The sequence below is a fragment of the Saliphagus sp. GCM10025317 genome, assembly GCF_042663665.1.
Lineage (GTDB): Archaea > Halobacteriota > Halobacteria > Halobacteriales > Natrialbaceae > Natronosalvus.
Genome location: NZ_JBHTAQ010000007.1, coordinates 338,340 through 396,010 on the forward strand (window position 1 = coordinate 338,340; position 57,671 = coordinate 396,010).

Here is a 57,671-nt window from a genome sequence, read left to right on the forward strand (position 1 = left end):
GTCGATTTCCTGCTTGACGATGTCCCCGACCTGCACTGCCTGGTAGTCGTCCTTTGGGATCCCGTCGAGGCTCACCGTGCCGCCTTTTCGGGTAATCTCCACGGACTGCTGGAAACTTGCCTCGCTGCCGGCGGCCTCGAGCGTCACGTCGACGCCGGTTCCGCCGGTGAGGTCGCGAACCTGCTCGACTACGTCGTCGTCCCGGTAGGAGATGGTGTGGTCCGCGCCGAGGTCCTCCGCGAGCGGGTTCCGCGCCGGACTGCCGATGGCGATGACCTGGCCGGCACCCATCGCGACCGCGTGCTGGAGACAGAGCAGGCCGACGGTGCCGGTCCCGATCACGGCGACGTCGTCGCCGGGGTCGATGTTTCCGCGAACCGAACACTGGAGCGCGATCGCGTTCACGTCGAGCAACGCCGCCTCCTGCCAGGAGAGGCTCTCGTCGAAGCGATACAGGCTGTCTGCCGGGACGGAGACGTACTCGGCGAACGCGCCGTCCATCGTGTGCCCGATCTGGCGGTGGCCGGTGTCGAAGTCGCCGTAGTTGTCACACAGGTTGTACCGACCGCGACGGCACATCTCACAGAAGCCACACCCTGAGTGTGTTTCACCGAAGACCTTGTCGCCCGGTTCGAACCGGGAGACGTTCTCGTGGACTTCGACGATTTCGCCCGACCACTCGTGGCCGGGGATGAACGGGAACTCCGGCGGCCAGCCCTCGGCGTGACCGCCGAAGATTTTGGGATCGGTGCCACAGATGGATGCGGCGTTGACTTTGCAGATGACGTTCTCGACGTCATCGAGTTCTGGGCTACTGATCGTCTCCATCGACCAGTCGCCTGGCCCGTGAAGGACGATAGCCTTCATACTATCAGGTACGGCATCCTCTACTTCTACTGCCATACCCCCTGGTACTGAAGACATGCTAATAATTGTTTCGCTGTCAGCGATCGGAAACGCCCATATGCTTCCTCGCGTTTTCGAGTAACCGGTCGTGCCGGCGTGCACTCGAGTTTACAGACATTTATATTACCCCGTAGCATCTAACGTGTTACCATGGGTTACACAGTACGCATGCCCCAGCTAGGGATGACGATGGAGGAAGGGGTCGTCGTCGAGTGGTCCGTCAACGACGAGGAGTTCGAATCCGGCGACGTCGTCGCCGTCATCGAATCCGAAAAGACCGCGAACGACGTCGAAGCCCGCGAGGGCGGCGTCTTGCTCGAGCGATTCGTCGACCTCGACGAACCGGTCGAACCCGGCGCGCCGATCGCCTACGTGGGCGAACCGGGGGCGAGCGTGCCCGACGAAATCCTCGCAGAACTCGAGGGTGACGACGGCGAGGGCGACGACGAAGAACCGACAGACGGAGAACCAGCTACCACGACGGAGAGCGCGGGCGGCGGCGCAGCGCTCGCAGTCGAGGGGAAGGTGTCGCCTCGAGCCAGGACGTACGCGCGCGACAACGACCTCGACGTCGACGAGTCGGCGCTGGCCACGCTGAACGGAAGCGGTCCGGACGGAGCCGTCGTCGAACGGGACGTGATCGACGCGGTCGAGGCGGGGACGCTCGGCGAAGCGGGCGAGCCAGCCGTTCCCGACGCGCCGACCGCGACCGGTCGGGGAATCTACGAGGAGCGCCAGGGATCACAGCTCCGCCGGTCCGTCGCCAGGCAGATGGCGACCTCGGCTGAACAGGCGCCGCAGGTGACACTCAACCGGTCGGCGTCCGTCGAATCGCTCCTCGCTCTCAAGGACCGTCTCTCGGCAGATCGCGACCTACAGGTCTCGCTCACCGACTTCCTGCTCAAGGCCGTCGCTCGAACCCTCCGGGATCACCCCGAGTTCAACGCCGTGTACGAGGGCGGCGTCCACAAACTCGCGGCCAACGTCAACGTCGGCGTGGCCGTCGACGTGGACGACGGTCTCGTGACTCCGGTTCTCGATCAGGTGGACGAACTCGACTTAGCCGGCATCAACGCGGCCCGCAGCGAGCTAGTCGACCGCGTCCAGAGCCGGGAGTTCACTATGGAGGACCTGTCGGACGGCACGTTCACGGTCACGAACCTCGGTCACTTCGGCGTCGAGACGTTCGACCCGCTCCTGAACGTCCCCGAGGTCGCTATCCTCGGCGTCGGAACGATCACGCAACAGCCGACCGGCGACGGCGATGTGGAACCACATATCGGCCTCTCGCTGACATTCGATCACCGCGCGGTCGACGGGGCCGACGCGGCGAAGTTCCTCGAGACCCTGGCGGACGAACTCGAGCACCCGACGCGCCTCCTCTTGCTCGGGGGTGCGTCCTCGAACGAGAGTGCGGACCGGACTGGCGCGTTCCGGGAGCGAGCGGACGAACTCGAGGGGCGTCGTCGCACGAGGACGGTCTCGGACGGGAGCATGCGCGGTACCGTCCAGTCGCGGCGCTTCGAGTGGGACGTAGACGAACCCGAGGATCACGGCGGCGACGACACGGCGCCAACGCCGGTCGAGCAGTTCCTCGGGAGTCTGTCGTCCTGCCTGACGCTCATGATCGGCTCGATCGCGGAGCGACGCGACGTCGAAATCGACCAGGTCGAGGTCGAGGTCGACGCCGAACCGGACCACGACGCCATCGAACGACTCGAGGTCGACATCACCGTTACTTCCCCCGCCGACGAGTCCGACGTCGAGCGCGTCGTGCAGACGGCCGAACGAGCGTGTTACGTCAACCGTATCGTCAGTGACGACCTCGACCAGTCGATGACGATCACCGTCGAGCAGTCCTGAACGTCCGCCCTCCGGTCGTCGTGACGTGAACACTTTTGTGATCCCGTGCGAAAGAAAAGCATGCATGGCAGACTCTGAGAACTCCATCGCACACAGCGACCTGTCCGACTCGACGATCGATGCAGAAGACCTCCGCGAAGCGGGGGACGGTACGAGGATCTACCACGAGTCAGCGACCGGCGAGATGGACAGCCAACACGACGGCCGATCGAAGCACATCCTGATCAACAAGGGGCTCGTCCCGGACGCCGGGGACCTCCTCGTCGACGTCGTCACCTACGGGCCCGAAGTCGCCTGTCCGGAACACTACCACGAAGGAACCGACCACTTCTTCTACATCCTCGAGGGCGACGGCGTCCTCGAGGTCGAGGGCGAAGAGCACGACATCGAGGCCGGCACGGTCGCCTGGATCGGCGAGGGGGACAGACACCGACTGTTCGCCCGAAAGGGCCAGCAGATGACGGTCTTCGAGTACTTCTCGAACGGCGATCACGACACCACGTTCTTCGGCGAGGAGTGTACGTGGAAGCCGGAGAGCGCCGACTGACCGTCCACCTCGACGGTTCGGACCCGCTACAGATCGAAGTGATCGTCGGTGAGGTCGATCCTGATCGCTTTCGGCTGGGTGAACTCGCGCATCGTCTCGGTGAAGTCCTTCTTGCGGCCGATTCCGCTCCGCTTGTAGCCGCCAAACGGGATGCCGAGGCCGCCGCGGTTAGGGTTGTTGACCGCGACGAGCCCAATCTCGAGCTGGGCCGCCACGCGGTGAGCGCGGCTCACGTCGCCGGTCCAGACCGACCCGGTGAGGCCGTAGTCGACGTCGTTCGCGAGGTCGACCGCTTCCTCCTCGGACGCGAACGGGACGGCGGCGATCACCGGGCCGAAGATCTCTTCCTGGAAGACGTCCATCGACCGGTCGGCGTTGCCGAGGAGCGTCGGCGGCGCCCAGTAGCCGTTCTCGAGGTCGGATTCGTCGGGGAGGCCCGCCTGCGCTAGCACCTCTGCGCCCTCCTCGCGCGCGGACTCGAGCGCGTCCAGGACCTTCTCCTCCTGGGCCTGGTTGGCCATCGGCCCGACCTGCGTGTCCTCGTTTCGGCCGTCGCCGACGACCAGGCTCGACACGGCGTCGGCCATCGACGCGACGAACTCGTCGTAGACGTCCTCGTGGACGAGCAGGCGCTCGCTCCCCGAGCAGGCCTGTCCGCTGTTGTAAAAGGCGCTCCGGATCATCCCGCTGACCGTGCGCTCGATGTCGGCGTCCGGGAAGACCAGCGCGGGGTTCTTGCCGCCGAGTTCCATCATCGTCGGCGTGATGTTCTCGGCCGTCGACGACAGCACCTTCTCGCCGTTGGCGTCGCTCCCGGTGAACGTCACCATGTCCACGTCGGGGTTGCTCGTCAGCTCGATTCCCGGCTCGAGGCCGCCGGTGACGACGTTGAAGACACCGTCCGGCAGGACGTCCGCGGCCAGTTCCGCGATTCGGATCGACGACAGCGGGGTGTCGGGCGCCGGCTTCAGGACGACGGTGTTGCCGGTCGCCAGCGCGACGGACGCGAAGTCGGCCGTGTGCATCGGCGGCCAGTTCCAGGGGATGATGGCGCCCACGACCCCGTAGGGTTCGTACGTCGTCTGGCGCACCTCCTCCGGGGTGTAGGTCATCGTATCGCCGTAGAATTTGTCGACGCCACCGGCGTAGTACCGGAACGTCTTCTCGGCGGCGGCGACGTCGTTTCCGGACTGGTACAGGGGCTTGCCGTTCTCCAGGGTCTCGAGTTCGATCAGTTCGTCGCGGTGAGACGCGATTTCGTCGGCGATCCGGTTCAGGAGATCAGCGCGGTCGGTCGGGTCGCTCCAGCGCCACTCCGCGAACGCGTCTCGAGCGGCGTCGATGGCCGCTCGAGCGTCCGCTGCGGTTCCGTCGGGGGCCGTCGCGAAGGACTCCCCTGTAGCCGGGTTTACGACATCCATTCGGGCTCCCGATTCCGATTCGACGAATTCGCCGTCGACGTACAGCTGCCAGTCTCGATCGAAGCTCATACTGGGTGGATAGCGTGTGCTATATCATAACGTTTGTTCATCAGTCGAGAGGAACCGGCGCCGGTGACGCGATCCAGTTCGGTCGGCTCGATGGCTCGAGGTCGCGCCGTCGTCGCTGGCTGGCGGTCAGTCGCTCGCTTCGGCACTCGAGATCGCACGGACGGCACCATCGCTCCGGACCTCGAGGCGGACGCCGGCGTAGGTGAACGTCACCGTGACGTCGCTCTCCGAAGTGGTGGCTATGAGTTGTTCGAGCGCGTCTGCGTCGACGGACTCGTACAGCGGCGGCAGCGCCAGAGGAGCCGTTCCGGCGTGCTCGGCGGCCGCGGAGACGATGTCTGAGACGAGGGTGGTGGATGATCGCCGGTGATCCCGCTGTTTCATGCTCGCGTCTCACTGCGAGGCGGAGTAGCTTAATCGTTCCTGTCCCGCAAACCGCCGCTCTCGAGTCGAATACCCGCAACCGTCCGGGCGCGTCACACGTTCGGGCCGTCCTATCACGAAACGATGACATCGTTTAACTGTCTCACTCGAGAAGGGTGCGATAGATACCCATGGAAGCAGTAGTCTTTCCGGAACCGAACGAAGTCGACGTTCGTGATGTGGACCGACCCGAACCAGGACGCGGGGAAGCGCTGATTCGGGTCGAGTCGACGACGATCTGCGGCAGCGACCTGAAAATCCTCCGCGGTGAGTACCCCGCGACGACCTACCCACACATCCCCGGTCACGAGTGGTCCGGCGAGGTCGTCGAACTGGGCGAGGGCGTCAATCGACTCGAGGTCGGCGACACGGTCGCCGCCGAACCGCACGTCGGCTGTGGCGAGTGTCCGCGGTGTATGGAGGGGCTCTACAACCTCTGTGAGCACTACGGGGAAACCGACCATGGCCACGCCCACATCGGATTCACGACCGACGGCGGCCTGGCCGAGTACGTCGCCGTCGACACGCGGGCGTTGCACGTGATCCCCGAGAACATGGACTACGACCAGGGAGCGTTCTGCGAAACAGCCGGCGTCGCGCTCCACGCCATCGAACGCGCCGGGATCAGCGGCGGCGACGACGTCGTCGTCATCGGCCCCGGGGCCATCGGCCTCGCCGCGGTGCAGATCGCGCGCCACCAGGGCGCCGACAACGTGATTCTGACCGGAACCAGAGACGAGCGCCTCGAGCCAGCCAGGGAGATGGGGCCGGACCACCTGATCAATATCCACGAGGTCGACGACGTCGTCGAACACGTGACCGATCTGCTCGGCGGCGGTCCGGATCTGGTCGTCGAACTCGCCGGCTCGGAAGCCGCGAGCGCGCAGGCGGTCGAGATGGCGCGTCGCGGGGGATCGGTCGTCCTCGCCGGATCGACGAGCCCCGGCCGGAAGTTGAACGTCGACCTGCGCGAAATCGTAGTCGGTCACAAGAACATCTACGGGAGCGTTGCGAACCCGAAGTGGATCTGCCGCGAGGGGTTCGACATGATCGCCCGCGACCAGATCGACGTGGACCCGCTCATCACCCATCGGTTCGCGCTCTCGGAGTTCGAGGACGCGATCGAGGCGTTCCGTGAGCGGGAAGGGGGCGCGTTCCGCGTCATGCTGTATCCAGGACGCGATCCGGACGAAATCGAACGAACGGCCATCCAACGGGAACTCGGGGGCGCGACGAACTGACGCGGGTCAATTTCTGACACCCGCCACGGACGACTCGAACGTGCCTCCCACTTTGCAACGGTGCTAAGGTTTAATAGGGGTGATTGCGATTCGAGAGACATGGTCGAATTATACGACCTCAATCAGCCGTGGGGCGCGAACACGTGGCCGTGGCCGTACTTCGACGATCCCGAAGTACAGGCAGTACATCGCTTCAGCAAGGACGTCAACCACTCGCTGAAGATCAACACCGCGATTCACATCGGCACCCACATCGACGCACCGCTTCACTTCGATCCGGAGGGCTGGGACATCTCCGAGATCCCAATGGATCGCCTGTTCGGGACCGGACTCGTGCTCGACATCTCCGACAAGGTCGACGAGTACGACATCATCACGCCCGAACACTGCCAGGAGGCGGCCGAGGAGGCCGGCCTCGAGATCAAGAAGGGAGACATCCTCGTGCTCTACACTGGCTGGAAGGAGTACTTCCAGACCGGCGAGAACCCGAACGAACTCACGTACTTCGCGAAACACCCCGGCCCGCACAAGGAGTTCACCGACTGGTGGGTCGAGATGGACTTCCCGTGGGTCGGCAACGACACGCCGGCAATCGAGCACCCGCTCAACACCGCGATTCGAGACTACCGCCAGGACCTCGACCTCCCCGGGGAGATGGAGGAGAAACTGGGCGAACCGTTCGAGGAACTACTGCCCGAAGACGAGTGGACCTACGTCCACAAGAATGCGCTCTCGGAGAACCTGATGATGGTCGAGAACCTCGGCGGCGACATCGACCACCCGGACGTGCTCAACGAACGCGTGACCATCGGCTCGTTCCCCTGGAAGTGGGACAACGGCGAGGCAGCGTTCTGCCGGACGGTCGTCTTCAAAGACCTCTAGTTCCCGCTCCTCTGAAACACCCTAAGGGTATACAAACTATGTTTTCCGTCGCCTACTCGGCGACGTCGTCGTCCAGGACGAGGCGTTTTGCGACCTCGAGGTCGATTCCTCGCTTCAACGTCTCCCCGACGACGCAACCCTGCTCGTAGACCTCGAGACAGCGCTCCGCCCGCGACTCCTCGGCCTCGGGAACGCTCAAGGTAATCCGGAGGTCGATCTTCTGGACGCGCTTGATATCGTCCTCGAGGAACGTGTATCCCGTACACTCGGCGTCGATCTCGTACTCGGTCAACCGAGCCTTGTGGAGCATTTGCTCGAGGGAGTTTACCTGACAGCCCATCGCGGCCGTCAGCAGGTAGCCGAGCGCGCTCGGGGCTTCCCCTCGACCCCCTTTCTTGAACGAGTGCGAGAGGTGTTCGGGTTCGTCGATGTACAGCGCATGGTTCTGGACGCGGACGTAGTTCGTTCGATCGTTCGAGGCGACCATCGTCGCGGTCGGTCCGTCGTCGAGGTCGTCGTCCGAATCCGCGATCGCGTCGTCTTCGGGGCCGTCCCAGGGATATCGGTGGTACTCGGAGTTCGCCATATTCGTGTCTACTTCGCTACCACGTTATAGGTTTGCATGGTCCTCGCCACGAGCGGGGACGATCGACCAGACGCTCGACCCTGGGCGGACTTCGAGGAACGGCCGCCTCTCGATCACTCGGACGACCACGACAGCTCGGCCTCCCAGTCGGGTGCGGGGCCGAACGCTCGAGCGTCGGTCGACGCCTTGTATCCCACGTCGTCGGGCGTGAAGATGAGTTCCAGCTGGAGCCCCCACGGCGCTCTGAAGTAGACGAAGACCTGTCCTTCTTCGGGTCCCTCCTCGTTGTACCGCGGTTCGCCTTGCAGTTCGACGCCGTCGACGTCCTCGAGGTAGGTGACGGCCGCGTTGACGTCCTCGACGAAGAACGCGAGGTGAGCCGCGCCCGCGTCGCTGTTTTTCGGGTGCTCGTCGGTCTGGGTCGGGTCGTCGTACTCGAGCAGTTCGACGTTCGTCGTAGGGCCACACCGGAGTCGCGCGAGTCGCATCGTGGACTCGGGGTGGACGCCCAGGTTCCGGTGCATCCAGTCCTGGATCGAGTCGTCGACCGGGGGCGTCGCCCGGTAGACGGTCTCGCAGCCGAGGACGTCCTCGAAGAACGTGATCGCTTCCTCGAGGTCGGGGACGGAAATTCCGACGTGGTCGACGTTCCTGGCGGTCGGGATTCCGCTACTGGTACTGCTACTATCGCTGTCACTACCGCCGTCACTGTTCGCCATAGCGGTGCGTCACGCCGGATCCACAAAGCGTTTTCCGACTACCCGATCGTCGAATCGCTTGAGCGTTCACGCCGTCGTCACGAGCACCGCCCCGAGGACGATCGTGGCCGCCCCGGCGACGATGCCGGCGGTCACGCGCTCGACGTCCCGAAGCAGGAAGTACGCGAAGACGGTCGTGAACAGCGGCGCCGTCCCGTACAGGGGATCGACGATCGACACCGATCCGCGGTCGAGCGCCTCGAATAGCGCCATGAACGCCGCCGCCGTGAAGAGCCCGCTGATCGCGTAGTAGCCCGCCGACCGGCGCGGCAGGTCCACGATGGCCCGCCCCTGGGTTACCATCGCGTATGCCGCGAGCGCGACGAACCCCGCCGTCTCGTTGAGGGCGACGGCCTCGAGCGCCGTGACGGGGGACTCCGTCAGTCCGTACCGACGGATGACGTTCGAGACGCCGAACGCGGCGGCGCCCACCAGCGGAAAGACGACGTGCCAGGAGGTCCACCCCTCGAGGTCGCCGCCGCGTGCGGTCGTGAGGATCGTGAGGCCGACGACGATGACGACGATGCCGGCGGCCTGCTGGAGGGAGACGGCTTCGCCGAGGAACGCGACCGCGACGATCGTCGCGAACAGCGGGCGCGTGCTCAACACGGCGTTGTTGATGCTGGCTCCGAGGTGATCGATTCCGAAGAACAGCGCGAGCCGCCCCAGCGCCGTCCCGACGAAGCCGGCGACGACGAACAGGCCGACGATCCCGAGGGAGACGCCGTCGAACGGCGTGCGCGATCCCGAGAGCGCGGCGATTGCGATCCAGTAGACTGAACTGTCAACGATGACGACGACAATCGACGCCTGGAGCGGCGTCCCGCCGCCGAGCATCCCGCGCTTGTCGAGAATCGGCGTGAAGCCCCACAACAGCGCGGTCAGCAGGGCGAGGACATAGACGTCGATCATGTCGGCAACCGTTTTGGAACGCGACTCCCGGGCGAGGCCTGTGGGAGCGGGGTTCGTCGTTTCAACGCCACCGAGACCGTTGGCCTCGGGCCACGAAAGCGGCACCGACGATACGGAGACCGGCATAGCCGAGGGTGGATCGCTTCGGTCCCCATCTGGACCGATACCCACCCCTCGGGAGTAGTCGCAGCGTTCGAACCCGCAGACCGACCGTTACGTATCTCGAGTACGAGATCCATTGCTAACCGTTAGCACCTCTTGATAGAATATAGTTTGTGAATGTATTACACCAGCAGCGCGATAGCGGTGATGGCGCCCATGAGCCCCAGTCCGATACCCAACAGGTACAGCAGTATGCGCGTCCCCCGATGCATCATCCGCCCTGTCGTGTCGATAGACTGATCTATTCCTTCGTTCGGGCTGGCTGAAGACCGGTCGACGTCCGTTTCGTCGCGTACAGACGGCGGTGACCGTCGAAGGTCTTCGACCGGCTCCCCCTCGAGTTTCCGTAACTCCTGGACGAACTTCGATTTGAACTTCCACGGGTTCGAATTCCGGTTGAGTCCGACCTGTCGGGACGCGGTCACAGCAATGGTCGTTCGCTGCTCGTCCGTCTCTTCGAGAATGGATACAGAGACCGTCGCTCCGAAGCTAGTGACACCACCGTTGAAGTGTCCGGTCACGACGCCGTTCTCGGCGTCGACTTCGTACTCGGACAGTTCCCGAACGTGTTCGAACGCGGTGACGACCAGCTCAATGGCGTCGAGTCGAGAATAGTTCAGTTCGATGTCCGTCATTCGCGTACGTGTACTCGGCGGTCAGTTCGGTATTAAGCCTATCGGTGACGTGGGTTTCTGGAGCGGTACCTGGGTTCCGAATCACCGATTAACGCGAAATTTGCTCTCCCGAGTGTCTTGTAATGAGCCCTGACAATCTGTACGTGGCGTGTTGCCGAGACCCACATAATTATATACCTGTGGTTGATTTGGTATTCCATGCCATACAGTGACGGGGATGATGGTAGCCAGGCGCATAAGCAACATGGGACAGGGTCGTTACGTCGCCGGAAACTACTGACCGCAGCGGGTCTCGCCGGCGCAACGCTGATCGCTGGATGCAGCAATAGTGGTGATAACGTCGGTGGGAACGTTGGGAACGGCGGGAACGGTAACGGTAACGGTGGGAATGGGAACGGCGGAACGAGCGACGCTCAGACGTACTTCGTAACCGACGTCAACACCGACCCGTCGTCGCTCGATCCGCACGCCGTTTCCATCGACGAATACACGGCGTGGATGTCGTTTCCACCGAACGCGTACGAAACGCTGGTCTTTTACGACGATGAAAACGCCGAACTCGTGCCTTTGCTGGCCAATGAGGTACCAACGGTCGACAATGGCCTCATCAAGAACGACGGACAGACGTTCGAGTTCCCGCTTCGAGAGGGCGTCACGTTCCACACCGGCGGCGAGATGCTCGCAGAGGACGTCGAGTTCTCGTTGAATCGCGTCGTCGACATGGGTGTCAGCGACGGGGTTCGAAACGTCGAGCGCATCGACGAGATCGAGGTAACCGACGATTATCGGATCCAGCTCACGCTCAACGAACCGTACATCTCGTTCCTCAACGGGATCGTTCCGCGAAAGGACTTGACCGTGGTCAGCAAGCAGGCAGTCGAGGAAAACGGCGGCGTTCAGTCGGGCGAACGAAACGAGTGGATGGCCCAGAACACGGCGGGGACCGGGCCGTATTATCTCGAGGACTGGCAACGGAGTCAGTACATTCGCTGGGAGGCCCACGAGGACTACTGGGACCCCGACAGCGTCGGCCCCCAGGGCGTCTTCCAGCACGTCGTCACGGAGGTGAGCACTGCCGTATCGATGATGCAACAGGGCCAACTCCACTACTCCGAACGAGGAGTAGGCGACGTCGAATCGTTCCAGGGGACGGGAGCGGCGTTCACACCGTACGAATCGCTCGACCAGACGTTCCTGTTTTTCAACTACGACATTCCCTACGATGCCGACGGAATGCCCGACGACGACGACGTCGACCCGGACTTCTTCCAGGACCCGAACGTTCGCAAGGCGTTCGGGCACGCCATCGACTACGAGGAGTACATCGAGGCCGCGTGGGACGGGTACGGCTACGTCTCGAACCAGCCGTGTCACCTGAGTCCGGTGTTCTACTACGACGAGGACGCACCGAACTTCGAGTACGACCCGGAACTCGTCGAGGAATACCTTCGAGAAGCGGGGTACTGGGACGGCGGGTTCACCATCACGCTGATGACCGAACAGATTTCGGAGTTCGAGAACGCCATCCTCTACATCAAGGACTCCATGGAGTCGATCAACGGCGACATTACGATCAACACGCAGGCGTTGAGCGAGTCTGAGTACCTCGACCGTCGCGGTGACACGCCATGGAGGATGCCCATGGACGTCGGCGGATTCCCGTCGTTCGGGCCGGATCCGGCGGGGTACTACGACGAACTGTTCTTCGGTGGCATCGCGAGCGGGAGCCGAATGAGCGAGTACGTCAGCCAGGAAATCTTCGACCTGGTCGAACAGGCAGCAGCCGAACCCGAAGAAGCCGCTCGCGAAGAGATGTACCACGAATTGCAGTCGCTCTGCGTCGACGATCCGCCGGTGGTCGCGCTCAACGGCGAGAACTTCGTCACCATCCACGCGGAATGTGCAGAGCCGACGATCAACCCGGCGTTCGAACACCAGGTCGCGAAGACCTGGGGCATCGAGAACTGCGGCGATTTGAACATCGATCTGTAAAGCGGAGATCGATCAGACCATCGACACTGTCCGTCTCTTCCGGGATGACCCGAAGCTATAGGATAGTGGTAAACAACAATTCGAACAATCATGCAAGACCCACCCGACACTACCGAAACCGCTCCGGAGCGTCGTCATACGAACCATCCATCTCGACCGGAAACGCAGGGAACGCTCCTCGCTCGAGTATCGGACCTGCACCTGCACTTCGATACCGACCGCGGGGCGGTAAAGGCGCTCGACGGGGTGAACTTCGACGTTCACCAGGACGAACTCTTCGCACTGGTTGGCGAGACGGGGTGTGGCAAAACCGTCACCGCCCGGTCGTTCATGCAGCTCGTCCCGACACCGCCGGGAAAATATCCGTCCGGCGAGATCAGAATGCGATCCAATCGCTCCTGTAACGGGTGCGGCGGCGACGGGTGTGAGCGCTGTGACGAAACGGGCGTCGAGTTCGACGACCTGCTCTCGCTCTCGAAATCCGAGATGGAGGCGTTTCGCGGCGACCGGATTTCGATGATTTTCCAGGACCCACAGACGACGTTGAATCCGTCGTTACCCATCCGAACGCACCTGGCGGAGAGTATTCTCGCCCACCACAGCGAGGAGATCCTCGAAGAGGCTGGAGTGGACCTCGAGGCCGCGGGGCCGGCGATACGGCGGGTACTTCGGAATCGCGCGTCTGCCGAGAGAACGCCACTATACACGTTACTCGCGAAGCTTCCACCGTTCCGAAACCGGACGAAAGACATTCGACGCGTTCTCACCGAACGAAGCATCGAACTTCTGTATCAAACGCAGGTTCCGAACCCGCGAGAGGTCCTCGACAACTACGCACACGAACTCTCGGGTGGGCAACAGCAGCGCGTCATGATCGCGATTGCCCTCGCGGCGGAACCGGACCTGCTGATCGCCGACGAGGCGACGACGGCCCTCGACGTGACGACGCAGGCGCGAATTCTCAAACTCCTCAAGGACTTACAGGAAGAGTACAATACGGGCCTGTTGTACATCACGCACGACCTCAACCTGGTTCACGAAATCGCCGATCGCGTCGCCGTCATGTACGCGGGCAGCATCGCTGAGATGGGTGACGTCGACGCCATATACGACGATCCCAAGCACCCCTACACGCAGGGCCTGATCAACTCGGTCCCGAGGGAGGAGATGGTCGGTAAACGACTGGAGGGAATCGAGGGGACGATTCCGGACCTGGTGAACCCCCCGAAAGGATGCCGGTTCTGCACCCGTTGTCCGGACGTCATGGACCACTGTTCGGAGATCGATCCGCCGGTCGTGACCGACGCGACGGGCCGGCAGGTCGTCTGCCATCTGTACGAGGACGGGGCCTACGAGACCAGCACCAGCAACCCGACTTCCGGCACGCATCAACGATAGTATGTCCAGTACAACAGTCAACGAACGCGATACCGATTCGAACGCGACAGGCATCGGAGCGAAGAACGAGGTTATGATCCAGTGTACGGGGCTGACAAAGTACTACCCGATCACCAGCGGCGTTTTCAAGCGACACGTCGGCGACGTCAGAGCAGTCGACGGGGTCGACCTTCGAATCGAGCGAGGCGACGTTCTGGGCGTCGTCGGGGAGAGCGGGTGTGGAAAATCCACGCTGGCTCGAACGCTCGTCCAGCTGAACGGCGTCACGGACGGGAACGTGTACTTCAACGTCCCGAAGGACGTGGCGGACGAAATCCACTCGCTCGAGGCGATAGACGAAGCCGATCGTTCGCCCGAGGAGACGCGGCGTCTACGCGAGATCCGAGAAGCGTACGAAATCAACACGATGGGTGGGGAGCGAGCGACGTACTACCGGAAGAACGTCCAGTTCGTCTTCCAGAATCCGACGACGTCGTTGAACCCTCGTAACCTCGTTCGGCAGACGCTCGAACAGCCGCTCAAGGTACACACCGACCTCTCGGGGGCGGAACGGGAGGAGCGAATCATCTCCCTGCTCGAGGAGGTGAGTCTCGGCGAAGACATCATGTATCGGTACCCGCACATGCTCTCGGGCGGGCAGAAACAGCGTATCGCCATCGCCCGAGCGATCGCGACGAACCCCGACTTCATCGTTCTCGACGAACCGACGAGCGCGCTCGACGTGAGCGTCCAGGCCCAGATCCTCAACCTGCTCGAGGATCTCCAGGACAAACTGGACCTGACGTACCTCTTCATTACTCACGACCTCGGAGTCGTTCGTCACGTGGCGACGGATATGGTCGTCATGTATCTCGGGAAAGCCGTCGAGAAGACGTCGCGCCCGCAGTTATTCGAGGATCCAAAGCACCCGTACACGGAGGCATTGATCTCCTCGAGTCCGGCGGTCAAGACCGACCGCACGATCGAACTGGTTGGAGACGTCCCGAATCCGGAGAATCCACCGACAGGGTGTCACTTCCACACGCGTTGCCACAAGGCGGAAGCGTTCTGTGGGTGGAGCGGTCGCGACCTGTTGCACCTCATCGAGACGTCCGTCGAGGAGGACGAGACCGTCGAACGGCTGTACGAGAGCCTGGACTCGTCGTCGTTTCAGGGGTACGAGGCGTCGTTCGAGTTCGACGGCGGTATCGAGGTCGGCGAGGCGAAAGCCGTGCTGGCCGGCGAGGATGACACCCTTCGTCGACGCAATGAGGTGCTCTTCGAGGCAATCGAGCGTGTAGACGTGGACGGGAACGCCGTCGATCTCGAATTTGTAAACGTCGACTACCCAGAACTCCTCGAGACCGAACAGGGACATGAGGTAGCCTGTCACCTCTACGGGGGTGACGGAGCGTGAGGGCCCGACGTTGCGCGCGGAGATGTCTGCCCTCGAGCCTACTCTCGCGATCGGAGCAGAGCGGAGAAACGCGTTACGAACGTACGGATGGTGAGTGAGTAATGGAACCGAAAGACTACGCAATCAGGAGAGGACTGTGGGCCATCCCGACGCTGTTCGGGGTGACGGTGTTCACGTTCGTCCTCACGCGACTCGCGGGGTCGCCGATCGCGATGTACACGTCGCGGTACGCCACCGACGAACAGGTCGAGATGATTAGAGAGACGTATCATCTCAACGAACCAATCTACGTCCAGTACTTCTACTGGCTACGGGGCGTGCTACAGGGCGATCTAGGTTGGTCGGCGACGTCAGGTTCGACGGTCCTCGACGCCTTGATCGTGTTCGCTCCAGCGACGGTCGAGTTAGCCGTTGCCGGGTTGTTGATCGCGCTCGTGATCAGCATCACGCTGGGAACGCTCGCCGGACGGTATCAGGATACGTGGATCGACCACTTCTCCCGATCACTGGCCGTCGCGGGCGTCTCGACGCCGCAGTTCTGGTCCGCGTTGATACTCGTGTATATCTTCTTCGTGACGCTCGGCTGGTTCCCGCTCGGACGGGCCACGGTTTCGGTCTGGAACAGCATCGGCCATCCGACCGGCATGTACACGGTCGACGCGATTCTGGCGGGAAGCCCACGAGCGTTTTTCGACGCGTTGTGGCACCTGGCGATGCCGGCGGTTGTTCTGGGGTACGCCAACGCGGCGGTCATCATGCGCCACCTCCGTGCCGAAATCGTCGAGAAGAAAAACGAGGAATACGTCATGGCGGCACGCGCACGAGGGATCAAGGACGACACGGTCTACAAGCGCCACATCCGTCGTAACTCCCTCATCCCGACGCTCACGGTCGCCGGACTCAGTTTCGCCTTCCTCCTTCGGGGAGCGATCCTCGCCGAGATCGTCTTCAACTTCCCGGGGCTCGGGCGGTACGTCGCACAGGCGGCGCTAAGCAACGAGTTCGCACCCCTGATGGGGTTCGTCCTCATCACGTCCGTCGCCGTGATGGGCGTGAATCTGGGCGTCGACATCCTGTACGCGTACCTCGACCCCCGAACTGAACTAGGTGAATAATCAATGCTCCAAATACCATCCGTCGTATCCGACTTCGCACCCGACCGCAAAGTGCTCGAGCGTCGCTGGGATCGGACCAAGACGCTGTCGAAGCAATTTCTCTCGAATCCGATCACCCTGCTCGGCACGATCATCGTGTTCGCGTTCGTCGCGGTGGCTGTCCTCGCGCCGGTCATCGCGCCGCCACAGGGCGGAGAGGCCTACCAGATGCCACGCAACTGGGGCACTCAGCTCGCCCCGCCGCTCTCGGAGGGACACCTGCTCGGCTCGACCCGAACGGGCGGGGACATCCTCTACGGCATCGTCTGGGGGGCACGATTGACGATCGGCATTTCGCTTGGCGTGACGGTCGTCTCGGTGGCGATCGGCGTCACCGTGGGAAGTCTCGCCGGGTTCGTCGGCGGCTGGGTCGACGAAGTCTGTATGCGAATCGTCGACGGGCTAATCGCCATCCCCGCGACGGTGATGGCCATCGCCATCGTCACCGCGCTCGGCGCATCCTACTTCAACATCGGTCTCGCCCTCAGTATCATGCTCTGGGGAACCTACGCGCGGATCCTCCGGGGCGAAATCATCCACGTGAAAAACGAGGAGTACGTCGACGCCGCTCGAGTTACCGGCGTTAGCAGGATCCGCATCCTCGTCAAGGAGGTGCTTCCGAACTCGATCCACCCGATCTTCGTGCAGGCGACCCTCGAACTGGGGAGCGTGGCGATCATCGCGTCCGGTCTCGCGTTCATTGGCCTCGCCGAGTCCGGTCTCGCCGAGTGGGGTCGGCTCACCGCACAGGGCCAGCAGGACCTCATCATGGGCGTCTGGTGGACGTCGCTGATCCCCGGAGCGGCCATCTTCCTGTGGGCGTTCGGGTGGAACATGATCGGAGACGGTCTTCGAGACGTCCTCGACCCCCGGATGCAAAACGAATAATTCCGGCCGCGGAGCGGTTTCTTCGTTGCTCGGTCATCTCTCAAATTCGCTTCCACGGTCTGGAGCATTTTCTCGTGCCGTACTCGTGGTTTTTCCCTCCGTGTCCATCAGCGAACGGGGCCCGACAACCGGCCTCGAAGGGTGCGTACATCCTCCCTTCGTCGATTTCTGGTAGCTTCGAGCGACGAGAAGTGGACGTCACACTGTCGTCGAACGTGGACCGTTCGGAAGGTTCCGTATGCACGTCGATGATTCGCCACGTCGAAATGTGACTCGATTTGAAACACACTCAGGTTGTATGTGGTGTAGGTGACACGAGAACGTGTTCGCTGGTTGCGGCGGGAGGTATATGCACAGTATGTAGCGCGGGGCCTCCTTTTCGACCGTGTGACGCGCCGGAGACCGACGGCGAATCGGGGGAGGGAACGGACGGCGGGTCTCGTCCGATTGAACGCGATCTCGAGACGACGAACCTGGTTTGTCGGAGACGGCGGTACCGCCACTTCACCCTCCGCGGCGACCCTTGGGTCACGTTACCATCCATAATGTTTATGTGTGACCGTTGCATGGCACTACCCATGCCATCAGGTAACAATGGTGAGTGCGGGCAGAGTGGCGGGAATCTCTCGGCACTGAGCCGACGCAAGATGTTGGCGTCGATGGGGGTCGCCACTACTGGAGTAATCGCTGGCTGTACCGGAGATCCGAACGGTAACGGCGGCAACGGTGGCAACGGCGGCAACGGCGGCAACGGCGGCAACGGTGGTGGAGGGACCAGTACCCTGCGCTACGCTGACCCCGAACGGCCACCGACACTTGATCCGCATGCAGTCGACCCGACGAACACGAACGCGACGTTCGCGCTTCCGGAACAGGGGTACGAGACGCTCCTCGCGTACTCCGTAGGTGGCGGAGACGAAATCGAACTCGTTCCAGCACTCGCTACGGAAGTTCCGTCTACCGAGAACGACCTGATCTCGGACGACGGGATGACCATCGAGTTCCCGCTCCGGGAGGGCGTCACGTTCCACACCGGCGGAGAGATGACCGCCAGCGACGTCGTGTACTCCTGGGAGCGTTCGATGACCATGAACCTGGCGCCCGGTGCCTCGTCGATGAACAGCATCATCGACTCGGTGGAAGCAGTCGACGACTACACGTTCGGCGTCCAGCTCGCCGAACAGACCACGCCGATTTTCCTCAACAGCGTCGTGACGAACAGCGCTGCGGTAGTCGTCAGCGAAGAGGCGGTCGAGGAGAACGGCGGATACGCCGAAGGCCAGCAAAACGAGTGGATGGCCCAGAACAGCGCCGGGACCGGGCCGTTCATGCTCGGTGACCGGAACCCGGACGCCCAACTGTGGGATCAACACGAGGATTACTGGGACGAGACGGGCGTCGACGCCGTCGACCACCGGTTCATCGAGGACGTCTCCTCCCGAATCGCCCAGCTCGGCGAGGGTGACCTCGATTACATCTACATCAGCGTCGGTGAGCAGGTCGAACTCGAGGGGCGGGAGGGAATTGAGCTACTGAGCGGACCACAGATCAACCCTGGTGGTATCAACTTCAACTGCAACATTCCCTACGACGACATCCAGGACATCGCTGGCGACGACACCATCCCGGAGGACTTCTTCGCTGACAAGGCCGTTCGACAGGCGTTCGCCTACGCCGTCCCGTGGCAAGATCACATCGAGAACCTCCTGGACGGCTACGGAATCAGGACCAACGGCGTCCACGTCCCGGGTGTCCTGGGGTACGACGAAGAGGCGCCCCAGTGGGAGCAGGACCTCGAACTGGTCCAGGAGAAACTCGAGGAAGCCGGGTACTGGGAGGAGGGATTCACGGTCACCCTGCACAACGAGAACATCTCGGAGTTCGAGAACCTCAACCTGGCGATCAAGGACACGTTCGAGAACCTAAACGACCGCATCACGATCAACGCCGTCAGCGAACCGGAAAGTCAGGCCGTCGAACGTCACGCGGCCGACCCGCCCCAGTGGCCTGCCGAGGTCCACGGACTCCTGCCAATTGGTACCGATCCGACCCCGTACTACGAGTTCTTCATGCACCCGGACGGCGACATGGGCTCGCGAACGGGGATTCCGGACGTCATTGACGAGCGGATCATCGAGTTGATCGAGCAGACGCGAACCGAGACGGACCAGGAGGCTCGCCTGGAGCAACTGTCCGAACTGCAACACCTGTGCTACGAGGAGGTGCCCGTCGCGTTCGGGTACGCGCCCGAGGAAGTCTTCCCGATCCGCGAGTGCATCGAAGGAGCACACGTCTCGGCCTGGAATCGTCCTCACTTCAAGCACTGGGACATGTCCGGTTGCTAAGTAGTGGTTCGACGCTGAACCGCACTTTTTCGTCGTCACCCCGGCAACCAAAACTATATTGAACGATGAGGACGAATCATGAGTAGGTTGAACGAGATACTACCAACACGAACACACCAATGAACTCTACACAGCGAATCGATGGACACGAGCAGACGTCGGGCGAGGACGGAGCGGATCCGCTACTGGCTCGCGTCGACAATCTCGAACTCTACTTCGACACGAGAAGGGGGACGGTCAAGGCGCTCGACGGGGTCTCGTTCGACATCCACGAGCGAGAAACGGTCGCGCTGGTCGGGGAGACGGGCTGTGGCAAGTCCATCACGGCCAGGTCGTTCACGCGCCTCGTTCCGACGCCGCCAGGACGGTATCCCGGCGGGCAGATTTTGTTGAAATCTTCGACGCGCACCTGCGACCACTGCAACGGCGACGGCTGTTCGGAGTGTGACGGATCCGGCCGGGCGTTCGAGGACATTTTGACCATGGATCAAGAGCGGATCCACGAACTCCGGACCCAGCGAATCGCGATGGTCTTTCAGGACCCCGAGGAAGCGCTCAATCCGTCGTTAACGATAAAAACACAAGTTGCGGAGAGCGTCCTCGTCCACCACGGTGAGGAGATCCTGAAAGAGGCGGGCGTCGATCCCGAGCGGGCGGACGGACTCACGAAGCGTATCCTTCGGGAGTACGCGTCGCCGTCCCTGTCTCGAATCGAGAACGTCCTCGCCTCGATTCCGCCGCTGCGAAAGCACAAGAAGCAAATCGACGCCATCGTTCACGAACGGATCATCGACATCCTGGCCGAAACACAGATACCCAACCCGGAGGAGATCATCGCGAATTACCCGCACGAACTCTCCGGCGGGCAACAACAGCGCGTGATGATCGCGATGGCGCTCGTCGCCGAACCCGACCTCCTGATCGCCGACGAACCGACGACCGCGCTCGACGTGACGATTCAGACGAAGATCCTGAAGATGATGGAAGACCTGCAGGAAACCTTCGACACGAGTTTCCTCTACATCACGCACGACCTCTCACTCGTGAAGGACATCGCCGACCGCGTCGTCGTCATGTACGGCGGACAGGTGGCAGAGACGGCGAACGTCGAGGATCTCTACGCCAACCCGCTACACCCGTACACGGACGGCTTACTCGAGTCGATTCCGACCGTCGAGAAGATGGGACAGGACCTGACCGGAATCCCGGGATCGGTTCCCGACATGACCAATCCGCCGGAAGGATGTCGATTCTGTACGCGTTGCCCGGAGGAACTCGACCACTGCAAGGACGTGGATCCCGTGTTGGTAGAAAAAGAGCAGGGCCACCACGTCGCGTGCCACCTGTATCCCCCTGACGAAGCGCAGACGGACGACACCACGAAACGGGCCGCTGGAGGGATGACCGATGAGTAAAACAGATCAGCTGTCGACTGTCGGTGGAACGGTCCAGACGAGCGAGTGGTCCGGCGATGGCGACGTCGTTATCCAGGGGCACAATATCAAGCGCTACTACCCGATCAGAGGCGGTCCGTTCAATCGCCACGTCGGGGACGTGCAGGCCGTCGACGGCGTCGATTTCCGCATCGCACGCGGGGAGACCCTCGGCCTCGTCGGAGAGAGCGGGTGTGGCAAGTCCACGCTCGGGCGACTGCTGGTGGACCTCGACGAACCGACCGACGGTCACCTGTACTTCGACCTGCCACGAGAGGACGCCGACGAAGTAGCGACGCTCGAGGGGACTCCACCTAGAGAGCGGTCTTCGGACGACGAACGCCGCCTCGAAGCGCTACGCGAAGAGTACGCCATCGACGAGATGACCGGTTCGCGGGCCAAGAACTTCCGGCGTAACGCCCAGTTCGTCTTCCAGAATCCGTCCTCGTCGCTCAACCCACGCAAGCTGATCCGCGATACGGTTGCTCGCCCCCTCGAGTTGCACACCGACCTCGCAGGCGACGAGATCGACGAGCGCGTCGTCGAGTTGCTCGAGCGCGTCGGTCTGGGGGAAGATCACCTCTACCGATACCCGCACATGCTGTCTGGCGGACAGAAACAGCGCGTCGCGATCGCGAGAGCCATCGCGCCGAACCCGGAGCTCGTAGTTCTCGACGAACCGACGAGCGCGTTGGACGTCTCGGTACAGGCACAGATCCTCAACCTTCTCAACGAACTTCAGGAGCAACTCGACCTGACGTACCTGTGCATCTCTCACGACTTATCCGTCATCCGCCACATCTCGGACCGGATCTACGTCATGTACCTCGGTCAGATTGCCGAGAAAGCCACTCGAGATCAGCTGTTCGAGTCACCCAAACACCCATACACCGAGGCGCTGCTCTCCTCGAGCCCAGCGATCGAAACGGAAGAGACGATCGAGCTAGCGGGCGACGTACCGGAGCCTGAAGATCCACCGACTGGATGTCGCTTTCACACGCGGTGCCACAGGGCTTTCGAGCACTGTGGGTGGAGCGGCCGGGACCTGGTCAACCTCCTGAAGCGTCTCAACGGAGAAGAGGAGGTTGCCAGTGAAATCTGGAAGGTCCTCGAGGAAGCCGACCACGACGGCTACGACTCGACCTTCGAGTTCGAGTCCGACCCAGGCGAGTACGTTGCCGACCTCGCTGGGGAGACGGACGTCCTGCGTTCACACAACCCGTCGCTCTTCGAGGCTATGGAAGACGTTTCACGGAACGGTACGCGCATCGACGTTTCGTTCGTGTCGATCGACCCCCCTGAACTCGTCGCGGACGAAGACGGGCAATCGGTCGCCTGTTATCTCTACGACTGAGTCGTCCGCCCTCGATTTTCGCGAAGCGCATCGGTCCTCGCGATGAGACAATCAACACCTTTAATCCGGCCTGCTACGTGTACTGTTATCATGGAGGTAAGAGACTACACTATACGAAGACTGATCATCTTCGTTCCGACGATGCTCCTCATCACCGTGATGACTTTTGGGTTGACTCGCATTGCTGGTACGCCCATCACGATGTACGCATCTCGGTTTAGCTCCCAGGAGCAGATCGAGCAGATCAGGGAAATGTATCACCTCAACGACCCAATCTGGGTCCAGTACTACTACTGGCTGACCGGAGTTCTGCAGGGTGACCTCGGCTGGTCGAGTACGGCCGGCCAGCCGGTTCTCGACGCGATTACCACCAGGGCCGCAGCGAGCTTCGAGTTGGCCATCCTCGGAATCATCTTTGCGCTCGCTATCAGTTTGACGCTCGGCACGTTAGCTGGCCGATATACGGACACCTGGATCGATCACGCTTCACGAGGGATAGCGGTCGGTGGCATGTCGACACCCCAGTTCTGGGCCGCATTGATGCTCATCTACGTCGGATACGTCCAGTTGGACCTCTTCCCGCTCGGTCGTGCCGACAACGAAGTCTGGAACAGTATCGTCCACCCCACCGGGTTTTACACCGTCGACGCGATGCTGGCCCTGGACCTGCTCGCGCTACAGGACGCGCTGTGGCATTTGGTACTCCCGGCACTCGTCATCGGCTACGCCGAGTCCGCGGTCATCACCCGTCACCTTCGGTCGGAAATCGTCGAGAAGAAAGAGGAAGAATACGTCAACGCGGCCCGCTCCCGCGGCTTGCTCGAGGGGACCGTGTTCAAAAAACACATCAGGCGAAACGCGCTCATACCGACGATGACGGTGGCGGGGCTCAGTTTCATCTTCCTCATGCGTGGTATCATCGTCGTCGAACTGGTGTTCGGGTGGCCCGGACTCGGACGCTGGGTCGCGAACGCCGCGACGTCTGGCGACTTCGCGTCCGTTATGGGCTTCATACTCGTAATCGCGTTGATCACGCTCCTGTTGAACCTCGTCATAGACATCATGTACGCGTACCTCGATCCGCGGATCGAACTCGGTGAGTAACAATGTCGTCATCAGACATCCCATCGTCGGTGTGGAACATCTTCCCGAACGAACACAAGGCCAGAATGCGCTACCGGCGCTTCAGGAGTGTCTTCCTGCGTCTCCTGGAGAACCCGCTGACGCTAATCGGCATGGTAATCGTCGTAGCGTACATCCTCATCGCCATCCTCGCTCCGCTCATCGAACCCGCGGCGGGGGCCGATCCGTATCAGATGCCGCGTGATTCGTCCGCGGTTCGGACGCCACCGCTGACCGACGGCTACGTTCTCGGTGCGGACGATCGGGGAGGGGACATACTGTACGGTATCATCTGGGGTTCCCGCCTGACGATCGCCATCTCACTATCAATCGTGATCTCCACGACGATCGTCGGGTGCCTCGTCGGCGGCATCGCGGGGTTCGTCGGCGGCTGGGTCGACGAAATCATCATGCGATTCGTCGACGCGCTGATCGCCATTCCCGCGCTCGTGTGGGCAATCGCGATCGTTACAGCGCTCGGTCCCTCTATTACGCACGTAATCATCGCGCTCTCGACGATGTTGTGGGGAACGTACGCCCGCATCATGCGCGGGGAAGTGATCCACGTGAAAAACGAGGAGTACGTGCAGGCTGCTCGAGTCGTCGGTGATAGTAACACGCAGGTGTTCCTGAAGGAAGTGCTCCCGAACGCGATTCCGCCGATCTTCGTTCAGTCGACGCTGTACTTCGGGAAGGTCGTTCTCATCGCCGCCAGCCTCTCGTTCATCGGACTCGCGACGCCCGGGATCGTCGAGTGGGGCGTTCTCGTGTCCGAGGGGCAACAGGGCCTCATCTCCGGACGCTGGTGGACGTCGTTCTTCCCCGGGTTCGCGATCTTCCTGTGGGCGTTCGGCTGGAACGTAATCGGTGACGGTCTCCGGGACGTGCTCGACCCACGGTCGCGGACCGATTGAACGCGACTTCGGCTGTTTTTCGCCCGTTGGCGTTCACGCCTCGTCGTCTTCGTCTTCGACGACCGCCGGGAGGAGGTGTTTCCGGACGACGATCGTGTGGAGTTTGAAGAGGCCGACCAGCAAGACTACGCTCGCGAGCAGCGGGAGGACCTGGAGTAGTTCCATAGAAGCAGAAACGAGCGCCGGCAGGTAAACGTTTCTCCCGACGAGTTCCCTTTCGATGAGTGCCCGTGGGGTCCCGTTCCTGTCTCACCAATAGTGGTTCAGCAGGCGCCCTCGAGATTCACGCTGACTGCGCCGGCGACGGTCTCGTACGGTCGTACCGCGTGATCTTCGATCAGTACGGTCGTCCGTCGTTCCCGTAGTGGGTAAGGTTTAGTGCTCTCAGACGGAGGTAGGATCTATGGCACCTACTGCCAAAGAACGCGACGCCATTTCGCTCGCCGGATACACGGATCTCGACGGGCGACCCGGATTCAAGATGGCGCTCCAGGAAGTAGACGGGACGTGGTACATGTACGTGGCCCACTTCTGGCACAGCGGGTGGTCCGTTCTCGACGTGACGGACCCGACCGACCCGGAGCTCCTCACCTACATCGACGGGCCGGAGAACACCCTCACGTTACAGGTACAGGTCGCTGACGGGACGATGATCACCTCGCTCGAGAAACCGCGTGAAGGATGGGGGCTGGCCGACGGGCCGACGATGGATCCGACCGATCCCCACGAGGAGGGGGCGTTCATCTGGGACGTCGAGAGCGATCCGACCGATCCGGAACTGATCGGTCACTATCGGACTGGCGGACACGGAACACACCGCAATTACTACACGGGTGGTCGATACGCGTACATGGCGTCAGTCGCGGAGGAGTACACGGGACGGCTCCTCGAGGTCGTCGACGTATCCGACCCCACGTCGCCGGAACTGGCATCCAGGTGGTGGTGGCCCGGTCAGGGCCCGGACGACGAGGAGGACCCGACCGAGACGTACTACTTCCACGGGCCCGCCTACGTCGATGGGGACCGCGCGTACCTCTCCTACGGCAGCGTCGGGGCAATCATCCTGGACGTTTCGGATCCGACCGATCCGACGTTTCGGAGTCGACTGGACGTCGGTGACATCGGAAGTTGGCTCGGAACTCACTCCGCGATCACGATTCCCGATACGGACCTGATGGCCGTCAACGGCGAAGCGATTTACGAGGGGACGCCGCTCGAGCACGACACCGGCGAACCCCTGAATTTCGTCTACCTGGTCGACGTCTCCGACGACGGACCGACCGGATTCGACGGGCAGACGTTCCAAGGCCCGAGGATCGTCAGTTCGATCCCGTTCCCGACGCCCTCCAATTCCGTTCCCTACGAGACGTACTACGAACGACCCGGGCGATTCGGGCCCCACAACCAGCACCACTACCGAGGTGAGGACGTCCGCCTGAAAACGAACGACTACCTGATCATGACGTTCTTCAACGCCGGACTGCGGATCTTCGACATCTCGAATCCGCTCGCTCCGTTCGAGGCTGGATACTACGTCCCCGAGGATCCCGACGAACGGATCGGAACGAGCCGCCCAGCGTCGGGACTGGTTTCGCAACTCGAGGACGTCGTCGTCGACTCGAGAGGCTACATCTACTGTACGGATCCACAGCAGGGGTTGTTCGTCTTCGAATCCGACCTGCTCGACGAGGAGTGACGGCGATGTCCATACAGACGGTCGACCCGGTCAGAGCAACGTACAGTACAAATGGTCGACCCATATCACTCGAACCCGTACCGCCCCGCCCCGCTCTCACGATGGGGTCGCTTCGTCTCGGCTACGGGAGGTCGTACCCTGACTCGAGGAGACGACGACGATGTTCCGTCGCCTCCTGGTGCATGAACCGACGAAGCAGGAGATAGAAGAACGCGGAGATGTGGCCGACGAGTGGAATCGCGGCGGTCAGTACGTAGGCCCAGCGAATCTTGGCCCAGGGCCTGAACTGCCCGACTGCTCGAGTGTCGGCCACGATGCCGACCGCGAGCGCGATCGAGATGGCCGTGAAAACGAACGCGAGATTCACGTCCACGGCGTGATCGACGAACAGGTCGATCCCGAAGAGGCCAACTCCGACGAGTTCGGCGACGACGATCAGTCCGAACCAGGCCGTGAGCGAGTAATCCTGCTGGGCAAGGAAGCGGAGGTATTCGTCGACCGTGCGGTCTCCAATGTCGATCCCGTGCCGACGTTCGAACGCCTCTCGTTCCGCCTCCGGATCGAACCCGGCGTCCACCAGGGTGGATTGGGGGTCGGCAGCGACCGTTTCGAGAGCCACGCCACACTCACGACAGACCGCGACGTCGTCGGGATTCTCGGCGTGGCAATCCGGACACGTTTCCATACTACTGGCATGTGGATTCCACGATAAAGAGTAATCGGTCCCGCCCCGTAGTACGACGAATCCGACGAACGTGACCGCTGAGTCGTTCATTGCGTTGTCGACGCTGCTCAATGCGTTGGCCGAAGTCGCTCGCGATACCAATTATCTGCCGAGCACAGCAGTCTAAAACGCTCGAGCGAGTGGCAAACGCCAGCAGCACGGAGTCGCCGGTAGTGCGACGGGTCGTTCGCTGAGGCGATGGACGTTAGATGTCGAACAGTTCGTTTGCAGTTTCCCCCATCACGCCGGCACGCTTGCCGGCGAGGTCCAGCCCCTCGAGGTCGTCGAGCGTCTGGTCGGCCTTCTCCATCCCGAATGGGTAGTCGGTGCCGAACAGGAGGTGCTCGGCGCCAACCGTCTCCATCGCCAGGTTCATCGCCGGCGGGTGAAACGAGATCGTGTCGTAGTAGAACTCCTGCAGGTACTCGACGACCGGCCGTTCGGGGTGCTGGTTGGGGTCCGACCGGAACTGGTCGCGACCGCGCTCGAGCCGCCCCACGAGATAGGGCAGGGCGCCGCCCATGTGATAGACCACGAGGTCGAAGTCGTGGCGGTCGAAGAAGCCGTCGAAGATCAGCCGGGCGACCTGGATGGTCGTCTCGGTCGGGAACACGGCCAGCGGGTTGAAGATCCACTCGTCGTCCTCGAAGGTGTGGCTCACCTCGTTTCGCCCGGGGTGCATCACTGCGGTCAGATCGAGCTCGTCGAGTCGGTCGAATACCGGCTCGAGGTCGGGGTGAGACAGCTTCTTCCCGCGAACGGTCGTCGGGAGCGCGACGCCGGCGAGGCCGAGGTCCGCGATGCGGTCCAGTTCGGCGACCGATTCGTCGGGTTCGCGGAGTGGAAGCGTCCCGAGTCCGGCGATGCGACCGGGATACTCATCCTGGAGGTCGGCGAAGCCGTCGTTGATCGCCCGGACCAGGGTTCTGGATTCGTCGACCGAAATCGGCCCCTCGTTCGGGTTCGGCGTCGAAACGGACGCGAGCGTGGTGTCGATATCGTGGTCGTCCATCCACTCGAGACGGACCTCGGAATCCCGAAAGCCGGGAAAGAGCGGGAACGACCCGGTCGTGTGACAGACGAAGTCCTGGTCGCCGCGGCGCTCGATGCGGACCTCGCCGTCGGCCTCTCGCAGGTGGCCCCGGAAGGGAGCCGGCAGGAAGTGGGTGTGGCAATCTATTCGCATTGGTCAGAGGGTGTTCCGGATCGCCGCGACGATGTCGCCGCTGTGCGGGATCACTTCCTGCTCGAGCGGCGGGCTGAACGGGATCGGGACGTTCGGCACGCCGACGCGCTCGACGGGGGCGTCGAGTCGCCAGAACGCCTCCTCGTTGATCTGGGCGGCAATCTCGCCCTGGGCGCCAGCCATGAGCGGCGTCTCGTCGACGACGACCGCGCGCCCGGTCTTGTCGACGCTCGCAGCGATGGTGTCGATGTCGAGGGGATCGAGGGTCCGAGGACTGATGAGTTCGACGTCGACCTCGCCCTCGAGTTCTTCCATCGCGTCCATCGCCTCGTAGAGCATTGCCTGGGTGGCGACGACGGTCACGTCCTCGCCCTCCTCGAGCACGGCGGCCTCACCGAGCGGGATCGTGTACTCCTCGACGGGCACCTCGCCTTTCTTGTTGAAGACGTTGGCGTGCTCGAAGAAGAAGACGGGGTCATCGTGGCGGATCGCGCTCTTGAGAAGCCCCTTGGCGTCGTAGGGCGTCGAGACGGCGACGACGCGGATGCCTGAGAGGTGCATCGCCAGCGAGTGGAGCGTCTTCGAGTGCTGTGCGGCCGCCGAAAAACCGCCGCCGTCGACGGTCCGTATCGTCAGCGGGATGTCGAGTTTCCCGCCGAACATGTAGCGCATCAGCGCGACCTGGTTCATGATCTGGTCGAAGGCCACGCCCATGAAGTCCGAGTACATAATCTCCACGACCGGGCGCATGCCCGCGGCAGCGGCCCCGAGGCCGGTGCCGACGATGGCCGATTCGCTGATGGGGGTGTCCCGGACGCGGGCCGGGCCGAATTCGTCGAGTAACCCTTCAGAGACGCTGAAACTGCCGCCCCGATCGGCGACGTCGATTCCCTGCAAGAACACGTCCTCGTCGCGGGCCATCTCCTCGTGCATCGCCTCGCGGAGCGCTTCCGTGACGCTGATCTCCTTGGTCTCACCGTCGGTGTCGACGGTCGGTGTCGTTGCCATGTTAGAGTTCCTCCGCGTACAGTCCCTCGTACGCTGCGTCGGGTTCCGGCAGCGGCGAGTCCTTCGCGAACTCGACTGCCTCGTCCAGTTCCTGCTCGATCGATTCGCCCAGTTCCTCGTACTCGTCCTCGGAGATGACGCCCGCGTCGATCAGTTTCTCGCTGTAGGTCTCGACGGGGTCGGCCGTTCGCCAGTCGGGCAGGTCCTCGTTCTCCTTGTACCACTGCGGGTCGCCCTCGTAGTGGCCCTTGTACCGGTAGGTCTTGGCCTCGATGACGGTCGGCCCGTCGCCGTCACGGGCGCGTTCGACGGCCTCCTGGGAGGCCTCGTACATCTCCTCGACGTCCTGGCCGTTGACGATTTCGCCGGGTACGTCGTAGGCGTCGGCCTGCTTGACGAGGTCGCTGACCGGGTGCTGGTCGTGAACGCTGGTCATCTCGCCGTAGTGGTTGTTTTCGACGACGTAGATCTGCGGGAGGTCCCACAGCGCCGCCAGGTGGAGCGCCTCGTGGTACGGGCCGTTGGAGGTGGCGCCGTCGCCGAGGAAGGAGACGGCGACGTCGTCGTCGCCGCGGATCTGGGAGGCCAGCGCCGCCCCGCCGCCGATCGGCGTCCCGGCCGCGACGATGCCGTTGGCGCCGAGCATCCCGGCATCGACGTCCGCGATGTGCATGCTGCCACCCTTGCCGTTACAGTACCCGGTCGTCCGGCCGTACAGCTCGGCCATCATCTTCTTCGGATCGAGTCCTTTCGCGAGGGCGTGTCCGTGCCCGCGGTGGGTGCTCGTGATGTAGTCTGATTCCTCGAGCGCGGAGCAAGCGCCCACGGCGACGGCCTCCGACCCGATGTAGAGGTGGACGAACCCCGGTATCTCGTTGTCGGCGAATAGTTCGCCGACGCGCGTTTCGAATCGGCGGATCAACTCCATTCGTTCGAGGAGAAGCGATTGATCCACGTCTGTGGTAGATTCTGCCATCCACTTCATACCAACCAGTCCGACGTATTATAGTTGACGGGGACGGAACGGCGTGACACGCCCGGCCGCATCCAGCGTGGCGTGGATTTATGAGCCGCGAGCGACCAGTGATGGTATGCCAACCCACGACATCGTAGTGGCGGGTGCTGGACACAACAGCCTGATTACGGCAGCGTACGCTGCCCGCTGCGGCTTCGACGTGGGAATCATCGAAGCCCGAGAGACCATCGGCGGCGACACGGCCACCGAGGAGCTGACTCAGCCTGGATTCAAACACGACTCGTGTTCGACAGCCCACAACCTCATCCAGGCGAGTCCGACGATCAAGGACGACGAACTCGAACTGTTCGATACCTACGGCCTCGAGTACATCCGGCCCGACCCGGTCGTCACCATCCCCTTCGACGACGGGACGAGCCTCACGATGTGGCGCGACCGCGAACGGACGGCCGCGGAGTTCGCGAAGTTCTCGGAGGCCGACGCACAGGCCTACCTCGACCTCCTCGACGACTACGCAGAGATCGCCCCCTATTACACGCGAGCACGGTACTCGCCGCCGTCGGAGGGGACGATCCCGGAGACGCTCGCCGAGGCACCGGACGGCGAGGCGTGGATCAGACGGAGCCTCGAGAGCCCCCTCGACATCCTCGAGCGGCGCTTCGAGCACCCCAAGACGCGCGCGTTCCTGGCGTGGATGGCGTTCATGACGATCAAGCCAATCGACCGCCCTGGCGGCGGATTGCGAGCCTTTTCGCTGACCTACGGCCGCCAAAAGAACTCCTGGGTGCTCCCGAGGGGTGGGTCGGCCGCGCTGCCGGAGGCGCTCGAATCGTGCCTGCTCGACCACGGCGCGACGGTCTACACGGACCAACCGGTCGTCGAGTTCCTCGTCGAGGACGGCACTGCCGTCGGCGTCGAGAGCGCCGACGGGACCGCCTACCGCGCGACCGAAGCGGTGGTCTCGACCGTTCACGTGACCGATCTCGTGGACATGATTCCCGAGGCGGACCTCCCCGAGGCGTTCGCGGACGGCGTGAAAAACTGGAAGGCCGGCCTCTCGATGTTCGCGGCCCACTACGCGGCCGAGGAACCGCCGCGCTACCGCACCGAGGAGGGCGACCTCGAGAGCGTCGCGATGGGGACGGTCGGTAGCGTCGAGAACCTCCTCGATGCGACGGTCGCGTTCGAGAAGGGCGAGATTCACCTCGATAACCCGTTTATCCTCTCGCTGTGCCCGTCGGTGGCCGACGACACGCGCGCTCCGGAGGGCAAACACACCTACAAACTCGTCGGCGTCTTCCCGTACGACCACGCCGACGGCCCGGAAACCTGGGACGAGCGCAAGGAGGCGGTCGCCGACGCCCTGCTCGAGCACCTCCGGTCACACGCCCCGAACTTCACCGAAGACGTCGTCATCGACTCCTACGTCGAGAGCCCGCTCGACCTCGAGCGGCGCAACCCGCACAACTACCGCGGATCCTGTCACGGCGGGGACTACACGCCAGACCAGTACGACGATCGCCGACCGGCCGCCGGGTTCTCGGACTACCGCGGGCCCGTCGACGGACTCTACCTCACCGGCGCCTGCACCCACCCGGGCGGGAGCGTCAGCGGTGCGCCTGGGCGAAACTGCGCGACGGTGCTGCTCGAGGATCTGGGGCCGGGGCTCGAGGCCGGCATCGCGAAGCAGTAAATCGTTCCCGTATAGCTCTCAGGAGTGTTTCGGCCGGCCGACTCGCGTACGGCTGGCTCACCGCCAGAACTCGTTTCTCGTCGCTGCTTCCTGATATGGGCTTAGCCCGTTTCACCCGGTTCTGGAGCGGTACGCTTCTGCCGACAGGAGCGACCCCTCCTCCGGGCTACTCTCGAGGTCCACCTCGAGCAGCCACGCCTCTCCGTAGGGGTCCCGATTGAGGAGTTCCGGCTCGGACTCGAGGCGCTCGTTAGCGGCGACGACCGTCCCCTTCACCGGCGAGTACAGGTCCGAGGTGGCCTTGATGCTCTCGACCGTCCCGAACGGGGTTTCCTGCTCGAGGCTGGTTCCCGCCTCGGGCAGTTCGACGAAGACGATATCGCCCAGTTCGTCCTGGGCGAAGTCCGTGATGCCGACGGTTGCGACTCCGTCTTCGATGCGAACCCACTCGTGACTCTCCAGATACGACAGCGCCTCCGGTACGTCGAAGCTCATCGTCGAGACCGACTCCGGGCGCGGCAAAAAGCGTTCTGCTTCGAGCGACCCTGTCAGCGGCCCGCCGAGACGTCGAGAACGACCTTGCCGACCGTTCCCCCGTCGAGACACCGGCGCTGGGCCTCCCCCGCGTCCTCGAGCGGGTACGTCGCGGCAACTTCGGCCGAGACGTTGCCCCGGTCCAGCAACCGCGCCGCCGTCTCGAGCGCCTCGCCGTGGTGGGCGGTCGCCCGCATGTGGGAGCTGAATGCGAGGTCGGCCTGTTTCGCCTTCGCAGCCCCGGCGACGGGCTTCTCGATGGTTATCGGACCGTCCTCGCCGAGGATAACGACGGTCCCGCCGTCGGCCAGGACGTCGACGTCCGCCGCGACGTTCGCCGCGGCGTGGGTCTCCACGACTACGTCCACCGGCCGGCCGTCGGTCGCCTCGAGGATTCGATTGACCAGGTCGTCGCTCCGGTAGTCGACGGCCGCGTGGACGCCGAATCGGCGAGCGTCGTCCGCCGCCTCAGCCCGACACGTCCCGACGACGAACGCGCCGGCTTCGCGTGCGAGCTGGGCGGCCGCGTGGCCGATGCCGCCGGTCGCACCCTGTACCAGGCAGACGTCGTCCAGTTGAAGGGGTCCTCGAGCGAGCGCCTGGAGGCCGGTCGTTACGGGTTCGGCGGCGGCCGCGCCCTCGAACCAGCCGACGCTCGCCGGAAGGTGAGCGACCCTGTGGTCGGGCACTGCGACGTACTCCGCGTACGTGCCTGGACGGTCGAGTCCGAGACCGGTGGTGAAGACCCGGTTGCCGGGTTCGAAGCCGGAGACGTCCGCACCGACGGCGGCGACGACCCCCGACGCGTCTCCGCCGAGGACGTGCGGGAGTCCGTTTGCCGGTTCGACGAGTCCCTCGCGGACGTAAGTGTCGAACGGGTTGACGGCGGCGGCGCGCACCTCGATCAGGACCTCGGCCGGGTCCGGGTTCGGTCGGTCGATTTTCTCGAGTCGCAGGATACTCTCGTCGCCGAATTCGTGGATACGAATTGCTCGCACGAGCCGAGTCATCGGTTCCACGGCGCTTTCTCCGGGGGATCGACCACGCGGTGCTCGCGGTCGATCGTGTCCAGTCGATCGAGGACCGACGGCGGGAGCGGTTCCGTCGCCGCGTAGTTCTCCTGGAGGTGGTGCTCTCCGGTCGCCTTCGGGATCGGAACCACCCCTTTCTTCGAGGCGAGCCACCCGAGACAGAGTTCGACGACGGAGTGTCCGGTGTCGTCGGCAATCTCGAGGAGCTCTGGCGTGTCGAACGCCTCCCCTCGGATCAGCGGACAGTACGCCACCAGCGTCGTGTCGTGTTCGAGGGCGTCTTCGTGCAGTCGCTTCTGGTGGAGCAGGGGGTGCATCTCGACCTGGTGGGTGGCGATCGGTGCCTCGAGGATGTCCCGCGCTTCGGCGAGCAGGTCCGGCGAGAAGTTTGCGACACCGACGCCGTCGGTGACGCCCTCGTCGACGAGGCGGTCGAACGCTGGGAGCGTCTCCTCGGGGTCGTAGGTGACGCCGGGCCAGTGGACGTACAGCAGGTCGACCGACTCGAGGCCGAGGCGGTCGAGACTCTCCTGGGCGGTCTCGATGACGTCGTCGTACGCGAGGTTCGTCTCCTCGACTTTCGTCGCGACTGTGAGGTCCTCGCGGGGGACGCTCGCTGCCTCGATTCCCGCGCCCACGGCGGCTTCGGTGCCGTACTTCTGGGCGGTGTCGACGTGTCGATAGCCGAGTTCGACCGCGGTTCGAACGCTCCCGGTGCAGGCGTCGGATGTTTCGAACCCCATCGTCCCGAGGCCGGGCGACGGGACGGCTGTCAGATCCATGGCGAATACTCTCGCGCCGTCGACAAAATCGTTTGCCCCGTTCGAGGTTCACCACCGCCGCCGCTCGAGAATGGACTCCTCGAAGGACCACGGCGACTCGAGGGGGTATCTTGATACCCCGACCGACCGAATGCGAGTCCAATGGCACGATACAGACTGGGTCAGCAGAACAATCGCCAGGCCTACTACGAACGCTTCGACGACGCGGAGTTCGACCGCCGGTACGCCGCCGTTCGAGACCTTCTCGAGGAGCGCGACCTCGAAGCGCTGGTCGTCTACGGCGACGGCGGGTTCCACGCCGACATGATCGGCTACCTGCTCGACTACCGACCGCCGTTCGCGACGTACCTGCTCGTCTTCGCGGACCCCGACGAGCCGACGACCGTCCTGGTCGGCATCAGCAACCACGTCCAGTACGTCCGCGAGTCCAGCGTCGCCGAGGACGTCGACACCATGCTCCCCGACCCGCCCGGGACGGTCGTCGACCGACTTCGCGAGGCGGGCGTGGACGGCGACCGGGTCGGCATCTCGACCGGCGATCCCCGATACGGCCTCTCAGTTCCCCACGACCACGCCACGCGATTCGAAGCCGACCTCGAGGGCGAACTCGTCGACGTCACCGCGGACGTCACCCGACTCGTCAGCGTCACCGGTCCGGCCGAACGCGAGGTGCTGACCCGTTCGGCGACCCTCCTGGACGAGGCGATGACCGCCTTCGAGACGGCGCTCGAGCCGGGCGTCACGGAACGAGAGCTGGCGGGCGTTCTCGCCGACGCCTGCGCGAAAGCGGGCGGGGCCCTCGGTGCGAGGTTCATTTCCTCGGCTCCGCAGGAAGGCGCCGGACCGGGCGAACCGCTGCCGTGGAAGCAACCCTCTTCCCGGACGGTGGAGGCGGGCGACGTCGTTACCACGGAGATTTCGGCCGGTTTCAGGGGCTACAAGACGCAGATCCACCGACCCTACGTCGTCGATTCGGAGCCGTCTCGTGAGTACGCCGACGCGTTCGCCGTCGCTCGAGAGACGTACGACGGCATCCTCGACGCCCTTCAGCCGGGAAACACTGCCAGGGACGTCGCTGACGCGATGACGCCGCTCGAGCGCTCGCCCTACAAGAACTACGACGTGCTGGTCCACGGCTACGGGAGCGGCTATCGCCACCCCTTCATCGGCGTCGAGGAATCGAACTACTGGCCGGGCGTCGAGGATCCGCTCACGGAATCGTGGACTTTCGAGCCTGGACAGGTAATCGTCGTCCAGCCGAACGTCGCCACGCCGGACGAACGGGTCGGCCTGCAGTTCGGGACGACTGTCGTCATTCGCGAGGACGGCCCGGAGAATCTACAGTCGTATCCGGCCGAGTTCAGGCGCGTGTAATGTGGTGGCTCCCGCTCACCCCTCGTAGGTCGTCACCGTGACGGGAACGCTCGAGTTCAGGATAACTCGCTGTGCGGTGTCGCCGAAGATCGCCTTCCCGCTGGGGGATCGCTTTCGACCCGCGATAAAAATGTGGTCACAGTCGTACTCGTCTGCGACGTTGAGTACCTGCGTCGACGTATCACCGACTTTGCCGAGCGATTCGAACGACGGACCGTTCGACCCGAACACCTCGCTGCCGACCTCTTCGGCGAGCTGTTTCGCGCCTTCGGCAGCCTGGGAGACGCCGTAATTTCCACCTTCCATCGCGTTGAGATCGTTCAGTGCCTGTTGGGTCTTGTCGTACTCCGATTCCTCGGTGACGTGCAACAGGAAAAGCTCGGCTCCGGTCGCTTCCGCGATCTCCCCCGCTTCCTTGATGAACTGTTTGGTCGGGTCGATCGGATCGACGACGATCAGTGCGCGTTGCATACGTATGGGTGTCTGCCGTAGATATTTAGTAATATCGACGAGGTTTAACGAGATCGATTCCTCGAATCTGGGGCTAACGCGCACTGCCTGTGCCGAGGCGAGGACGATCCTTCTCGGAAGCCCATCTTACGATCGACCGTCGTAGCGACGACCCGCAACTGGTGTGGGCGTCGCTCGATGGACTCGGTGGCGATAGTTTCATTTTGTCGGCCGACACACCGAAGTCTAGATGCGCTTTGGACAGGTTCGTCCGTCGGTACCTCGAGAAGTCGAACTTACGATCGGCCTCGTGAGCGGATCACACGCTATCAACCATCTGTATCTGGTTTTGTTGCCCCCAATCTTCGGGGTCCTCTCCGAGGAATTCGAAGTAGGGCTGGCGATGCTTGGCCTCGCGGTCGGCACGCAGGGGGCGTTCAACATGGTCTTTCAGCTCCCGTTCGGGTACGTCTCGGACAACTATAGCCGACTGCTCGCTCTGTGCTCGGGACTCGGCCTGGCGGCTATCGGCATTCTGTTGACAGCACTCGCACCGACTATCGAGTGGATCTTCATCGGGCAGGCGGTCCTCGGTATCGGTATTGCGGCCCATCACCCCGCCCACTTCCCGATGCTCTCGGCGGCCAGCAGCAGCGATAACCGCGGGCGAGTGTACAGCCTGCATAACTTTTCTGGCAACATCGGGTACGCCGCGGCACCCACGCTCATCGTCGCGCTCACTCGTTTCGACGGCATCACCTGGCGAACGGTTCTCGTCTTCGTCGCCGTTCTCGGTGCCGGGTACGGACTACTGTGTCTCGTCGCGTTCAAACGCTACGTGAGTCCCTCGATTACTCGAGGGGAGCAAACGCCCGACACCTCATCGTCGGACGACCGGTCAACCGGCCGCTCGACGGTCCGCGAGCGGATTCGGACGACCGTCGCGTCGCTGGCGACCTCGCCTGCCATCGTGGCGCTGGCGGTCCTCGCGCTCGTCACGGGAATCGCGAACTGGGGAATTCGCTCGTACGCGGTAGTCCTGCTCACCGACGGTTACGGCCTCGACCTGGGCCTCGCGAACGGACTCTATACCGCGATGTTCGTTCTCACAGCGGTCATCATCCTCGTAGGTGGCGACCTGTCCGATCGAATCTCCGCCGAGTCGATTCTCGTGACGAGCTATGGCGGCTTGTTGATCGCAGCCCTGGTCGTCGGCTCGTTCCTGTTGCCGCCGCTTCTCGCCGGCGTTGCCGTGATTCTGGCGGGCGGAAGCATCGGATTCGGCGGCCCCGCTCGCTCGAAACTGACGGACAAGCTCTCTGCCCGGTCGGACCTGGGAACGAACTTCGCCGTCATCACCGTCGGAATCACCCTTGCAGGAAGTGTCGCTCCACCGTTCTTCGGCGTCATCATCGATTATTCCGGCTTTTCGGCGGCATTTATCATCATCGCTGCCGTCGGTGCGGTCTGTATCGGGTTGACGATGGTTATCCTGCACCGATACCAGGACGGGCTTGATCAGGCGGCGCCGGCCAACGTCGGATAGCCTCCGTTCGCATCGTCGGAACATTCCATAGAACTTTGCTGTTCGGTCTCCAGTGATAGCGTATGTCAGAGGAGACACTCGAGCGAGGCGACTCGTTCGTCACGGAATCGCTGACCAACTGGACGCCCCGATTCGTCGCGAACGGCATCGACTACAACGACCTGGCGCGACTCGAGGCGGCAATCGACGACTGGAGCGAGTGGCTCGGCGCCTTCCAGCGCGTCGGCCAGGAATACGAGACCCTGGGCGACGAGGCGCACGACCGCGGGGACGAAGAGAGTGCCGGCGATCACTACACCCGGGCGGCGATGTACTACCACTTCGGCTCGCACGTCTGGCACGAGGACGACGACTGGAGTCGCGACGTCCACGCGGACGCTGTCGACGTATTCAGGCGCGGCGCTGAACTGCTCGAGCCGCCGTTCGAACGTATCGAGGCGCCGTACGACGCCGGTGGGTTCGACGTCCCGGCAAATCTCCGAACGCCGGCGGAAAGCGACGACGCGCCGCTCGTCGTGTTGATCCCAGGCCTGGACTCGATCAAGGAGGAACTCTCGACGTACGCTGCCGAGTTCCACGACCGCGGCCTCGCGACGCTCGCCGTCGACGGCGCCGGTCAGGGTGAGACCTGGCACGAACAGGGGATGACTCCCGAGTATCCGTCGCTCGTCGGGAGCGTGCTCGACGAACTCGAGCGCCGAGACCCCGACGGCGTCGACACGTCGCGGATCGGCATCTACGGCGTTTCCCTCGGCGGGTTCTACGCTCCGTACGTCGCGGCCAACGAAGATCGGATCGACGCCTGTGTCGGCATCTCCGGCCCGTTCACCGTCGGTCCCGTCAGTACGAGAGGTGGCGGCCTCCTGGCCGAGCAGTTCGAGTGGGCCTGCAAGACCGACTCGCTCATCGAGGTCGACGAGATCACCGAGCAACTCACGCTCAGTCGAGACGTCGAGAACCTCACCGTGCCGACGCTCGTCGCCACAGGCGCGAACGACGTGATCATCCACCCACGCCAGTCGGAACGGATCGCCAGGCGGGCGCCCAATGGCGAGTTCCTGCTATACGACGAGGGGAACCACGTCTGTAACAACATTCCGCACAAGTACCGACCGCGGACGGCCGACTGGTTGCGCGCTCACCTCGAGTAGCAGCGCTCGCTCAGTCGTGACAGGTCGGTCATCTCGCGCCGCGCGTTCGCTACGAAAATACGAAACACCCTCAGTCTATATTTCGCGTCGTCGTCGACCCCAGGCAAACTGGTCGATGGGAGCATTTATTACTCGAGGCGACCCTCGTTAGAGCAGGCGGTATGTGGGCACGCCACATACGCAGCGATCGCACGACACGAGTCACCGAGGGTACACCGAATGTCACTACACATCGAATCCGACTGGATCGAAACCGAGGAGACGATCCCGGTCAGGAACAAGTACGACGGAACCGTTATCGAGGAAGTGAGCAAGGCGACGCCGGCGGACGTGGCGGACGCCATCGCCGCCGCCAGGGAGGCGACCGAGACGATGAGAAAGATGCCGGCTCACGAACGCGCCGACATCCTCGAGGAGACCGCACGGCTGATCGAGGAGCGAACCGACGAGTTCGCCGAGGTCATGGCTGCCGAGGCGGGGAAGCCGATCGGGACGGCCCGCGGCGAGGTCGGCCGCGCCGTGAGTACGTTCACCTTTTCGGCGGAGGAGGCGAAGCGACTCGGCGGCGAGGAGATCCCGCTCGACGCGCAACCGGGGAACGGTAACCGCATCGCGTTCACCAAACGCTTTCCGAAGGGGGTGATCGGGGCGATTTCGCCGTTCAACTTCCCGCTCAACCTCGTCGCCCACAAGCTCGGGCCAGCGTTCGCCGGCGGCAACACCGTCGTCCTGAAGCCGGCGACGACGACGCCGCTGACGGCGATCAAGCTCACGGAGACGCTGTTCGACGCCGGTCTCCCGCGGGACGCGCTGAATCTCGTCATCGGGAGCGGCTCGACCGTCGGACAGGCTCTGCTCGATAGCGACGACGTCGATCACTACACGTTCACCGGTAGTCGCGCCGTCGGCAAGCAGGTTACCGCGAATGCCGGACTCGCGTCCGTTTCGCTCGAACTCGGCAACAACTCGCCGGTGATCGTCCACGAGGACGCCGACGTCGAGGACGCCGCAGACCGCATCATCGACGGCGGGTTCTCCTACGCGGGCCAGATGTGCATCAGCGTCCAGCGCGTGCTCGTTCACGAGGTGGTCCACGACGACCTCGTAGACGCGCTCGTCGCCCGCGTCGAGGACCTGGTCGTCGGTGATCCGCTCGAGGAAGCGACCGACGTCGGCCCGATGATCGACGAGGACGACGCCGAGAAGATCGAGGAGTGGATCGCGAACGCGACCAATCAGGGTGGCGAACTCGTCGTCGGTGGCGAGCGGGACGGGGCCGTCCTCCAGCCCACGATCATCGACGACGCGACCCAGGAGATGGACGTCGTCTGCCGCGAGGCGTTCGCGCCCGTACTCGCGATCCAGACCTACGACGACGTCGACGACGCGATCCGACTGGCCAACGACACCGACTACGGCCTGCAGGCGGGAATCTTCACGTTCGACCATCGTGTCGGCCTGAAGGCAGCGACGAACATCGACTGCGGCGGGGTCATGATCAACGACATCTCGACGTTCCGGGCCGACCACCAGCCCTACGGCGGCAGCAAGGCGAGCGGCATCGGTCGTGAGGGGCCGAAGTACGCCGTCCACGAGATGACCGAGGAGCGAGTCATCGCGTTTCGACCGAACGAGGACCTGTTCCTCTAACGCGCTCGGCCAGGCCGCGAGACCTTCATCGCAATCGGTTCCCAATTTCCGATTCGACCGTGGGCACGATCGAATCCTCCCTCCACGTTCGCCGCCACTGCTATCGACCGCGAGCAGCGCGTCGCTCGAGGAACCCGCGGCGTCCAGTCACCTTTATAACGACGTCTGCGAAATCATCGACGCATGGGACTAGACGAGGATTCGCTCGAGTATCACCGATCGGATCCCCCGGGCAAGATCGAGATTTCGACGACCAAGTCGACGAACACCCAGCGCGACCTCTCGCTGGCGTACTCGCCGGGGGTCGCCGCCCCCTGTCGCGAAATTCGTGACGACCCCGAGGACGCCTACGCCTATACGGCGAAGGGCAATCTCGTGGGGGTCGTCTCGAACGGCTCCGCGGTACTGGGCCTCGGCAATATCGGAGCACAAGCGTCGAAACCCGTGATGGAGGGCAAGGGCGTGCTGTTCAAGCGCTTCGCCGACATCGACGTCTTCGACATCGAACTCGATTACGACGACCCCCACGAGTTCGCGGACGCGGTCATCGCCATGGAGCCGACCTTCGGCGGCGTCAACTTAGAGGACATCACCTCCCCCGACTGCTTCGTCATCGAGGAGCGACTCCGCGAAGAGATGGACGTCCCCGTCTTCCACGACGACCAGCACGGCACCGCCATTATCAGCGGCGCGGCGCTGCTGAACACGGCGGAGATCACCGGAAAGGCCCTCGAGGACCTGCGAGTAGTCTTTTCGGGCGCCGGCGCGAGCGCACTCTCGACGGCCCGGTTCTACGCCTCGCTCGGCGTCCGGAAGGACAACATCCTCATGTGCGATTCGACCGGAATCGTCACGACCGACCGCGTCGAACGGGGCGAGATCAACGAGTACAAAGAAGAGTTCGCTCGAGACGTGCCCGAGGGCGACCTCGCGGACGCGATGGAAGGCGCCGACGTGTTCGTCGGCCTGTCGGTAGGCGGGCTCGTCGACGAATCGATGATTCAGTCGATGGCGCGGGACCCGGTGGTCTTCGCGATGGCGAATCCGGACCCCGAAATTCCGTACGAACGGGCGAAAGACGCTCGTGACGACACGGTCATCGTGGCCACCGGACGCTCGGACTACCCCAATCAGGTCAACAACGTCCTCGGGTTCCCGTTCCTCTTCCGCGGCGCCCTGGACGTCCGCGCGAGCGAGATCAACGAGGCGATGAAAGTCGCGGCGGCCGAGGCGCTGGCCGACCTCGCCCGCCAGGACGTCCCCGACGCCGTCGTCAAGGCCTACGGCGACCAGCCCCTCCAGTTCGGGTCCGAGTACATCATCCCAAAACCGCTCGACCCACGCGTCCTGTTCGAGGTCGCACCCGCAGTCGCGCGGGCGGCGATGGAAAGCGGGGCCGCCCGCATCGACATCGACCTCGAGGCCTACCGCGAGCGACTCGAGGCTCGACTGGGCAAGTCCCGGGAGATGATGCGCGTGGTCCTCAACAAGGCCAAGAGCGACCCCAAACGCGTCGCGCTCGCGGAGGGTGGCAACGAGAAGATCATCCGGGCGGCCTACCAGCTCGAGGAGCAGGAGATCGCCGAACCCGTCCTGATCGGCGATCCGGACGAGATCACCCGCACGGCGGCGAACCTCGGTCTCGAGTTTTCGCCCACGGTCGTCGACCCGAGCGGCGGGGCCGACGAGGCGTACGTCGAGCGCCTCTACGAACGACGTCGGCGAAAAGGCATTACACGCAGCGAAGCGGAGGAACTGATCCGCGATAGCAACTACTACGCCTCCGTAATGGTCGAGTCGGGCGACGCGGACGCGATGCTCACCGGACTCACCCACCACTACCCCTCGGCCCTGCGGCCCCCGCTCCAGGTCATTGGCACGGCCGAAGACGCCGACTACGCTGCCGGCGTCTACCTGCTCACGTTCAAAAACCGGGTTCTCTTCGTCGCCGATGCGACGGTCAACCAGAACCCGGACGCCGAAGTCCTCGCAGAAGTTACCCGACACACGGCCGACCTGGCGCGTCGCTTCAACGTCAAACCTCGCGCCGCCTTACTCTCGTACTCCAACTTCGGCTCGGTGACGAACGAGGGGACGCGAAAGCCGCGACACGCGGTCGAACTGCTCAAGGCCGACCCAGCCGTGGACTTTCCCGCCGACGGTGAAATGCAGGCCGACACCGCCGTCGTCGAGGACCTGCTCCAGGGAACCTACGAATTCTCGGACCTCGAGGCTCCGGCGAACGTGCTGGTCTTCCCGAACCTCGAGGCGGGCAACATCAGCTACAAACTCCTCCAGCGCCTCGGCGGTGCGGAGGCCATCGGCCCGATGCTCGTCGGGATGGACAAGCCGGTCCACGTGCTCCAGCGGGACGACGAGGTCAAAGACATCGTCAACCTGGCGGGCGTGGCGGTCGTCGACGCCCAGCAGGAGTAGCACTCTCGAGCGAGCGTCCCCACTGCAGCACGCGACTCGCGCTCGTCAGTCGAACACTGGTGACGATGGTCATCGGCGCCCTGTTGCTCCCGGTGATCATCACCGAACTGGTCTGGGTGGTCGCGACCGATTCGTTTGGTCTCTTCGTCGTCGAAAGTCACGGCCAGGAGTGGTCGTCGCGGGCTATCGACGGAATCAAGAATGACCGACTCGAGACCAATTGGGTGTATAATATATTTAGCATTGTGGAATAGACCTAATATGTTACTATTTTTTGAGATCACCTACCGACAATTGACACTTTTTAAACGATACTTCTGTCGCTATATTTCGAAGATAGTAAAATATATTGGGAAAAAGATTGAACATCAGAAATACTATAAAATCTATACCGTGGCGATGGCTAATTTCCAGCTGAGGACGATTCTCTATGTACCCGTGTATGATAATACTTTGTAAAATGGTATATTCGGTCGTTGAGGACGAGGGAAGCCAGTTGTTGTCCAGCTAAACCAGCCGTTTTCGAGACGTCGCTCAACTACGGCGATCGCAAAATCGAATCGCTTCGGTTTCCCGTCGATCCACGCTCGAGACCATGGCCGAGCCCCAATCTCCCGAACACGGTAGGACGTATCTCTCCGACGATCAGTTGGCGCGAGGCTGTCGCGCGCTCCGTTACTCCTCGAGGTCGTCGACCAGTTCGCTCGCCACGCCGACGTACGTCTCTGGGCGCAGCGCGAGCAGTTCTTCGCGAACCTCGTCGCTCACCTCGAGGTCGGCGAACAGGTCGTGGAAGTCCTCAAGGGTGACCTCTCGACCGCGGGTGAGCGCTTTCACTTGCTCGTAGGCGTCGTCCCGGCCTTCGCGCCGGAGGATCGTCTGGACAGCTTCGCCGATGATCGCGGGGGTCTCCCGGAGGGCTTCGCGCATGACCGTTTCGTTGGGGACGACCTTCTCGAGGCCGGCCTGCGTCTTGCCGTACCCGATCAGGCAGTGGGCGAACGCTGCCCCCACGTTGCGCTTGACCGTCGAGTCCGAGAGGTCCCGCTGGAGCCGGGAGGTGGTGACGTAGTCGGCGAGGAACGTGAGGTCGGCGTTTGCCTTCGAGAGATTGCCCTCGCTGTTCTCGAAGTCGATGGGGTTGACCTTGTGGGGCATCGTCGACGAACCGGTTTCGCCCTCGACGGCCTCCTGACCGAGGTAGCGGTCGGAGACGTACAGCCAGACGTCCAGGTCGAGGTCGAGCAGGACGTTGTTGACGCCGCGGAACGCGTCGAAGACGGCGGCGAGGTCGTCACACGGGTTCACCTGCGTGGAGAGGGGCGTGAACTCGAGGCCCAGCCCGGTGACGAACTCGCGGGCGAACGCCCGCCAGTCGACGTCGGGGTAGGCGGCGACGTGGGCCGCGTAGGTGCCGGAAGCCCCGCCGAGTTTTCCGGAGAGCGCGTCGGTCGCCGTGCTCGCGCGGGCCGTCTGCCGACCCAGCCGAGCCGCGTACACTGCGAGTTCCTTCCCGAACGTCGTCGGCGTCGCGGGCTGGCCGTGAGTTCGCGCGAGCATCGGCAGGTCTCGGTGCTCCTGGGCCATCTCGGTCAGCGTATCGCGGAGGTCGTACAGCGCCGGCAAGAGGACGTCCTCGACGGCGCCGCGAACCAGCAGACGGTGCGCCAGGTTGTTCACGTCCTCGCTGGTCAGCCCGAAGTGGATCCACGGCGACGCCTCGCTGCCGTCGGGCAGGTGGTGGCGAAGGAAGTACTCGACGGCCTTCACGTCGTGGTTGGTCGCGTCGAACCCGGCGTAGCCGTCGGTCTCGAGCGTCTTGATCAACTCGGCGTCCTCCTCGTCGAAGGTCTCGTAGAGCCCGCGGAGGCGCGCTCGCTCGTCGGACTCGAGTTCGAGTGGCGTCGCCTCGAGGTCGGCCAGCGCGAGCAGGTACTCGACTTCGACGCGGACGCGGGCGCGCATGAGCGCGGCCTCGCTCGTGTACGGCGCCAGGGGTTTCGTCCGGGAGCCGTAGCGGCCGTCGAGCGGCGAGACGGCGTAGAGTGCGTGAGTGTCGGTCATGTGCGTGGCTCCACGAGCGGCGTGCAAAAGCGTGTCGGAACGAATCCCACAGCCGTGCATATCGTCTGGGCCATCATGCACTTTCCGGCTGACTTTACGACACGTTCGTGCATACTTCGCGTCTCGAGACCGCAACCACTTTGCCGTTCGCGGGCGCCCCACCACGTATGACACGACTCGCTGGACTCGCCGGGAACCGCGGGCGGAACCTGCTGAACGTCGCCGACCGTGCGCCGGGCGGCGCCGAACTCGCCGTCGTCCTGACGAACGATGCCGACGCGCCGGTGCTCGAGGCCGCCGCCGAACGCGGGGTTCCGACGGAAGTCGTCCCGTTCGAGGACGAGATGAGCCGACGCGACCACGAAGAGGCCATCAACGCCGCACTCGAGGGCTACGACTACGACCTGGTCTGTCTCGACGGCTACATGCGCATCCTCTCGGAGACGTTCCTCGAGGCCCAGCCGACGACGCTCAACGTCCATCCTTCCTTGCTCCCGGCGTTTCCCGGCATGGACGCCTGGGGCGACGCCCTCGAGGCTGGCGTCGCCGTCACGGGATGTACGGTCCACGTCGTCACCGACGCCACCGACGACGATGGCGAGGTCGTCGAGAGCGAGGTCGACATGGGTCCGATCGTCACCCAGGAACCGGTGCCGGTCTACGAGGGTGACACCCGCGAGACGCTTAAAGACCGCGTGCTCTACGAGGGCGAGTTCCGCGCGTACCCGCGGGTGGTGAAGTGGTTCGCCGAGGGAGCGGTGGACGTCGACCTCGAGCGAGGGGCGGTTACGGTCGACGCCGACGGAGCCGACGAAGCCGACGAAGATAGCGGACTCCCGGCTCGCCGACTCACCTCGAGCGACCGCCTCGACACCCTTCGATACGGGGAAAACCCCCACCAGAACGCGGCCGTCTACGCCGACTACACCTGCGAGGAAGCCTCCGTCGTCCACGCCGACCAGCTCAACGAGGGCGCGAAGGCGCTCAGCTACAACAACTACAACGACGCCGACGGCGCCCTGAACCTGATCACGGAGTTCGACGAGCCGGCCGCCGCGGTCATCAAGCACACGAACCCGGCCGGCTGCGCCACCGCCGACACCGTCGCCGAGGCCTACGACCGTGCCCTTTCGACGGATCCCATGAGCGCCTTCGGCGGTATCGTCGCACTCAACCAGGAGTGCGACGCCGAAACCGCTGCGGCGATCACCGACTCGTTCAAGGAGGTCGTCGTCGCTCCCGGCTACGCCGAGGATGCCCTCGAAATCCTGTGCGAAAAGAAGAACCTGCGCGTGCTTGACGTCGGCGACCTGGACGGCACTAGCGAACGGTTCACCGAGAAACCCCTCGTCGGCGGCCGACTCGTCCAGGAGCGCGACGACCAGCGGCTCTCGACGACCGACCTCGAGGTCGTCACCGACCGCGAACCGACCGACGAGCAACTCGAGACGATGGTCTTCGCCTGGCAGACGCTCAAACACGTGAAGTCGAACGGCATCCTCTTCGCGAAGGGTACGGAGACGGTCGGCGTGGGAATGGGCCAGGTTTCTCGCGTCGACGCGGTGCGACTCGCGGCGATGAAGGCCGAGGAACACGCCGAGGGCAAGTCTGCCGAGGGCGCGGTGATGGCTTCGGACGCCTTCTTCCCGTTCCCGGACGGGCTCGAGGAGGCGGCGAAGGCGGGAATCGAGGCGGTGATCCAGCCCGGCGGTTCGGTCAACGACGAGGACGTGATCGAGGCGGCGAACGAACTCGGTATGAGCATGGTGTTTACGGGTCAGCGGTCATTTCGACATGACTGAGTGAAACGCAGGCATGCCGAAATCTCGAAGGACGAGCGAAGCGACGTCCGTCGTTGGTTTCGGCACGACTGAGCCGCGAGTGAGCAAAGCGAACGAGCGGATTTTTGGTCCAGATTTTTGGAGACGGGTGATCGAAGAGAACCCGTCGAGAAAAAGGTGGATGCAGGATGCTGTTTACGGGGCAGCGGTCGTTTCGGTACGACTGAGTGAAACGAAAGCATGTCGAAATCTCGACGGACGAGCGAAGCGATATCCGTCGTTGGTTTCGGCACGATTGAGCCGAGAACGATTAGGTCGACACACCAGTAGCTGTCGACGATTCGCACTCACTCGCAATCCTCGTTCGATCAGGTCGACGCTCGAAATGGCCTCGAGCGGGTACGACGTGGTATCTGTATGCCTGATAACACTATGTCACGTGGACGTACTCGAGAACGGTACGAAACGGACGTATACGCCTTATCACGCTACCGTCAACTGTTCTGAACGCTGATGTGTTGGCCACATCCCTTAATAACATCGCCGCCAGTTCTGCAATCGATACAGGTATGCACGACAAACTTCCCCGGCTTTTGCGCTGGTTTGGCGCCCTGCTACTCGCCGTCCTGGCCGGGGAGGTGTTGACATACTGGGACCTCGGTGCGAACGTCCTCGTCAACGGCGCGTTCGCGATGGGTGCGGCCTCGACCGCTATCGCCGCCATCGGAATTATCTACGGCGGGTACTGGCTGGAAGAGGTCGAGCTCTCGTCCCGTCGATATCCCCGGATCGCCTGGTGGTGGATCGGCGGGTTCGTCACGTTCACTCTGCTCAACGTCGGATTCATGGCCGTCATGCCGACCGAATCGTGGGGCATCGTGGTGGGCTGGACGCGGTGGGCGGTCGCCTTCGGCGCCGGCGTCGGCGTGTTGCTCGGCATCCTCGAGGGACGGGCCATCGATCAGGCGATCGCCGCCGAGCGAGCGACGGTTCGATCCGAGCAGCTCGAGGAGCAACGGACGATGCTCGACTACCTGAACAGCGTGCTCAGACACGAGGTACTCAACTCTGCAAACATCATCGACGGATACGCGACACAGATCCTGGAAGCGGAGTCGGAACTGGATCCAGCGCACAGGGAGTACGCCACCATCATTCACCAGGAGGCAAACGAGATGAGCACGGTCATCGCCGACGTTCGCGTCCTCCTGGAGGCGGCCTCAGGGATGCACGAGCTGTACCCGGTGGACCTCACTCGGGTTCTGGCCGACGAAGTGACCAAGCTTACAAACCGATACGGCAACGTCGAGGTTCGGACGGACGTCCCGGACGAACTCGTTGTCCAGGCCGACGAGTTGTTGCCTCGCGTCTTCGGGAATGTGCTCTCGAACGCGGTCACGCACAACGACGCCGACACCCCGACCGTGAGCGTCATCGCCGAACGGATGGACGACACCGTCCGCGTTCGGATCGAAGACAATGGACCCGGGATTCGGGTGGACGCGATCGACTCGCTCTTCGAGCGCAAGAAAGGACGAGGGACCACCCACGGGCTGGGGTTGTACCTGGTCGACGAACTGGTCAGCACCTACGACGGCACCGTCGAGGTTACGGAGACGGGGCCCGACGGAAGCCAGTTCACGATCGATCTCCCGCACACGGAATCGTCGGACGACGAGACGGTGCCTGAACCGACCGTGGCGTAAGCGACATCCCCTGACCGTGCGAACGCCTCGAGACGTCCACTGGCGCCCAAGCGTCCCTCGAGGTCCGATTCGATTGTGACTGAGCCGACGTCGACGTAGAGTGGGCACAACAACTCCGCCTGTCAGCCGTCGACCTCGCCGAGCACGTGCGAGAACCCGAAGCGGCCCGCAGGGTAGGGGGAGGGGAAGTGGCCTCTCTCCTCACGTGCCATCTTAGCGTTGGATTCGAGTCGTCACAGAGTCTTGCTCGCAGAACCTTCACGAGCCACGGCTGATGAGGAACGGAACGACTCAATCGGCCACCTCGAGTGAAACCAACGGGGTGATTCTTTCCTGCCACGTCGTCGCTGAACGCCCCGAGATCAGCCAATACACTCATGTGGTGCGCTTTCCCTGTATGTCGTGTGAGTTGGCAATACACGCCAGTCGTACTCCCAATTCTCTTTGCAACGATAGTTACGTTTATAATCGTTGTTTACACGCTGTTTCGCGTGCGAACTCGGGGAGCGGACCCGTCAGTCGTCCTCTTCTTCGGCCTCTCGTTCGGTGCGTTCCTGTGGACAGGATTTTCGGCCCTCAAACTGATTCACACCGACCCGGACGTGAAACTGCTGTTCTACCAGCTCCTCCACGTCGGCGTGGCGCTCGTCTCGCCATTGCTGTTCCTGTTCGCCCTCGCCTACACCGACCGCCACCGGTGGCTTCGATGGGACGTCGTTGCCAGCGTTGTGGCTATTCCGACGCTGTTCGTCGTGTTGCTCTTCGTCGGACCCGACGACGCCGTCATCGCTGGCGTAAACGTCATCGAAGGGGACTTGACCCTGGTTCGCGTCGAGGACGGGCCTGTATTCTACGTGTTCAGTCTATACACCCTCGCGTTGACGGTCGCCGCGATCGTCGTCGTCGGCCTCGAGGCAAGACGCGTCGGTCCGTCGTATTACCAGCAAGCGGGCTTGCTCACCGTCGGCGCCGCGAGTCCACTCGTGTTCGCGGTCCTATCGAAATCCGCCGTGCCGCCGTTTGGATCCGACACGATAAACCTGGTCCCGGTATCAGGCGCAATCGCCGCCACCGCGTTCGCGGTCGCCATCTTCCGCTACCGCCTCTTTTCGCTCCCGCCGCTCGCCTACGCGACGGTCATCAAGTACTCGCCCGACGGCACGTTCGTCCTCGACGCCGACGGTCGGATCGTGCACGTGAACGAGCGGGGACGAACGCTGCTCGAGCACCTCGATGGCGACTTCGGGTCGCCGCTCGCGTCGGTGCTCCCCTCGTTCGACCTCGAAACGCTCACGGGTGAGGACGAGCCGATTCCGATCGACGTCGACGGCGAGGTCCGATACGTCAGACCGCTCGCCGAACCGCTCGAACGCGGAAACCGACAGGTCGGCTGGGTCGTCGTCTTGCGCGACGTCACCGAGAGTCAACGTTCCAGGCGCCGACTCGAGGCGCAGTACGAACAGATGGACGCGTTTGCGGCGACCGTGTCCCACGACCTCCGGAACCCGCTGGCGGTCGCCCAGGGCTACCTCGAACTCGCTCGCGAAGACGCAGACGCAGACGCAGACAGCGAGGCGCTCGAGAACGTCGCGATTGCACACTCGCGAATGGAGAGCATCGTGACCGACATCCTCGCACTGGCCCGGCGAGGCGACCGAGTCGGTGAGCGAGAGGACCTTTCCCTGGGAAGCGTGCTGGACACTGCCTGGAGCGCCGTCGACAGAAAGGAGGCGACCCTCGTCGTCGAGACCGACCGGACGATCCACGCCGACCCGACGACGATCCAGCACGTGTTCGAGAACCTCCTGCGGAACGCCATCGAACACGGCGGCCCGGGCGTCGAAATAACCGTCGGTGACTTCGACGGTGGAATCTTCGTCGAAGACACCGGCACCGGAATCCCTGAGACCGAGCGCGAGGTAATCTTCGATCCAGGGTACACGACCTCGGCCGACGGTACGGGGTACGGCCTCGAGCTCGTCCGAACGATCGTCGACGCCCACGGATGGACGCTCTCGCTTGCCGACGGATCGACCGAGGGCGCACGCTTCGAAATTACGAGGCTACCGTCCGAGCAGGTACGCGGGTCGTGATCTGCCGGGGCTCGAACTCGAGCCCGAAGTTCAGGAGTCGGACTCGTCGATTCCCTGTCGTTCGTAGAACTCCTCAGGCGTGTCGTCGATTCGCTCGAACGTCGCATCGAAGTAGTGCTCGTGGTGGCGAACCACCTGCTCGACGACCCACGCGCTGAACGTTTCGTCGAAACGCCATTGCCCCTCGAGCTCCGGAATCTCGAATCGTTCGTCCGTCGAGAAGGCGGCGTAGACGTGGAAGAAGCCCAGGATCACGTCCGCGAAATCGCGCGCCTTTTCGGCGCTGTCATCTCGTCGGTTCTCGAGTTCGGCCCGGCCATCGTCGGTGAGTTCGAAGTACTTCCGGTCGGGTTCGTCCTCGCGTTCGATGCGCTCGGCCCACCCTTTCTCCTCGAACTTGTAGAGGATCGGGTACACCGACCCGTAGGACGGCTCCCAGTGGCCACCGCTGATCTCGCGGATTTCCTTGAGAATTTCGTAGCCGTATCGGGGTTTCTCCTCGAGCAACTCGAGGACGAGGTACGCGATGATGCCTTTCGGCGGCCCACTTTTCCGCATTATGCTCCTGATTTAAATCGGCGGGCATAAATGGTTTCGGTCGCCGGAAGGTGACGTTCAGGCGCCGCCTGCGACCGCCGGGTCCGTCGATTCGGGTGACTCGCCATCGAGGCCCTGGATGTAGCGAATCCGGTCGGGAATCGGCGGGTGGGTGTAGTGGAATGTCGCGTACCACGGGTGTGGGAACGGGTTCGAGAGGTTCTCGCTGGTCAGCCGACAGAGCCCGTCGATCAGCGGCTGGCCGCTTCCCATGACCTCGGTCGCGAACGCGTCAGCCTCTCGCTCGTGGGCCAGGGACAGTTTGTTCTCGAGTGGTCGGGTGAGCTTCGCTAGCGGCTGAATCCAGAGCGCGCCGACGGCGAGGCCGACGTAGGCGGTCTCCGGGAGGCCGAACATCGCGTACAGCCACGAGGTCTGGAGGAGCGCCCAGAGCGCGACGAACATTGCACCCACGCGGAGGGTGCCGACGCCGAACTGCTTCCAGATGTGCGCGCGCTTCCAGTGGGCGAGTTCGTGAGCCAGGACGGCCTCGACCTGCTCGAGGGTCATCTGGTCGACCAGCGTGTCGAAGAGGACGACCCGTTTGGTCCGTCCGAAGCCGACAAAGTAGGCGTTCGAGTGCGAGGAGCGCTTGCTCGCGTCCATGAGGTAGATGCCGTCACAGGAGAATCCCGCGCGCTCGAAGACGCGCTCGACGGCTTCCCGGAGGTCGCCGGTTTCGATGGGCTCGAAGTCGTTGAACAGCGGCGCGATCACACGCGGATAGACGACGAGCATCGTGAGCGAGAAGGCGACGTAGAGGGCGACGGCGGCGAGGGGCCAGTAGGTCGGGACGGTAGCAATAAACCAGAGGACGCCGGCGGCGAGCCCGGCGGTGATGCAGAGGCCGACGAGCGTCCCGAGGACGAGGTCCTTGACGAACAGAGCCGGTGTCTGTTCGTTGAAGTCGAACCGCTCCTCGATCACGAACGTGTCGTAGGCGTCGAACGGGAGCGAGAACAGCTGGAGGGTGACGACGATGCCGGCGAAGAAGCCGACGCCGGTGACGACCGGGCCGTAGCCCAGTCCCTCGAGCGCGTCCACGACGGCGGCGAGCGCCCCGGAGTAGAGCGCGGCGAGGACGAGTGCGAGGGTGGCCCAGGTCTGAACCTGTGAGAGACGGGTCGTCGCCTGCTGGTAGGCGGCCACGCGGTCGAGGTCGTCGAAGTCCAGACGGCTGGTGACCCACTCCCGCTCGCGCTCGAGCGCCCGTTCGCCGTAGCGGACGTTCAGGAACGAGAGCGCGCTGAAGAACGCGGTCGTCCCGACAATCAGGACGAGAAACGCGAGGCGATAGCCGAGCATACCCGACTTCTGTCACGCAGGTGGGTTAACGCTGTTGGTGAGGCGGGGTTCGAAATTGCTGGCCCCGGGTTCGAACTGGTCGCGATGATCGCACTCGACCTCGAGTTCGATTCGACGGCGTCAGTCCGTGTCGGACCTGCCGGACCCGTCGGGCCCGTCGGGCCCGCCCATCGGATCGACGCCGACCTCGAGCGACGACCCAAAGTATTTCGAGAGGACCTCGGTGACGTCGTCGGCCTTGAACGACTCGAGGTCGTCCTCGACCGCCGATTTCAGGGCCTCGAGGTAGGGTTCGTCCGCGTAGAACGCCCGGAACTCGACGGTCTCGACTGGCAGCCCGAGTTTCTCGGAGATCAGCGCTCCAGCGTGGCGCTCGTCGCCGAGTTCGCCGCGCCAGAGGAGATCGCGAAACAGCCGCCACCCCTGGTTGCCGGGTTCGGCCGCCTCGAGCAGACAGCGTCGCTCGACGACGGGTGAATCGACTGTCAGCCCGGGGTCGACGGGCGTGAGTCTGGCTTCGACCAGGAACGCGTAGTGTGCCTCCATCGTTCCGTTCTGGTATAGTGCCGATTCAGGCGCCGTGTTCGGACTCTATCAACTCCGCCATCTCGAGGTCGTCCTCCGTGATCCCACCCGCGTCGTGGGTCGTGAGTCGAATCTCGACTTCGTCGTAGCGGATCGTTATCTCGGGGTGGTGGAACTGTGATTCGGCGATTTCGCCGACCATCTGGGCGAAGTTCACCCCGCGCAGGTAGTCGTCGAACTCGTAGACGCGAACGATTTCGTCGCCCTCGCGGTCCCACGCTGCCGGGAGTCGGTCCGAGATTTCGTCGTCGGAGAGTACGTCAGCCATAATCCCTCGAACGCAAGCCAGTGAAATAACGATTGTGCCGACGACCCGCCTCAATCGTCGTCGAGCGCGCCGATCGAGGCGTCCCGGTCGGCGGTCGCCTCACTCGCGGCTGTCGCCGTCCTCACACCGGCCGCGCCGATCCCGTCGTCGCCACCGAAGTCCGGATCGAACAGCTGCAGGGCCGTGTTGATCGTCGCCCAGTCGTCCTCGGCGGCGGCCTCCCGCAGGCTCTTCGTCGGCGGGGCGAGCAACTGGCCGACTAGCGCGTCGGCCATCGCCTCGATAATCTCGCGCTGGTCGTCGGTGAGTCCCTCGCCCGTCGCCTCGAGTCGCGAGAGTGCCGTCTCGAGTTCGCGTCGTTTCAGTCGCTCGGCGGACTCGTACATCGCCGCGATCACCTCGTCGGCGCGGGCGCGCTTGTACTGCGCACAGAGGTGGTCGAACTCCGCGTCGACGATGGCTTCCACATCGCGAGCGGCGTCCAGGCGCTGCTCGCGGGTCTCCGCGGTGAGTTCCTCGAGGTCGTCCAGGTCGTAGAGCGTCACGGTCTCGAGGGAACCGGCGGCAGGGCGGACGTCGCGGGGCTGACCGAGGTCGACGACGACCTGCTCGCGCGCGCCGAGGTGGGTCGGCTCCAGGACCGGGGCGGCGCTGCCGGTCGCCGCGATGACGACTCCTGCGTCGGCCGCGACCGCCTCGAGCGCCTCGAGGGAAACGGCCGCCCCCTTGACTGAAAGGTCGTCGACCAGGTGTTCGGCGTGTGGAACGGTTCGGTTGGCGACGACGACCTCGTCGACGCCCGAATCGGCGAGACTGCGGGCGGCGAGTTGCCCCATTTCGCCGGCGCCGACGACGAGGGCGGTTTCGCCCTCGAGGTCGAGGTCTGTCGCGGCGAGTCGGGTCGCGGCCGAGCCCAGGGAGACGACGCCCTCGTTGATCGCCGTTTCGGTGCGTGCGCGTTCCCCGACCCGGATCGCTTTGGTGACGGCTCGTTCGAGTAATTCGCCGATGCCGCCGCCGGCACGGGCGTCCTCGTAGGCCGTCCGCACCTGTCCGATGATCTGGTCCTCACCGACGACGACCGACTCGAGGCCGGCGGCGACCCGGAGGAGGTGTCTGAGACTCGACTCGTGGTCGCTCGCGATTAGCGCATCCGCGTCGACGCCCTCGAAGAACGCCTCGAGGGCTGTCCGTCCGTCGGTCGGGTCGGCGGTGACGACGTAGGCTTCGACCCGGTTACACGTCGAGAGGACGTACGCCTCTTCGACGTCCGGGGCGGACACCAGGGTGTGCACGGCCAGTCGCTGGCTCTCGGGGCTGGCCGCGGCGATGTCGTCGATGCCGCCGCTCTCGTGGGTCACCCGCATCCCGGAGACCACGCCCGCGCGGATCACCGCGACTCACCACCCAGTCGTTCCTCAGCTAGCACGTCGTCGATCACTTGCCGGTGGTTGGTGGTACCCGTACGTAAAGCTGTCCAAACCGACGACGTATTGACGACGTCTGTGACGATCTGCCGCCGTCGCTCGGGGTCGACCTCGCGGGCCTTAAGTTCCGCTCGCAGCTCCGCGAGCAACGTCGCCATCTCGCCGGCGCCTGCCAGCGCGTCCTCGAGTTCTTGCCTGAGGTACTTGCTCAGCGCGGGGGCGGTTCCTCCGGTTCCGATTGCGACGGTCACGGGCGGGTCCTCGACGGTCGCGGGCACGACGACGCTCCCCGGCTCGCGCGATCCGGCCCTGTCGGCCCGGTTGACAAGGACGCCGCGGTCTCGAGCGGCGGCGACGACAGCGTCGTTGACCGTCTCGTCGTCGGTCGCGGCAACGACGAGCGCGGGGTCGTGGCGCTCGAGCCACTCCGCCACGTCCGCGGGGTCGGGAGCCGCTCGAATCCGCTCGGCGTCGTCGAAGTCCGCGTCGCCGAAGTCGGGACTGACGACGTACACCTGCGCCTCGCGGGCGAACCGGCGAGCCTTGCGCGCGCCGACGGGGCCGCCGCCGAAGACGAGGACGGTCGCGTCCGTGAAGTCGTGAAACAGTGGGATCATCGGTAGCGTCTCGAGGGGGTTATCGCGACGTCGCCTCGGGTTGCGTCTGCGTGTCCGTGTCCGTCTCCGACTCGGTGTTCGCGTCCGCCCGCTCCGCGAGCCTGATCCCGGTCTTCTTCAGGATCTGCGTCGAGAACAGGGTGTCCCAGTCGTCGTCCGTGACGTCCCAGTACTCGGCCATCGTCTCCCGGACCTGTTCGACGCGTCGATCGCTCTCGGCCTCGCTCCGACCGTGGGTCATCGCGAAGACGTTGTACGGCCAGACGCCCTCGTGGCGCGGGCGCTCGTAGCAGTGGGTGACGAACGGCAGGGCGGCCACCTCGGGACCGACCTCGGAAACTACCTCGTCGGGGACGTCCCAGACCGTCATCCCGTTTTCCGTGTAGCCGAGCGCGTAGTGGTTCGGGATCACGCCGATCCGTCGAATTTTCCCTTCCCGGTCGAACCGGGCGAGCGTCTCGAGCGTCCACTCGAGGTCCTGCCCGATGGCCGCGGCCACGTCGGCGTAGGGCGTGTCGGTGATCGGGAACCCGTTCTGGACCTCGAGGACGAGGTCGCGCTCGGCGGGCGTCAACGACGCGCGGTCAGTCGGCTCGACGGCGGGGCCGAGGTCGGTCAGGTCGAGGCCGCCGTCCTGGAGGGGGCCGTCGACGTAGAACTTCGCCTCGACGCGGAACTCCTGCAGTTTGGGCAGGTTGTACGTCTCCTGGCCGGTTTCGGCTTCGATGTCCTCGAGCACTCGCTCGACTTCCGCCTCGTCGGCAACCGAGACGACGAACCATACGTTCAGGTGCGGATGCTCGCGCTCGTAGTTGTGCGCCACCTCGAGATGATCGTTGACCGCCTCGACGACCTCATCGAACCGGTCTTCGGGGGCGTGCATCGCGACCAGGGTCGCCGCGCCGCCGATCTCCTGGGCGTTCACGAGGGGGCCGAACCGGGAGAGGATGCCCCGTTCGTCGAGGTCGGCCACGGTCTCGAGGAGTTCGTTCGCGGTGATCGCGACCCCGGCCTCGCACATGGCGGCCGCCGCCGGCTCGAAGGGCGATTCGACGACCGGAAAACCGCCCTGGAAGGCGTTGACGACCGCCCGTTCGCGCTCGGTGAGGTCGACGTCCGTGTTCATGCACGGATGTCGGGACGGACGGGACATAAGCGCCTCGGGAGCGCCTCTCGACCGGATAGCCGATGGCGACGAACGCACACTCGAGTACCTCGGCCGTCTACGACGTTGAAAGTGGACGAGTCCGCGGTGTACTGACCAATACTATACATTTTATAGCTAAACCGACTAAGAGCCGGGGTGGTTGCGGCTCGATGAAACAGGTATCCCGTTCCGAACTAGCCTTCGACGCCAGTCACGTCGTAGCCCAACTCCTCGATATCCTCGAGGATCGCCTCGTGGTCGGCGCTCGCCTCGTAGTAAATCACGATGTCGAACGTCCCCTGGCGCAATAGCTGCTGGCACTCCCAGACGAACTCCTCGTCCTCGAGGGTCAGCCCCTGGTGCTGGTTCGAGGAGAAGTTCGGGTCGTCGTTGCCCGAGTAGACGAAGCAGTCGTTCGGCTCGTGACCCGCGTGCTCGGCGATGATGTCGCCGACGTCGATCGTCGCTTGCATCATCTGGACGTCCTCGTCGGAGCCGTACTCGGTGTGGACGACCGCCCCGTTGAGCTGGATGTCCCCCGGCTCGAGCAACGCCTTCGTCCGCTGGTAGAGGTCCTCGTCGATCGCGTTTGCCATGTCTCGAGGGTTAGTGCGCCGACGGATAGCCGTCACGGTTCTCGTCGATACCTTTCTCCCTCCCAACTCCGTGCGACTGCGAGACAGAACAGGACCTCGCCACTCGAACGAGCTGTTTGCGGACGAAACACACACAAGAACCATAACGTTAGCCATTCTTGGTATCGACGATGAGGAGTTGGCTTCGCCGGCGGATCAACTGGGGCTACGAGCGGCTGCTTTCGAGCGAGGTCTCCGGCGCGCCGACGCACGTCGCCGTGATCCAGGACGGGAATCGCCGCTACGCCCGGCAACGCGGCGACGACGCCCCCGACGGGCATCGCGCCGGCGCCGACACGACCGAACGAGTCCTCGAGTGGTGCCAGGAAATCGGCGTCGAGGAACTCACCCTCTACGCGTTCTCGACGGAGAACTTCTCCCGACCCGAACACGAACGGGAGGCGCTGTTCGACCTACTCTGTGAGAAACTCCGGGAGTTCGCCGACGCCGACCGCGTCCACGACAACGGCGTCTGCATCCGCGCCATCGGCGACATCGAGCGCCTGCCGCCCCGGGTTCGCGAGACCATCGACTACGCGGAGTCGCGGACGGCCGACTACGACCGGTTCGTCCTCAATATCGCACTTGCCTACGGCGGTCGGACCCACCTGCTCGAGGCCGCCCGGAGCGTCGCTCGAGACGTCGAGGCGGGGACGCTCTCGCCGGCGGACATCGACGTCGAGACGATCGACGAGCGCTTATATGGGCAGTCGGTTCGCGACGTGGATCTGATCATCCGAACCGGCGGCGACGAGCGAACCTCGAACTTCCTGCCCTGGCACGCCAACGGCAACGAGGCTGCGGTATA

Annotated in this window: 50 protein-coding genes (2 of these 50 cut by a window edge); 25 read left to right on the plus strand and 25 right to left on the minus strand. The window is 63.6% G+C overall.

The genetic code is table 11. The features are described 5' to 3' along the window. Positions 1-903 carry the 5' portion of a zinc-dependent alcohol dehydrogenase gene (locus ACFQS4_RS16265; protein ID WP_500194390.1) on the minus strand. Its footprint begins 180 nt before the window's first position, so only the first 903 of its 1,083 coding nucleotides appear in the window; the start codon lies at positions 901-903; its stop codon lies off the left edge, out of view. A gap of 153 nt (positions 904-1,056) precedes the next feature. Here ACFQS4_RS16265 and ACFQS4_RS16270 point away from each other — a divergent pair, with 153 nt between their 5' ends. After that, the gene (locus ACFQS4_RS16270; protein WP_500194393.1) at positions 1,057-2,769 is read left to right on the plus strand and encodes a 2-oxo acid dehydrogenase subunit E2; all 1,713 of its coding nucleotides are present in this window, start codon (positions 1,057-1,059) and stop codon (positions 2,767-2,769) included. A 64-nt stretch (positions 2,770-2,833) separates the two neighbouring features. Beyond that, a complete protein-coding gene (locus tag ACFQS4_RS16275; protein ID WP_500194394.1) occupies positions 2,834-3,316 on the plus strand; it encodes a cupin domain-containing protein in 483 nt (160 codons plus the stop codon). 26 nt (positions 3,317-3,342) lie between these two features. Here the strand turns inward: ACFQS4_RS16275 and ACFQS4_RS16280 are convergent, their stop codons facing one another. Together ACFQS4_RS16280 and ACFQS4_RS16285 are read right to left on the minus strand one after the other, a co-directional pair. After that, positions 3,343-4,806: an aldehyde dehydrogenase family protein gene (locus tag ACFQS4_RS16280; RefSeq protein WP_500194396.1), complete on the minus strand. Its 1,464-nt coding sequence runs from the start codon at positions 4,804-4,806 to the stop codon at positions 3,343-3,345. A 126-nt stretch (positions 4,807-4,932) separates the two neighbouring features. Then, a complete protein-coding gene (locus ACFQS4_RS16285; RefSeq protein WP_500194398.1) occupies positions 4,933-5,190 on the minus strand; it encodes a HalOD1 output domain-containing protein in 258 nt (85 codons plus the stop codon). A 170-nt stretch (positions 5,191-5,360) separates the two neighbouring features. Between ACFQS4_RS16285 and ACFQS4_RS16290 the strand changes: the two genes are divergently transcribed. Further along, positions 5,361-6,470 carry a zinc-dependent alcohol dehydrogenase gene (locus ACFQS4_RS16290; protein WP_500194400.1) on the plus strand — a complete coding sequence of 370 codons (1,110 nt, stop codon included), beginning with the start codon at positions 5,361-5,363 and terminating at the stop codon, positions 6,468-6,470. Between the two features lie 99 nt (positions 6,471-6,569). Further along, a complete protein-coding gene (locus ACFQS4_RS16295; RefSeq protein WP_500194402.1) occupies positions 6,570-7,352 on the plus strand; it encodes a cyclase family protein in 783 nt (260 codons plus the stop codon). A gap of 52 nt (positions 7,353-7,404) precedes the next feature. Here the strand turns inward: ACFQS4_RS16295 and ACFQS4_RS16300 are convergent, their stop codons facing one another. From ACFQS4_RS16300 to ACFQS4_RS16315, 4 genes are all read right to left on the minus strand, one after another. Beyond that, on the minus strand, positions 7,405-7,938 hold the full coding sequence (locus ACFQS4_RS16300; RefSeq protein ID WP_500194403.1) for an OsmC family protein: 534 nt from the start codon (positions 7,936-7,938) through the stop codon (positions 7,405-7,407). A gap of 113 nt (positions 7,939-8,051) precedes the next feature. Next, entirely contained in the window at positions 8,052-8,657 is a 606-nt protein-coding gene (locus ACFQS4_RS16305) for a VOC family protein (RefSeq protein ID WP_500194405.1), read from the minus strand. A gap of 66 nt (positions 8,658-8,723) precedes the next feature. Beyond that, a complete protein-coding gene (locus tag ACFQS4_RS16310; RefSeq protein WP_500194407.1) occupies positions 8,724-9,608 on the minus strand; it encodes a DMT family transporter in 885 nt (294 codons plus the stop codon). A 284-nt stretch (positions 9,609-9,892) separates the two neighbouring features. After that, positions 9,893-10,405: a hypothetical protein gene (locus tag ACFQS4_RS16315; protein ID WP_500194409.1), complete on the minus strand. Its 513-nt coding sequence runs from the start codon at positions 10,403-10,405 to the stop codon at positions 9,893-9,895. Between the two features lie 198 nt (positions 10,406-10,603). Between ACFQS4_RS16315 and ACFQS4_RS16320 the strand changes: the two genes are divergently transcribed. From ACFQS4_RS16320 to ACFQS4_RS16365, 10 genes are all read left to right on the plus strand, one after another. Further along, positions 10,604-12,397 (plus strand): ABC transporter substrate-binding protein, encoded by a 1,794-nt coding sequence (locus tag ACFQS4_RS16320; RefSeq protein WP_500194411.1) that lies wholly within the window; start codon positions 10,604-10,606, stop codon positions 12,395-12,397. Between the two features lie 90 nt (positions 12,398-12,487). Then, the gene (locus ACFQS4_RS16325; RefSeq protein WP_500194413.1) at positions 12,488-13,795 is read left to right on the plus strand and encodes an ABC transporter ATP-binding protein; all 1,308 of its coding nucleotides are present in this window, start codon (positions 12,488-12,490) and stop codon (positions 13,793-13,795) included. Between the two features lies 1 nt (position 13,796). Next, positions 13,797-15,191: an ABC transporter ATP-binding protein gene (locus tag ACFQS4_RS16330; RefSeq protein WP_500194416.1), complete on the plus strand. Its 1,395-nt coding sequence runs from the start codon at positions 13,797-13,799 to the stop codon at positions 15,189-15,191. A gap of 101 nt (positions 15,192-15,292) precedes the next feature. Next, entirely contained in the window at positions 15,293-16,306 is a 1,014-nt protein-coding gene (locus ACFQS4_RS16335) for an ABC transporter permease (RefSeq protein WP_500194418.1), read from the plus strand. 3 nt (positions 16,307-16,309) lie between these two features. Then, a complete protein-coding gene (locus ACFQS4_RS16340; protein WP_500194420.1) occupies positions 16,310-17,233 on the plus strand; it encodes an ABC transporter permease in 924 nt (307 codons plus the stop codon). Between the two features lie 578 nt (positions 17,234-17,811). Continuing rightward, positions 17,812-19,578: an ABC transporter substrate-binding protein gene (locus ACFQS4_RS16345; RefSeq protein WP_500194422.1), complete on the plus strand. Its 1,767-nt coding sequence runs from the start codon at positions 17,812-17,814 to the stop codon at positions 19,576-19,578. A gap of 119 nt (positions 19,579-19,697) precedes the next feature. Further along, entirely contained in the window at positions 19,698-20,993 is a 1,296-nt protein-coding gene (locus ACFQS4_RS16350) for an ABC transporter ATP-binding protein (protein ID WP_500194424.1), read from the plus strand. After that, positions 20,986-22,365, plus strand: coding sequence for an ABC transporter ATP-binding protein (locus ACFQS4_RS16355; protein ID WP_500194426.1), 1,380 nt, complete (start codon positions 20,986-20,988; stop codon positions 22,363-22,365). Before ACFQS4_RS16350 ends, ACFQS4_RS16355 begins: the two co-directional genes overlap by 8 nt. Positions 22,366-22,455: 90 nt before the next feature. Next, complete coding sequence (locus ACFQS4_RS16360) at positions 22,456-23,469, plus strand: ABC transporter permease (protein ID WP_500194428.1); 1,014 nt, start codon at positions 22,456-22,458, stop codon at positions 23,467-23,469. A 2-nt stretch (positions 23,470-23,471) separates the two neighbouring features. Then, entirely contained in the window at positions 23,472-24,401 is a 930-nt protein-coding gene (locus ACFQS4_RS16365) for an ABC transporter permease (protein ID WP_500194430.1), read from the plus strand. A 33-nt stretch (positions 24,402-24,434) separates the two neighbouring features. Here the strand turns inward: ACFQS4_RS16365 and ACFQS4_RS16370 are convergent, their stop codons facing one another. Further along, positions 24,435-24,566 (minus strand): hypothetical protein, encoded by a 132-nt coding sequence (locus ACFQS4_RS16370; RefSeq protein ID WP_500194432.1) that lies wholly within the window; start codon positions 24,564-24,566, stop codon positions 24,435-24,437. A 238-nt stretch (positions 24,567-24,804) separates the two neighbouring features. Here ACFQS4_RS16370 and ACFQS4_RS16375 point away from each other — a divergent pair, with 238 nt between their 5' ends. Next, complete coding sequence (locus ACFQS4_RS16375) at positions 24,805-26,097, plus strand: LVIVD repeat-containing protein (RefSeq protein ID WP_500194434.1); 1,293 nt, start codon at positions 24,805-24,807, stop codon at positions 26,095-26,097. Between the two features lie 121 nt (positions 26,098-26,218). On the opposite strand, the gene ACFQS4_RS16380 is transcribed toward ACFQS4_RS16375, so the two are convergent. From ACFQS4_RS16380 to ACFQS4_RS16395, 4 genes are all read right to left on the minus strand, one after another. Beyond that, the gene (locus ACFQS4_RS16380; protein ID WP_500194436.1) at positions 26,219-26,782 is read right to left on the minus strand and encodes a hypothetical protein; all 564 of its coding nucleotides are present in this window, start codon (positions 26,780-26,782) and stop codon (positions 26,219-26,221) included. 244 nt (positions 26,783-27,026) lie between these two features. Beyond that, complete coding sequence (locus ACFQS4_RS16385) at positions 27,027-28,007, minus strand: amidohydrolase family protein (protein WP_500194439.1); 981 nt, start codon at positions 28,005-28,007, stop codon at positions 27,027-27,029. 3 nt (positions 28,008-28,010) lie between these two features. Further along, positions 28,011-29,015, minus strand: coding sequence for an alpha-ketoacid dehydrogenase subunit beta (locus tag ACFQS4_RS16390; protein ID WP_500194443.1), 1,005 nt, complete (start codon positions 29,013-29,015; stop codon positions 28,011-28,013). 1 nt (position 29,016) lies between these two features. Continuing rightward, entirely contained in the window at positions 29,017-29,991 is a 975-nt protein-coding gene (locus tag ACFQS4_RS16395; protein ID WP_500194446.1) for a thiamine pyrophosphate-dependent dehydrogenase E1 component subunit alpha, read from the minus strand. A 115-nt stretch (positions 29,992-30,106) separates the two neighbouring features. Between ACFQS4_RS16395 and ACFQS4_RS16400 the strand changes: the two genes are divergently transcribed. Beyond that, the gene (locus tag ACFQS4_RS16400; RefSeq protein WP_500194448.1) at positions 30,107-31,684 is read left to right on the plus strand and encodes a phytoene desaturase family protein; all 1,578 of its coding nucleotides are present in this window, start codon (positions 30,107-30,109) and stop codon (positions 31,682-31,684) included. 111 nt (positions 31,685-31,795) lie between these two features. Here ACFQS4_RS16400 and gcvH read toward each other — a convergent pair whose 3' ends face one another. The 3 genes from gcvH to ACFQS4_RS16415 are packed head-to-tail and all read right to left on the minus strand — an operon-like array spanning position 31,796 to position 34,031. Continuing rightward, positions 31,796-32,179, minus strand: coding sequence for a glycine cleavage system protein GcvH (gcvH, locus tag ACFQS4_RS16405; protein ID WP_500194451.1), 384 nt, complete (start codon positions 32,177-32,179; stop codon positions 31,796-31,798). A gap of 53 nt (positions 32,180-32,232) precedes the next feature. After that, the gene (locus ACFQS4_RS16410) at positions 32,233-33,228 is read right to left on the minus strand and encodes a quinone oxidoreductase family protein (protein ID WP_500194454.1); all 996 of its coding nucleotides are present in this window, start codon (positions 33,226-33,228) and stop codon (positions 32,233-32,235) included. After that, complete coding sequence (locus tag ACFQS4_RS16415; RefSeq protein WP_500194456.1) at positions 33,225-34,031, minus strand: aldo/keto reductase; 807 nt, start codon at positions 34,029-34,031, stop codon at positions 33,225-33,227. Before ACFQS4_RS16415 ends, ACFQS4_RS16410 begins: the two co-directional genes overlap by 4 nt. Before the next feature lie 141 nt (positions 34,032-34,172). Between ACFQS4_RS16415 and ACFQS4_RS16420 the strand changes: the two genes are divergently transcribed. Then, positions 34,173-35,405, plus strand: a complete 1,233-nt coding sequence (locus ACFQS4_RS16420; protein ID WP_500194457.1) for a M24 family metallopeptidase — start codon at positions 34,173-34,175, stop codon at positions 35,403-35,405. A gap of 15 nt (positions 35,406-35,420) precedes the next feature. Here ACFQS4_RS16420 and ACFQS4_RS16425 read toward each other — a convergent pair whose 3' ends face one another. Then, the gene (locus ACFQS4_RS16425; RefSeq protein ID WP_500194459.1) at positions 35,421-35,876 is read right to left on the minus strand and encodes a universal stress protein; all 456 of its coding nucleotides are present in this window, start codon (positions 35,874-35,876) and stop codon (positions 35,421-35,423) included. Between the two features lie 229 nt (positions 35,877-36,105). Between ACFQS4_RS16425 and ACFQS4_RS16430 the strand changes: the two genes are divergently transcribed. From ACFQS4_RS16430 to ACFQS4_RS16445, 4 genes are all read left to right on the plus strand, one after another. Then, positions 36,106-37,401 carry an MFS transporter gene (locus tag ACFQS4_RS16430; protein WP_500194461.1) on the plus strand — a complete coding sequence of 432 codons (1,296 nt, stop codon included), beginning with the start codon at positions 36,106-36,108 and terminating at the stop codon, positions 37,399-37,401. 62 nt (positions 37,402-37,463) lie between these two features. Then, positions 37,464-38,552, plus strand: a complete 1,089-nt coding sequence (locus ACFQS4_RS16435) for an alpha/beta hydrolase family protein (protein WP_500194464.1) — start codon at positions 37,464-37,466, stop codon at positions 38,550-38,552. Between the two features lie 219 nt (positions 38,553-38,771). Then, complete coding sequence (locus tag ACFQS4_RS16440; RefSeq protein ID WP_500194467.1) at positions 38,772-40,202, plus strand: aldehyde dehydrogenase family protein; 1,431 nt, start codon at positions 38,772-38,774, stop codon at positions 40,200-40,202. A gap of 183 nt (positions 40,203-40,385) precedes the next feature. Continuing rightward, positions 40,386-42,638: an NADP-dependent malic enzyme gene (locus tag ACFQS4_RS16445; protein ID WP_500194470.1), complete on the plus strand. Its 2,253-nt coding sequence runs from the start codon at positions 40,386-40,388 to the stop codon at positions 42,636-42,638. A 675-nt stretch (positions 42,639-43,313) separates the two neighbouring features. On the opposite strand, the gene purB is transcribed toward ACFQS4_RS16445, so the two are convergent. Next, positions 43,314-44,702, minus strand: a complete 1,389-nt coding sequence (purB, locus tag ACFQS4_RS16450) for an adenylosuccinate lyase (protein ID WP_500194472.1) — start codon at positions 44,700-44,702, stop codon at positions 43,314-43,316. Between the two features lie 167 nt (positions 44,703-44,869). Between purB and purH the strand changes: the two genes are divergently transcribed. From purH to ACFQS4_RS16465, 3 genes are all read left to right on the plus strand, one after another. Then, on the plus strand, positions 44,870-46,504 hold the full coding sequence (purH, locus tag ACFQS4_RS16455) for a bifunctional phosphoribosylaminoimidazolecarboxamide formyltransferase/IMP cyclohydrolase (protein WP_500194474.1): 1,635 nt from the start codon (positions 44,870-44,872) through the stop codon (positions 46,502-46,504). Between the two features lie 548 nt (positions 46,505-47,052). Beyond that, positions 47,053-48,189, plus strand: coding sequence for a sensor histidine kinase (locus ACFQS4_RS16460; RefSeq protein WP_500194476.1), 1,137 nt, complete (start codon positions 47,053-47,055; stop codon positions 48,187-48,189). Between the two features lie 377 nt (positions 48,190-48,566). After that, the gene (locus ACFQS4_RS16465) at positions 48,567-50,282 is read left to right on the plus strand and encodes a histidine kinase N-terminal 7TM domain-containing protein (RefSeq protein ID WP_500194478.1); all 1,716 of its coding nucleotides are present in this window, start codon (positions 48,567-48,569) and stop codon (positions 50,280-50,282) included. Between the two features lie 30 nt (positions 50,283-50,312). On the opposite strand, the gene ACFQS4_RS16470 is transcribed toward ACFQS4_RS16465, so the two are convergent. The 8 genes from ACFQS4_RS16470 to ACFQS4_RS16505 all read right to left on the minus strand — a co-directional run bounded on the left by ACFQS4_RS16470 (position 50,313) and on the right by ACFQS4_RS16505 (position 56,824). After that, on the minus strand, positions 50,313-50,840 hold the full coding sequence (locus tag ACFQS4_RS16470; protein ID WP_312910220.1) for a PadR family transcriptional regulator: 528 nt from the start codon (positions 50,838-50,840) through the stop codon (positions 50,313-50,315). Positions 50,841-50,897: 57 nt separating this feature from the next. Beyond that, a complete protein-coding gene (locus ACFQS4_RS16475) occupies positions 50,898-52,184 on the minus strand; it encodes a M48 family metallopeptidase (protein ID WP_500194482.1) in 1,287 nt (428 codons plus the stop codon). A gap of 120 nt (positions 52,185-52,304) precedes the next feature. Then, complete coding sequence (lwrS, locus tag ACFQS4_RS16480; protein ID WP_500194484.1) at positions 52,305-52,730, minus strand: LWR-salt protein; 426 nt, start codon at positions 52,728-52,730, stop codon at positions 52,305-52,307. A gap of 25 nt (positions 52,731-52,755) precedes the next feature. Then, the gene (locus ACFQS4_RS16485; RefSeq protein WP_312910216.1) at positions 52,756-53,037 is read right to left on the minus strand and encodes a 4a-hydroxytetrahydrobiopterin dehydratase; all 282 of its coding nucleotides are present in this window, start codon (positions 53,035-53,037) and stop codon (positions 52,756-52,758) included. 50 nt (positions 53,038-53,087) lie between these two features. Then, complete coding sequence (gene hemA, locus ACFQS4_RS16490) at positions 53,088-54,431, minus strand: glutamyl-tRNA reductase (protein WP_500194486.1); 1,344 nt, start codon at positions 54,429-54,431, stop codon at positions 53,088-53,090. After that, positions 54,428-55,081, minus strand: a complete 654-nt coding sequence (locus tag ACFQS4_RS16495; protein WP_500194488.1) for a precorrin-2 dehydrogenase/sirohydrochlorin ferrochelatase family protein — start codon at positions 55,079-55,081, stop codon at positions 54,428-54,430. The genes hemA and ACFQS4_RS16495 overlap by 4 nt, the downstream gene beginning before the upstream one ends. A 19-nt stretch (positions 55,082-55,100) precedes the next feature. Beyond that, positions 55,101-56,207, minus strand: coding sequence for a siroheme decarboxylase subunit beta (gene ahbB, locus ACFQS4_RS16500; protein WP_500194491.1), 1,107 nt, complete (start codon positions 56,205-56,207; stop codon positions 55,101-55,103). A gap of 215 nt (positions 56,208-56,422) precedes the next feature. Next, the gene (locus ACFQS4_RS16505) at positions 56,423-56,824 is read right to left on the minus strand and encodes a DUF5778 family protein (RefSeq protein ID WP_500194493.1); all 402 of its coding nucleotides are present in this window, start codon (positions 56,822-56,824) and stop codon (positions 56,423-56,425) included. Between the two features lie 170 nt (positions 56,825-56,994). Here ACFQS4_RS16505 and uppS point away from each other — a divergent pair, with 170 nt between their 5' ends. Further along, positions 56,995-57,671, plus strand: the 5' portion of a protein-coding gene (uppS, locus tag ACFQS4_RS16510; protein WP_500194495.1) for a polyprenyl diphosphate synthase. Its footprint extends 289 nt past the window's final position; only the first 677 of its 966 coding nucleotides appear in the window; it begins with the start codon at positions 56,995-56,997; the stop codon falls past the right edge of the window.

Excerpts from the sequence above, each read along its gene's own strand:
- ACFQS4_RS16275 (WP_500194394.1), top strand. The coding sequence starts at position 2,834 with ATGGCAGACTCTGAGAACTCCATCGCACACAGCGACCTGTCCGACTCG.
- ACFQS4_RS16375 (WP_500194434.1), top strand. The coding sequence starts at position 24,805 with ATGGCACCTACTGCCAAAGAACGCGACGCCATTTCGCTCGCCGGATAC.
- ACFQS4_RS16505 (WP_500194493.1), bottom strand. The coding sequence starts at position 56,824 with ATGGCAAACGCGATCGACGAGGACCTCTACCAGCGGACGAAGGCGTTG.
- ACFQS4_RS16345 (WP_500194422.1), top strand. The coding sequence starts at position 17,812 with ATGCCATCAGGTAACAATGGTGAGTGCGGGCAGAGTGGCGGGAATCTC.
- ACFQS4_RS16355 (WP_500194426.1), top strand. The coding sequence starts at position 20,986 with ATGAGTAAAACAGATCAGCTGTCGACTGTCGGTGGAACGGTCCAGACG.
- ACFQS4_RS16415 (WP_500194456.1), bottom strand. The coding sequence starts at position 34,031 with ATGGATCTGACAGCCGTCCCGTCGCCCGGCCTCGGGACGATGGGGTTC.
- ACFQS4_RS16390 (WP_500194443.1), bottom strand. The coding sequence starts at position 29,015 with ATGGCAACGACACCGACCGTCGACACCGACGGTGAGACCAAGGAGATC.
- ACFQS4_RS16385 (WP_500194439.1), bottom strand. The coding sequence starts at position 28,007 with ATGCGAATAGATTGCCACACCCACTTCCTGCCGGCTCCCTTCCGGGGC.
- ACFQS4_RS16380 (WP_500194436.1), bottom strand. The coding sequence starts at position 26,782 with ATGGAAACGTGTCCGGATTGCCACGCCGAGAATCCCGACGACGTCGCG.
- gcvH (WP_500194451.1), bottom strand. The coding sequence starts at position 32,179 with ATGAGCTTCGACGTACCGGAGGCGCTGTCGTATCTGGAGAGTCACGAG.
- ACFQS4_RS16460 (WP_500194476.1), top strand. The coding sequence starts at position 47,053 with ATGCACGACAAACTTCCCCGGCTTTTGCGCTGGTTTGGCGCCCTGCTA.
- ACFQS4_RS16445 (WP_500194470.1), top strand. The coding sequence starts at position 40,386 with ATGGGACTAGACGAGGATTCGCTCGAGTATCACCGATCGGATCCCCCG.
- ACFQS4_RS16295 (WP_500194402.1), top strand. The coding sequence starts at position 6,570 with ATGGTCGAATTATACGACCTCAATCAGCCGTGGGGCGCGAACACGTGG.
- ACFQS4_RS16330 (WP_500194416.1), top strand. The coding sequence starts at position 13,797 with ATGTCCAGTACAACAGTCAACGAACGCGATACCGATTCGAACGCGACA.
- ACFQS4_RS16435 (WP_500194464.1), top strand. The coding sequence starts at position 37,464 with ATGTCAGAGGAGACACTCGAGCGAGGCGACTCGTTCGTCACGGAATCG.
- ACFQS4_RS16335 (WP_500194418.1), top strand. The coding sequence starts at position 15,293 with ATGGAACCGAAAGACTACGCAATCAGGAGAGGACTGTGGGCCATCCCG.
- ACFQS4_RS16310 (WP_500194407.1), bottom strand. The coding sequence starts at position 9,608 with ATGATCGACGTCTATGTCCTCGCCCTGCTGACCGCGCTGTTGTGGGGC.
- ahbB (WP_500194491.1), bottom strand. The coding sequence starts at position 56,207 with ATGAACACGGACGTCGACCTCACCGAGCGCGAACGGGCGGTCGTCAAC.
- ACFQS4_RS16305 (WP_500194405.1), bottom strand. The coding sequence starts at position 8,657 with ATGGCGAACAGTGACGGCGGTAGTGACAGCGATAGTAGCAGTACCAGT.
- ACFQS4_RS16440 (WP_500194467.1), top strand. The coding sequence starts at position 38,772 with ATGTCACTACACATCGAATCCGACTGGATCGAAACCGAGGAGACGATC.
- ACFQS4_RS16495 (WP_500194488.1), bottom strand. The coding sequence starts at position 55,081 with ATGATCCCACTGTTTCACGACTTCACGGACGCGACCGTCCTCGTCTTC.
- ACFQS4_RS16425 (WP_500194459.1), bottom strand. The coding sequence starts at position 35,876 with ATGCAACGCGCACTGATCGTCGTCGATCCGATCGACCCGACCAAACAG.
- ACFQS4_RS16430 (WP_500194461.1), top strand. The coding sequence starts at position 36,106 with ATGCGCTTTGGACAGGTTCGTCCGTCGGTACCTCGAGAAGTCGAACTT.
- ACFQS4_RS16320 (WP_500194411.1), top strand. The coding sequence starts at position 10,604 with ATGCCATACAGTGACGGGGATGATGGTAGCCAGGCGCATAAGCAACAT.
- purH (WP_500194474.1), top strand. The coding sequence starts at position 44,870 with ATGACACGACTCGCTGGACTCGCCGGGAACCGCGGGCGGAACCTGCTG.
- ACFQS4_RS16465 (WP_500194478.1), top strand. The coding sequence starts at position 48,567 with ATGTGGTGCGCTTTCCCTGTATGTCGTGTGAGTTGGCAATACACGCCA.
- ACFQS4_RS16475 (WP_500194482.1), bottom strand. The coding sequence starts at position 52,184 with ATGCTCGGCTATCGCCTCGCGTTTCTCGTCCTGATTGTCGGGACGACC.
- ACFQS4_RS16290 (WP_500194400.1), top strand. The coding sequence starts at position 5,361 with ATGGAAGCAGTAGTCTTTCCGGAACCGAACGAAGTCGACGTTCGTGAT.
- lwrS (WP_500194484.1), bottom strand. The coding sequence starts at position 52,730 with ATGGAGGCACACTACGCGTTCCTGGTCGAAGCCAGACTCACGCCCGTC.
- ACFQS4_RS16410 (WP_500194454.1), bottom strand. The coding sequence starts at position 33,228 with ATGACTCGGCTCGTGCGAGCAATTCGTATCCACGAATTCGGCGACGAG.
- ACFQS4_RS16285 (WP_500194398.1), bottom strand. The coding sequence starts at position 5,190 with ATGAAACAGCGGGATCACCGGCGATCATCCACCACCCTCGTCTCAGAC.
- ACFQS4_RS16325 (WP_500194413.1), top strand. The coding sequence starts at position 12,488 with ATGCAAGACCCACCCGACACTACCGAAACCGCTCCGGAGCGTCGTCAT.
- ACFQS4_RS16470 (WP_312910220.1), bottom strand. The coding sequence starts at position 50,840 with ATGCGGAAAAGTGGGCCGCCGAAAGGCATCATCGCGTACCTCGTCCTC.
- ACFQS4_RS16340 (WP_500194420.1), top strand. The coding sequence starts at position 16,310 with ATGCTCCAAATACCATCCGTCGTATCCGACTTCGCACCCGACCGCAAA.
- ACFQS4_RS16395 (WP_500194446.1), bottom strand. The coding sequence starts at position 29,991 with ATGGCAGAATCTACCACAGACGTGGATCAATCGCTTCTCCTCGAACGA.
- ACFQS4_RS16360 (WP_500194428.1), top strand. The coding sequence starts at position 22,456 with ATGGAGGTAAGAGACTACACTATACGAAGACTGATCATCTTCGTTCCG.
- ACFQS4_RS16280 (WP_500194396.1), bottom strand. The coding sequence starts at position 4,806 with ATGAGCTTCGATCGAGACTGGCAGCTGTACGTCGACGGCGAATTCGTC.
- ACFQS4_RS16300 (WP_500194403.1), bottom strand. The coding sequence starts at position 7,938 with ATGGCGAACTCCGAGTACCACCGATATCCCTGGGACGGCCCCGAAGAC.
- ACFQS4_RS16420 (WP_500194457.1), top strand. The coding sequence starts at position 34,173 with ATGGCACGATACAGACTGGGTCAGCAGAACAATCGCCAGGCCTACTAC.
- ACFQS4_RS16400 (WP_500194448.1), top strand. The coding sequence starts at position 30,107 with ATGCCAACCCACGACATCGTAGTGGCGGGTGCTGGACACAACAGCCTG.
- ACFQS4_RS16370 (WP_500194432.1), bottom strand. The coding sequence starts at position 24,566 with ATGGAACTACTCCAGGTCCTCCCGCTGCTCGCGAGCGTAGTCTTGCTG.
- ACFQS4_RS16365 (WP_500194430.1), top strand. The coding sequence starts at position 23,472 with ATGTCGTCATCAGACATCCCATCGTCGGTGTGGAACATCTTCCCGAAC.
- ACFQS4_RS16270 (WP_500194393.1), top strand. The coding sequence starts at position 1,057 with ATGGGTTACACAGTACGCATGCCCCAGCTAGGGATGACGATGGAGGAA.
- ACFQS4_RS16350 (WP_500194424.1), top strand. The coding sequence starts at position 19,698 with ATGAACTCTACACAGCGAATCGATGGACACGAGCAGACGTCGGGCGAG.
- ACFQS4_RS16485 (WP_312910216.1), bottom strand. The coding sequence starts at position 53,037 with ATGGCTGACGTACTCTCCGACGACGAAATCTCGGACCGACTCCCGGCA.
- purB (WP_500194472.1), bottom strand. The coding sequence starts at position 44,702 with ATGACCGACACTCACGCACTCTACGCCGTCTCGCCGCTCGACGGCCGC.
- ACFQS4_RS16315 (WP_500194409.1), bottom strand. The coding sequence starts at position 10,405 with ATGACGGACATCGAACTGAACTATTCTCGACTCGACGCCATTGAGCTG.